Genomic DNA, 52,711 nt, shown 5'->3' with positions numbered 1-52,711 from the left:
CTGCGCCCGAAAGCTACTGATCTTCGCCAATGCCGTCGTCGAGCGCGGCACTCCATGGATAAGAAAAGCACCCCAACAGCATCTCGCCCGCTAATGGTTGCGCTTCTCCCACAAGGGGAGAAGGGGGCGCATTGCATTTTGCCTGTCTGCCAATCTCCGACGTTCGAGATTTGCGGCGAACTAAATGCCAAGTTCCCCCTTCTCCCCCTGTGGGAGAAGGTGGCTCGGCGCGAAGCGCCGAGACGGTTGAGGGGTACTCCAGTAGGCGAGTCCGACGGCTATCTGCCTGGCTTGCGGCGCAGCCGAACGACGATGTCGACATTGGCGATCTCCATGCCGGTTGGCGGTTCCGGCAAGTTGGAGACGCGGACCGGCGCATCGGGAATGTCGAAAACGGTGTTCTCGCCCTCGATGAAGAAGTGGTGATGGTCCGACGTGTTGGTGTCGAAATAGGTCTTGGACCCTTCGATGGCGAGTATGCGCAACAGGCCCGCTTCCGTGAACTGATGCAAAGTGTTGTAGACGGTCGCGAGCGAGACCGGGACGCCGGCCACGACCGCTTCCTCGTGCAACTGCTCGGCAGTCAGATGGCGGTTGCCCTTTGCGAAAAGCAGATCGGCAAGCGCGACGCGCTGGCGCGTCGGGCGCAAGCCCGCGCCGCGCACCCGCTGATCGATCGCCGATAGTTTGTTTTCGCGCGCAGTCATCCCGGCAAAGAGTTTCCAACCCGACAAAAAGTTTCGCCGACTGCCGGCGAAACGAGCGTCCGTCCCACTGAACCGGCCGTTTTCGCCGGCTTTTCACTGGTTCGAGATATATTCGGTCGCGATAAACGGATCAATAGCGGCGCATTGACCGCGCTGGATACGCACGATAAGCGCTTACAGCCGTTTCCGCGGCGAAACATACTGTGATACGACCGGCAAAAACGAAGGCGCATTTTCGAGCGCGCGCGCCGCGACAAGGGAAGAGGTTAATGCAGGAACAGAAATCCAGCTACGCCTATGAGGATTTGCTGGCCTGTGCACGTGGTGAGCTCTTCGGTCCCGGCAACGCCCAACTTCCCTACCCGCCGATGCTGATGTTCGACCGCATCACCGAGATCAGTGACAGCGGCGGTGAGTTCGACAAGGGCTACATCCGCGCCGAACTCGACATCCACCGGGACCTCTGGTTCTTCGCCTGCCACTTCATCGGGGACCCGGTCATGCCGGGGTGCCTTGGGCTCGATGCGCTCTGGCAAATGAGCGGCTTCTTCCTCGGCTGGCTCGGCGAGCCGGGCAAAGGCCGGGCCCTCTCGACGGGCGAAGTGAAGTTCACCGGCATGGTGACGCCGGCCAACAAAAAGGTCGAATATGGCGTCGACTTCAAGCGCGTCATGCGCGGCCGGTTGGTGCTCGGCATCGGCGACGGATGGTTGAAGGCCGACGGCGAGACCATATACAAGGCCACCGACCTCAGGGTCGGTCTGTTCAAGCAGGCAGCGGCCTGAAAAGTCCAACGCGACCAGGGAGCGGGCGATGAAACGTGTGGTTGTCACGGGCCTCGGCATCGTGTCTTCGATCGGCGACAACGCCGAAGAGGTCCGTGCATCCCTCCGCGATGCCAAGTCGGGCATCAGCTTCTCGGAGGATTTCGCTGCGCACGGCTTCCGCTGCCAGGTCTGGGGCGCCCCGAAGCTCGACCCGACCGACAAGATCGATCGCCGCGCGATCCGCTTCCTTTCCAAGGGCGGCGCGTGGAACCACATCGCGATGGAACAGGCCATCGCCGACGCCGGCCTCGAAGAGACCGACATCACCAACGAGCGCACCGGCATCATCATGGGCTCGGGTGGTCCCTCGACGCGCACCATTGTTGAGGCGGCCGACATCACCCGCGAGAAGGGCAGCCCAAAACGCATTGGCCCGTTCGCCGTGCCCAAGGCCATGTCCTCGACGGCGTCGGCGACGCTCGCCACCTGGTTCAAGATCCACGGCGTCAACTACTCGATCTCATCCGCCTGCTCGACCTCGGCGCATTGCATCGGCAACGCTTACGAGATCATCCAGCTCGGCAAGCAGGACATCATCTTTGCCGGTGGCCATGAGGACCTCGACTGGACCATGTCGAACCTGTTCGACGCCATGGGGGCCATGACCACCAAGTTCAACGACCGCGCAAGCACCGCCTCGCGCGCCTATGACGTCGATCGTGACGGCTTCGTGATCGCGGGCGGCGCGGGCGTGCTGGTCCTCGAGGAACTCGAGCACGCCAAGGCGCGCGGGGCCAAGATCCACGCGGAGCTCGTCGGCTATGGCGCCACATCCGACGGCTTCGACATGGTCGCGCCGTCGGGAGAAGGCGCGGTGCGCTGCATGAGGCAGGCGCTGGCGACGGTGAAGCAGCCGATCGACTACATCAACACGCACGGCACCTCGACACCCATCGGCGATTCCAGGGAAATCGGAGCGATCCGCAGCGTGTTCGGCAACGACATACCACCGATCACCTCGACCAAGTCGCTCACCGGTCATTCGCTCGGAGCCGCGGGCGTGCAGGAATCGATCTACTCCATCCTGATGATGCAGGACCGGTTCATCGGCGAGAGCGCGCATATCGAGACGCTGGATCCAGAGTTTGAAGGCATGCCGATTGTTCGCAAACGGATCGACGACGCCAAGATAGACACGGTGCTGTCCAACTCTTTCGGCTTCGGCGGGACGAACGCGACGCTCGTATTCCAGCGCTACTCCGATTAGAGCAGAATGAATGCGAGCAGGATCATTCACCCTGCTCCAGCCCTTTGTTTTTGAAGCGTGATCCTGTCCGAAATGTCGGCGACTTGACGGGATCGTGCTCGAAGGAACGAGACACAATGAACGAGCTGATGAGGAGCAAGCGCGGCCTGATTATGGGCGTCGCGAACGATCATTCGATCGCTTGGGGCATCGCGCAAAAGCTTGCCGAGCAGGGCGCAACGCTCGCCTTCACCTATCAGGGCGAGGCGTTCGGCCGGCGCGTCAAGCCGCTCGCCGAAAAGGTGGGCGCGTCGCTGGTGCTCTCCTGCGACGTGGAGGACAGCGCCTCCGTGGCGTCCGCTTTCGAGACGCTGAAAGCGGAATGGGGCAGCCTCGATTTCATCGTCCACGCGATCGGCTTCTCGGACAAGAACGAGCTGAAGGGGCTCTATGCGGACACCAGCCGCGAAAACTTCATCCGGACGATGGTCATCTCCTGCTACTCCTTCACGGAGGTCGCACGGCATTCGGCGGCATTGATGCCGAACGGGGGCTCGATGCTCACCCTCACTTACGCGGGTTCGGTGCGCGTGATGCCGAATTATAACGTGATGGGCGTCGCCAAGGCCGGACTGGAGGCCAGCGTGCGCTATCTCGCCAACGACTACGGGCCGCGCGGCATCCGGGTCAATGCGATCTCGGCAGGCCCCGTGCGCACCCTGGCGGGCGCCGGCATCTCTGATGCGCGGCATATGTTTTCATACCAGCAGCGCAATTCGCCTTTGAGACGGACGGTATCGCTGGAGGAGATCGGCGGGGCGGCGCTCTATCTACTCTCCGACCTCTCGACAGGGGTCACAGGCGAAATCCACTATGTGGATTCTGGCTATCACATCGTCTCGATGCCCACGCTGGAAGAGCTGAAAAGCTCCGATACAAGCTCATCTTGACCATCCCCGTTTGCATAAAATCCTATTCGTCGACAGAAACCGATTTTAAGGAGCTCACTGTTAGTACTCTCACGAAGAGTGAGCGTGGTATTCATGGAAGCTCTGAGCAATCCACACCGGAAACCCCTCTTCCGGCTGATAACAATCGGTGCGTCGGGCCTCGGCAGCTTTGTCGTTGGCCTTTGGGGGATGAAGCTCGGCTTCGGCGGGAGCATCGCCGGCATGCCGTCGGATATCGTCGGAGCGATCGTCGCCGCACTTTGCGCACTCGCCGCCGCCCTGGCGGCGCTTTCGTTTTTCGCAGGCGTCGATGAATCGGCGGACTATGTCTTCAAGGAAACCCATTTCGACAAGCTGACCGGCATGCATGCCCGCGTCTCGATGATCGGCAAGATCACCGAGGCGGCAGCGAGGACCATCCGGACGGGTGAACCGGTCTTCCTGATCGACATCGACATCGATCGCTTCAAGCACATCAATGATTCAATCGGGTTCAGCCAGGGCGACGAGCTGATCCGGGCCTTTGCCAGGCGGCTCAGGGAAGCCTTGCCCGAAAACATCGTCGTCGGGCGCATCGGCGCGAGCGAATTCGCGGTTCTCTATCCCGACAGGACCGACAAGCCGATCGACCGGATTGTGGAACAGCTCATCGAGACCATGACGGAGCCCTACCAGCTGCGCACTCACCTGCAGTCGGTCAATCTCTCTGTCGGCATCGTCGCCATGCCGAAGGACGGCACCGACCCCGTGCTGCTCCTGCGCCGTTCGAACCTGGCGCTCCAGCATGCGCGAGCGAGCGGCATCGGCAATTGGTCGGCGTTCCACCCCGACATGGGTCAAGTGGCAGACCACCGCCAGTGGATCGAGTCGGAGCTGCACACCGCCTTCCTGCGCGGCGACTTCGACCTGCATTATCAGCCGCAGCTCGATCTCGTGAAAGGCAAGGTTGTCGGCTACGAGGCGCTGATCCGCTGGATCCATCCGGAGCGAGGCATGATCCCGCCCACCGAATTCGTTCCGATCGCCGAGGAAACCGGCATGATCCTGCCGATCGGCAAATGGGTTCTCAAACGCGCCTGCAGCGACGCCAGGCACCTGCCCAAGGACTGTTTCGTGGCGGTGAACATCTCCCCGGTCCAGTTCATGACGAAGGACTTCATCGCCACCGTGCAGCAGGTGATGCAGGCGACCGGGATCAAGCCCGAGCGCCTGGAGCTGGAGGTTACCGAGACTGCGATGATGCAGGACCGCGAACGCGCGGCGGCGATCCTGAAGGAGCTTGCCGAGATGGGCATCTCGGTCGCCGTCGACGATTTCGGCACCGGCTATTCGAACCTCAGCTATCTCATCGATTTCTCATTCCGGAAACTCAAGATCGATCGCTCCTTCGTCAGCCGCATCGACACCGATTCCTCGACGGGCGCCGTCGTCTCCACCATCGTCGGCCTGTCGCGTGCGCTCGGGGTCGACACGATCGCCGAGGGCGTCGAGACGGAAAATCAGGCGATGCTGCTCAGAGCCGCCGGCTGCGACGTCGTGCAAGGCTATCTGTTCGGCAAGCCGGGACCGCTCACGATCGACCAGATTGCTGCCGCCAGCGCGACTGCGCCGAGGCTGGTCGGGCACGCTTGAGCTTCCGACTGCGGGCGTGGCGCAGGGGACAGTTTACTTTTTTCCGCTTACGCCAGCTTTGAAGCGCTACGGCCTTTCTGCGGAAAAAAGTAAACTGTCCCCGGCACTTCCCTACCGGCGTGCCGCGAAAACCTTGAAGGCGTTGTCGCCGGCGATCTGGCGGTATTCCTCGAACGAAGCGGTCAGCGCCTTCTCGTAAGGCAGCCCCTTGTTGGCCACCAGAAAGAGCACGCCACGGCGCGTGAGCGCCTTGGCCGCGAGGGCGATCAGCTTCTGTCCGATCTCGGGTTCCGCTGCCCTGCCTTGATGGAAGGGCGGGTTCATGACGATCGCGTCATAGTGGTGTTCGACGGGCTCGGCGAGAAGGTCGTGCCAGAAGAATCGGGCGGGAACGGTTTCGGATTTGACGTTCCGCCGCGCAGCTTCAAGGGACGAAAACTCGGCCTCGTAAAGGTCGATCGAGGAGATTCCTGGGGATCGCAGCATAAGCTCGGCCGACAGGTAGCCCCAGCCTGCACAAAAATCCGCGACCTTTCCTGAAAGGTTCTGCGGCAGCGCCTCGGCGAGGAGCCTGGAGCCGGGATCGACACGGTCATACGAAAACATTCCCGGCGAGGTCTCGAAGCGTCCCTCGACGAGGGTCGTAGCATTCGCCTGCCGCAGTGCGGCTGCAATCTCCAAGCGATCGGCCGGGGCGCGGAACCAGAAGGCGAGACCATGATGCTTCGGCGAACGTCCTTCGAGCGCGATGAGCTTGCCCATGCGCTTCGCGAGGCTCGCCACACCGTCGTCATTGCTGCCGGCAATCAAGATGAGCGCGCCGTCGGAGCCGCGCTCGAGAGCCTCCGCGACATTCAGCTCGTTCTCGCCGCGATGACGGCCGCATAGGACGAGCGCAGCCGTGTAATCGGACCCTTCGCCATGGGGCAGGACTTTAAGGCCCTCCCGCTGCAGGGCGAGGAAATCGGGGCGGAAGCCCTGGACGGCCGTGAGCTCGCGTGTGAAGCCCTCGGGCGTTCGGAAGCCGAGTTTGGCGCCGAGGAACAGGACGCGGGCGTGCGGTTCCGGCAGGTCGAGGGCGCCGCTCTCGAAGGGGTGGAAGAGGGTCTTGAGTGCGGGGGTGCTCATGGGAGCGGGTCTGCCGCGCGACTGCCTGTTAAGCCCGACAGCGGATAGGGCTTCGGGACAGTACCCCCCTCTGTCCTGCCGGACATCTCCCCCTCAAGGGGGGAGATTGGACGGCCGCATTGATTTCGCCAACCGTCAGCGTTGGCGTTTGGCGAAACCCTCAGTGACAGCCAATCTCCCCCCTTGAGGGGGAGATGTCCGGCAGGACAGAGGGGGGTGCGAAGGGACGCTGTCATCGGTCAGAAAATCTCACGAAAAGAAAAGGGCGCAACCCATGCGGCTGCGCCCTTCCCTATCCGATCCCCTCGGAAACGATCAGGCGACGGACTCTTCTTCCGTCTCGTCCTTCTTCTTTTCCCTGGCGATTTCCTTGCCGGTCGTCTGATCGACGACCTTCATGGAGAGCCGCACCTTGCCGCGCTCGTCGAAGCCCATGAGCTTCACGAACACCTTGTCGCCTTCCTTGACCACGTCGGTGGTCTTGGCGACACGCTGGTCGGCGAGCTGGGAGATATGCACCAGGCCGTCGCGCGGTCCGAAGAAATTCACGAAGGCGCCGAAATCTGCGGTCTTGACGACCGTGCCCTCATAGATCTCGCCCACTTCCGGCTCGGCGACGATGGTGTGGATCCACTTGCGTGCCGCCTCGATCTCCTTGGCGTTGGACGATGCGATCTTCACCGTGCCGTCGTCCTCGATGTTGATCTTGGCGCCCGTCTTCTCGACGATCTCGCGGATCACCTTGCCGCCCGAGCCGATCACGTCGCGAATCTTGTCGGTCGGGATGTGCATGACCTCGATACGCGGCGCGAACTCGCCGAGTTCCGTGCGGCTTTCGGTAATCGCCTTCGACATCTCGCCGAGAATGTGGATGCGGCCGTCTTTGGCCTGATCGAGCGCAACGCGCATGATCTCCGCGGTGATGCCGCTGATCTTGATGTCCATCTGCAGCGAGGTGATGCCGCCGGCAGTGCCGGCCACCTTGAAGTCCATGTCGCCGAGATGGTCCTCATCGCCGAGAATGTCGGAAAGCACCGCGAAGCGGTCGCCTTCCTTGATGAGACCCATGGCGATGCCGGCGACTGGCTTGCCAAGCGGCACGCCGGCATCCATCAGCGCCAGCGAGGTGCCGCAGACGGTCGCCATCGACGAGGAGCCGTTCGATTCAGTGATCTCCGAGACGACGCGGAGCGTGTAGGGGAATTGCTCCGGGGCAGGCAGCATCGGATGAATGGCGCGCCAGGCGAGCTTGCCGTGGCCGATCTCGCGGCGGCCGGGCGAACCCATCCGGCCGGTCTCCCCGACCGAGAAGGGCGGGAAGTTGTAGTGGAGGAGGAAGGTCTCCTTGTACATGCCCGTCAGCGCGTCGACATACTGCTCGTCCTCGCCGGTGCCGAGCGTCGCGACGACGATCGCCTGCGTCTCGCCGCGGGTGAATATCGCCGAACCATGAGTGCGCGGCAGCACGCCGACCTCGGCCACGATCGGGCGAACCGTCTTCAGGTCGCGGCCGTCGATGCGGGCACCTTGGTCGAGAATGTTCCAGCGGACGATCTTGGCCTGCAACTCCTTGAACACGGTTGCGACCTGGTCGGCAGCCCATTTCGGCTCTTCGCCCTCGGCGGGCGTGAAATGCTCCTTGACCTTGGCCTTGACGGCATCGACAGCGGCGTAACGCGCCTGCTTGTCGGTGATCTTGTAGGCCTCGCGAAGGTCGGCCTCGGCAACGGCGAGGATCTCGCTTTCGAGCTCGTCGAGCTTCTCGGGATTGTGCTCGCGCGGCTCCTTGGCTGCGACTTCGGCCAGCTTGATGATGGCGTCGATCACCGGCTGGAAGCCGCGGTGGCCGAACATGACGGCGCCGAGCATGGTCTGCTCGTCGAGCTCCTGTGCCTCGGATTCGACCATCAGGACGGCGTCGCTGGTGCCGGCGACAACGAGGTCGAGCTTCGATTCCGGCATCTCGTCGATATGCGGGTTGAGCACATACTCGCCCTTGATATAGCCGACGCGGGCGCCGCCGATCGGGCCCATGAAGGGAACGCCGGAAAGGGTGAGCGCAGCGGAGGCGGCGACCATCGCCACGATATCCGGATCGTTCTCCAGGTCATGTTGCATGACGGTGACGATGACCTGCGTGTCGTTCTTGTAGCCTTCGGCGAAGAGCGGGCGGATCGGCCGGTCGATCAGGCGCGACGTCAGCGTCTCGTTCTCGCTCGGCCGGCCTTCGCGCTTGAAGTAGCCGCCCGGGATCTTGCCGGCGGCGTAGGTCTTTTCCTGATAGTTGACGGTGAGCGGAAAGAAGTCCTGGCCCGGCTTCGGCTCCTTCGCCGAGACGACGGTGGCGAGGACGACGGTCTCGCCATAGGTCGCAAGCACGGCGCCGTCAGCCTGGCGGGCGATCTTGCCGGTCTCGAGGATGAGCGGACGGCCGCCCCATTCGATTTCCACTTTGTGGTGATTGAACATATCTTGTCCTTCATATGCGGGAACAGCCCGCGCAGGCTTCAGCCATTGCGCCGGGCTTCCCTCGGCTTCTTGGACGGCCGGCCCGCGGCGGCTCTCTGACCCGCCGGCAAAACCCTGCCTTCCTGTTTCGGAACCATCAGAGCGACGTCGCCGTCGCCCTTCACGGCTCCCAGACTAGCCACGGGCAAGACAGCTGAGGGCTCGTTCCCAGGGGCGCCTTGCGCCACGAGCCACCGGCAATCCTGCCCCATGACTGGTCCACGGGCGATTCCGAACCGCCCCTACGGCCTGGAACCGGTTGGGCAGACCGACGGCCGGCCCGGATGTGAAACCGGCGGGCGTCCGGTGGAACGCCCGCCGATCTTCAATTTTAACGGCGCAGACCGAGCCTGTCGATCAGTGCCTGGTAGCGCGCCTCTTCCTTGGACTTCAGATAGTCCAGAAGGCGGCGGCGCTGCGATACGAGCTTCAGAAGACCACGCCTGGAGTGATTGTCCTTCTTGTGGTCCTTGAAATGCTCGGTGAGGTTCTTGATGCGCTCGGACAGTATGGCGACCTGGACTTCCGGCGAGCCTGTGTCGCCCGTGGCAGTCGCAAATTCCGCCAGCAATTCCTTCTTGCGCTCAGCAGTAATCGACATCGTGCTTTCCTTTCTCGATATGCAGGAAACATGACGCCCACGGCCGGGATGTCGTCCAGCGGGGGCCGGTGAACAAAGCGCAAAGCGCAATGATGCGGCGCATATAGTCCAAAACCATCCGAATAGAAAGATGGTTCGACGAATAAGTTTAGCCGCCCTCGCCCGTGCCCAAGCAAGTCACAGCCATTTCTTCCAGCGGAAAAAAGCGACTAGACCGAGTGCAATCAGAGCCATCAGGCCCAGCGCCGCAGGATAGCCATAGTAAGCATAGAGTTCCGGCATGTTCCATGGCGATGATTTCGGATCGAAATTCATGCCCCAGATGCCGACGATGAATGTCAAAGGGATGAAGATCGATGAAACGATCGTCAGGAAGGAGATGATCTCGTTGGTGCGCGCCTGCGAGAGCGACAGGTGCATGTCGATCAGCCCGGTCAGCATGTCGCGTTGGGTTTCGACCATCTGGATAAGGGTGATCGCATGGTCCAGCGTGTCGTTGAAATAGACCTTGGTTTCGGCGCTCACGAATGGCGCTTCGGCGCGGACCAGCCCTGCTATCGCGTCGCGAACAGGAAACAGCGACGCCTTGAGCGTGATGACGTTGCGTCGGAGTTCGTGCAGCCGGCGCACCTGATCCTTTTGCGGCTGCCCGATCATTTCCTCCTCGATCACATCGATCTTCTCGTCGATCTCCTCCACGGGAGCGAAGTAGCTGTCGATGAGCGAGTCGATCAGGGCATATGCGAGATAGTCGGCCTTGCGGGAGCGCAGCCTGCTCGGGTTGCTGACCCCGATCCGCTTGCGCACCGGATTGAAGGGATCGCCGCGCCGCTCCTGGAAGGTGATGACGAAATTCTCTCCGAAGAAGATGGATATCTGCTCGTAGCGGTACTCGACAGTATCGTCGATCATCTTCAGGACGACAAAGGCGTAGTCCTCGAAGAAATCGACCTTGGCGCGCTGTCCCGTGTTGACGGTATCTTCCAGCGCCAGGGTGTGCAGCCCGAAGATGCGGCCGATCTCGGAGATCAGCTCGATATTGCCCAGCCCGACGCAGTCGAGCCAGACCACTGGCCATTCGCCGCAGACCCGCTCGACATCCGCCAGAGTGACGTCGGTGTAGAACCTGCATTCCTCCGGCGATATGACCGTCAGGCTCAGCGCCGACTGGATCGCATTCGGGTCGGCGACCAGCGTGCCGGGCGGGGCGCCCACCGGTGAGCGGTGCGGCGATTGCACCCTCCTGCGGCTCTCGTTCTGCAGCCCCTCGGGTTGGACGGGTTTCATTGAGTTTTCGTCAGCCTGCGAAAACCCGTTTCGGCTTGAACATGCCGGCCTCGATCGCGCCGATGGCGATGAGCCTGCCGCGGGCGGTGGCGCAGGCTTCCTCCGCTTCGATCGGGGCATCGCGGCCGCGAATGATGACCGCGTTGCCAAGCCGGATGCGCGAAGCGGCATCGTCGGTCACCGCGATCTGCGGCAAATATTCGAGCGCGGCCGCCGTCTCGACGATGAGTTCGTCGATGGAGGCGAAGCGATTCTCGCTTTCTTGATCCCGCTGCAAGGCTTCCTCCAGCTCGCTCACCGTGACCAGGTCGTCCGGCGTGAACGGTTCGACCTCCTCGCGCCTCAACTCGGCGATATGGCCGAAGGAAGCGAGGTCGCGACCCATGTCGCGCGCCAATGAGCGCACATAGGTGCCCTTGCCGCATTCGATCTCGAAGACGGTGCGGTCGCCCTCATGCGAGATCAGGTCGAAGCGGCCGATCTCCACCTCGCGCGGCGGGATATCGATGGCTTCGCCATCGCGGGCAAGGTCATAGGCGCGGGCGCCGTCGATCTTGACGGCGGAGAATTGCGGCGGCGTCTGCATGATGATGCCGGTATATTTCGGCAGCAGCGCACGGATTTCAGCTTCGTCGGGCCGGCGCTCGGAGCTCTTGGTGACATGGCCCTCGAGGTCGTCGGTCGAGCGCTCCTCGCCCCAGGCGACGGTGAAGCGGTAGACCTTGGCGCCATCCATCACATAAGGCACGGTCTTCGTCGCTTCGCCGAGCGCGATCGGCAGCATGCCCGAGGCGAGCGGGTCGAGCGTGCCGGCATGACCGGCCTTGTCGGCCTGGAACAGCCATTTCACCTTGGAGACGGCCTCGGTTGAGCCCATGCCGAAGGGCTTGTCCAGCACCACCCAGCCGGAAACCGGCCGACCCTTTTTCTTGCCGCGCCGTGCCATCAGCCTGCTCCGATGCGCCTACTCGTCGCCCTCATTCCCGTTCTCCTTGTCCAGATCCCTTGCCACCTCGGGCGAGCGCAAGAGCCGATCGATCTTTGCGAAATTGTCGTAGCTCGTGTCGAGCCGAAAGCGAAACTCGGGCATGTATTTCATCTGCCTGAGCGCCGGGCCCATGCGGCCGCGGATGAACCGGGCGTTGCGATTGAACGCCTCGACGACGGCTTCGTCGTCCGCCGCGCCGAGCGGCGCGACGAAAGCGGTCGCCACCTTCAGATCAGGCGACATCCGCACCTCCGAGATCGAAACCACGGTCTTCTCCAGAAGGTCGTCGCGGATTTCCCCGCGCTGCAGCAGCTCCGACAGCGCGTGCCGCACCTGCTCGCCCACGCGCAGCTGGCGCTGGCTGGGACCGCTTGCGCGTTCGTGCTTCATCTTTCAATCCAGTGGTTCATCTGTCACATCAAACGGCGATGTCTCGCCGCAAGTTTCGGCCACCATGGCCCAAAACCTCGGCAGTCGGAAGGCCAAAGGCGCTCGGCTCTGGTGTGCGTATCTGTGGCGCGGCGCCAGTGCCCCCCTCCCCCTTGTGGGGAGGGATTCAGGGTGGGGGTGCCCAGGCGAATACCCTGCGAGGTTGGCTGAAGCAGACGGCATCTCCGGCTTGGATTGGCGCGCGTCGGACCCCCACCCTGAATCCCTCCCCACAAGGGGGAGGGAGACACCGGCGCCGCGCCTGCATATGCGATCGCCCCAGAGGGATCGCCAACGTTCGCGCTTAAAGAGTGCGCGTCACCATTTCGACGCGATAGCACTCGATGACGTCGCCTGCACGGATGTCTTCGTAATTGGCGAAGGCCATGCCGCATTCCTGGCCGACGGGCACCTCGGCGACCTCGTCCTTGAAGCGCTTGAGCGTCTTCAGCGTGCCCTCGTGGATGACGACGTGGTCGCGGATCAGGCGTACGCCCGCGCCGCGCTCGACCTTGCCTTCGGTGACACGGCAACCGGCCACCTTGCCGACCTTCGTGATGTTGAACACCTCGAGGATCTCGGCATTGCCGAGGAAGGTTTCGCGCCGCTCCGGCGAGAGCAGGCCCGACATCGCCGCCTTCACGTCATCCACGAGATTGTAGATGATATTGTAGTAACGGATCTCGATGCCGGCCTTTTCGGCAGCGTCACGCGCCTGCGCGTTGGCACGCACGTTGAAGCCGATGATCGCCGCGCCCGATGTCTCGGCCAGCGAGACGTCGGTTTCGGTGATCGCCCCGGCGCCCGAATGGACGATACGGGCGCGCACCTCGTCGGTGCCGAGCTTGTCCAGCGCATTGACGATCGCCTCGATCGAGCCCTGCACGTCGCCCTTGATGACGAGCGGGAACTCCTTCACGCCGGCGGTCTGAAGCTGCGACATCATCTGCTCGAGCGAGCCGCGCTGGCCGACGTGCTTGGCGACCGCCTTCTCGCGGGCGAGCCGCTGACGGTACTCGGTGACCTCGCGGGCGCGTGCCTCGTTGGTGACGACGGCGAAGCGGTCGCCCGCCTGCGGCGTTCCCTGCAGGCCGAGGATCTCGACCGGCATCGACGGCAGCGCCTCGGGAATGTGCTCCCCGCGGTCGTTGATCAGCGCGCGCACGCGGCCCCACTCGTTGCCGGCGACCAAGATATCGCCCGGCATCAGCGAGCCGGCCTGGACGAGCACGGTCGCCACCGGACCGCGGCCCTTGTCCAGCTTTGCCTCGATAATCACGCCCTCGGCAGGGCGGTCGGGGTTAGCCTTGAGGTCAAGCAGCTCCGCCTGGAGCAGGATAGCCTCGAGCAGCTTGTCGAGATTGGTGCCCTTGACGGCCGACACCTCGACGTCCAGCGTCTCGCCGCCCATTTCCTCGACCACGACCTCGTGCTGCAGCAATTGCGTGCGCACCTTCTGCGGGTTGGCCGACGGCTTGTCGATCTTGTTGATCGCCACGATAATCGGCACACCCGCCGCTCTCGCGTGGTTGATGGATTCCACCGTCTGCGGCATGACGCTGTCATCGGCCGCAACGACCAGCACGGCGATATCCGTCGCCTGCGCGCCGCGGGCACGCATCGCCGTGAAGGCAGCGTGGCCGGGCGTGTCGATGAAGGTGATCTTCTGTCCGTTCTTCTCGACCTGATAGGCGCCGATATGCTGGGTGATGCCACCGGCCTCGCCCGCCACGACATTGGCGTTGCGGATCGCATCGAGCAGCGAGGTCTTGCCGTGGTCGACGTGGCCCATGATGGTGACCACCGGGGGCCGCGGCTCAAGATCTTCCGGATTGTCGGTGAGGTTGAACAGACCCTCCTCGATATCGGACTCCGCAACACGCTTGACGGTGTGGCCGAACTCGCTGGCGATCAGCTCGGCGGTGTCGGCGTCGATCACGTCGCCGGGCTTCATGATCTGGCCCTGCTTCATGAAGAATTTGACGACGTCGACAGCGCGTTCCGACATGCGGCCCGCCAGATCCTGGATGGTGATCGTCTCGGGCAGCACCACCTCGCGCGAGATCTTCTCGCGAGGCTCCTGGTGCATCGCCCGCTTGAATTTCTCCTGGCGGCGTCGCATCGAGGACAGCGAGCGGCCCGGCGCATCGTCATCGGACAGCGCGCGGTTGAGCGTCAGCTTGTTGCCCCGGCGGCGATCTTCCTCACCCTTGGCCTTGACAGGCTTGGCGACCTCCGGCTTGACGATACGCTTCACCGGCCCGCGAGCAACCGGACGACGTTCCTCTTCCTCTTCCTCGGCAGCCGGCGCGGCATCCGCCTGAGGCGTCCGGCGGCGCGCTTCTTCCTCAGAGCGGCGGCGCGCCTCAGCCTCGGCAAGAATGCGCGCCTCTTCCTCGGCCTGGCGGCGCGCGGATTCCTCGCGCTCGCGGCGGCGGCGCTCTTCTTCCTCGGCGCGGCGCTTGGCGTCCTCGGCTGCGCGGCGGCGCTCCTCGACCTCGCGTGCCTTCGAGCCTTCGAGGGCCCGACGGCGCGCCTCGATCTCCTCGCTCGACAGATCTGTCAGCACCATGCCCGAGCGCTCGGGCGCCTGCGGCGGCGGCGCCTTGGGAGGTTCGTGTGCCTTTTCCTGTGGCTGAGGCGTCACTGCCGGAGCCTTCGGCTTGAACAGCGAAACAGCCGGCGCGGCTTCGGGCTTCTCGTCCGGCCGGGCGAACTTACGCTTCTTCGTCTCGACGACGACGGACTTCACGCGGCCGTGCGAAAAGTTCTGCCGGACAGTGCCCTGCTCCATGCCGGGGCGCTTCAGCGTCAGCGTCTTCTTGGTGTTGACGCTCAGCGTCTTTTCGTCACCCGTCTTCGTATCGCTCATTCCGTATCCTCTGCGGCCAATTCTTCATCGGCAACTGCCGCACCTGTTGCCTGCTCATCCGGAGTGCCGCCCCGGTAACGGTCAAGCGCGACGAGGCGCCTGAGCGCCGCCCTGCCCGCGTCGCCCGCGAGAACGGCAGCATGTATCACATTTGCCCCGCCCAATGCCAAACCGATTTCGGCTTCCGAAAAAAGTTTGTAGGCCAGAATTTGCGGCCCGCCGATCAGCGCCGTTGCGCGCCGCGCCTGCGTAATCTTGCGCACGCCGTCCGGCGAGGCTTCAAAGGCATGCAGCACAGCGAGCGCCTCGCCCGATCGGACCGCCGCCTCGACCTTGGCGGCGCCCATTGCAACCGCTCCAGCCTTGCGAGCCAGCCCCAGCGCACCGAGCGCTCCCTTGGCAAGCAGCCGATCGACCATCTCGCCCAGATCGGCGGGAACCTTTACTTCAGCCTTGAGCGCACGCGCAAAGAGCTTCCTCTGGGCCGCGCGATCCACATGTAGGCGATCGGCCGTGACCCAGCAACCGCGGCCGGGCAGATTTCCTTTCAGATCGGGAACGAGGGCCGAATCCGGCCCGACGACGAAGCGGATCAGATCATCCGCCGCGCCTGCCTTGCGCGTGACGATGCATGTGCGATCGTTCATCTCGTCCACGAACTTCTCCGGCCCGGCGCGCGCTCATGTCACGCACCGGCAGCCTCCTCTTCGACCGGCTCCTCGGCTTCGGCGGCGAGATCCTCTTCACTGATCCAGCCTGCCTTGAGCCGCGCCGCCATGACCATCTGCTCGGCATCGGCGCGCGAGACGCCGAAATTGGCGAGCACGCCCGGGTAGACCTTGGTCTCGCCGTCCTTGCGCTCCTTCCAGCCGACAAGGTCGTCGACGGCATAGCCGGCGAAGTCCTCGACTGTCTTCACGCCGTCCTCGCCGAGCGCGACCATCATGGCAGTCGTCATGCCCGGGATCTCGCGCAGCTCGTCCTTGACGCCGAGCTCCTTGCGCTTGGAGTCGTGCTCGGCCTCGATCTTCTCCAGATAGTCGCGGGCGCGCGACTGGATCTCGGATGCGGTTTCCTCGTCGAAGCCGTCGATCGAAGAGATCTCGTCGGAATCGACATAGGCGACCTCCTCGACACTGGTGAAGCCTTCCGAGGCGAGCACCTGTCCGACCATCTCGTCGACGTTGAGCGCCCCCATGAAGAGCTTCGAGCGCTCGGCGAACTCCTTCTGGCGGCGCTCGGACTCTTCCTGCTCGGTGAGGATGTCGATGTCCCAGCCGGTGAGTTGCGAGGCAAGCCGCACGTTCTGGCCACGACGGCCGATCGCAAGCGAAAGCTGATCGTCGGGAACGACCACCTCGATGCGTTCAGCATCCTCGTCCAGCACCACCTTGGCGACTTCCGCCGGCTGCAGCGCGTTGACGATGAAGGATGCCGCGTCCTGCGACCACGGGATGATGTCGATCTTCTCGCCCTGCAGCTCGCCGACCACTGCCTGGACGCGGCTGCCGCGCATGCCGACGCAGGCGCCGACTGGATCGATCGAGCTATCGCGCGAGATCACCGCGATCTTGGCGCGCGAGCCCGGGTCGCGGGCGACCGACTTGATCTCGATGATGCCGTCATAGATCTCCGGCACCTCCATGGTGAAGAGCTTCGCCATGAACTGCGGATGCGTGCGCGACAGGAAGATCTGCGGGCCGCGCTGCTCGCGGCGCACGTCATAGACATAGGCGCGCACGCGGTCGCCATACTTGAAATTCTCGCGCGGGATCAGCTCGTCGCGGCGGATGATCGCCTCGCCGCGGCCGAGATCGACGATCACATTGCCGTATTCGACGCGCTTCACGGTGCCGTTGACGATCTCGCCGATACGGTCCTTGTATTCCTCATACTGACGGTCGCGCTCGGCCTCGCGCACCTTCTGCACGATCACCTGCTTGGCCGACTGGGCGGCGATGCGGCCGAAATCCATCGGCGGCAGCTGCTCGGCGATGAAATCGCCGACCTGCGCGTCCGGGTTGCGTAGCCGCGCATCCTGCACCGAAATCTGCTTGGCGAAGTCTTCGACGTTCTCGACCACTTCCATCAGGCGCTGCAGCTTCATTTCGCCCGTATTCGGGTTGATGTCCGCGCGGATGTTGGTCTCCTGGCCGTAGCGGGCGCGCGCCGCCTTCTGGATCGCATCGGCCATCGCGGAAATCACGATGGTCTTGTCGATCGCCTTTTCGCGGGCGACCGCATCGGCGATCTGCAGAAGCTCCAGCCTGTTTGCACTGACTACCATTTTGGTCTCCCTTGGCGAGGCGGCTCAGCCTGCCTCGCTGAAAATCAATCGTCCTGTTCTTCGCCGGGCGTGTTGCCGGCATCGTGGTCTTCGCTGCCCTTCGGGGCCCTGCGTTCTTTCTTGCGGTCCTGCCGTGCCTTCTTGTCCTCTTTGAGGGCGGCGCGGATAAGATCGTCGGTCAGCACCAATCTCGCCTCGGCGACGGCCTCGAACGGCACGCGCGTCGACGGCTCTTCACCATAGGCCGGCACGTCGCGCTCGATGACGAATCCGTCCTCGTCAACCTCGGCGATCTTGCCGCGAAAGCGCTTGCGGTCGCCGACGAGGATCGAGGTCTCGAGCTTCACCAGATGGCCGAGCGCAGCCTTGAAATCCGACTTGCGCACCAGCGGGCGATCGATGCCGGGCGACGAGATTTCCAGATGATAGGCCTTATCGACCGGGTCCTCAACGTCGAGAGCCGGCGAGACAGCCCTGCTCACCTCCTCGCAATCCTCGACGGTCATCGTACCGTCTTCGCGCTCGGCCATGATCTGCAGGGTGAGCCCGTTCTGCGAAGTGAGTCGGACCCGCACCAGGCGGAAGCCCATGGCGCGAAGCACCGGCCCGACGATCGACGCAATGCGCGCATCAGTGCCGCTTTCGCGGACGATGCGGTCGTCATTCATATCGACAGCTGCCGTGGCGTTCATCAAGTCTCCAGCGGCGGTAATAAAAAAGAGCGGGACCCGGGGGACCCACTCTTCGTCATACCGACCAAGAATTTACGATGGAAATAGGGGATGTGGGGGAAAATTGCAAGTGTGAGAGGGTATCGCGAGGTTGTGAATTTCCGTTCGGCCAAGAGTTTCACGACCAGCGAGGCCGTGAGTGCAACTTGTCAAGACGCCAACCAGCGCTCGGAAATCGGAAAGACAGGCTTCGACCTGACCTTGGACGATCGGCCTCTCCGCACGGCAGGTTCTGTCCGCTCACAGGCTGCAGTGAAACGCCGGCCTACGAAGCAATGTGGAGGATGCCCCCGCCTCGGTGCGCGCGCATTGCCGGAAGCGGGCGAGCCGCCGCCTCGTGAGCGCGACGCGGGCGCCGCCCTGTCGGTGACGGTCGCGCAGGGTCGCCCTATGCCGTTGCCGGCGCCAGTGACCCGGGTGACATTTCCTTTCTCGAGCCGGTTCGTTCGTGACCGTCAAACGTCAAGTCCGATCACGAAACGATTTCCAGTGCGGCGCGGTCGGCAAGCGTCATGCCGAATCCAGGTGCGTCGGAGAGTCTCAGCTTGCCATTCTGCGGCATCGGCTCACCTTCCAGGAGATCGCCGAAAACGGGGGCGATGGAACGGCCGTCCGGGCTGGCGGCAACATATTCGCAGAAGGCTGGCCCGGCCTGGCTGGCGATGAAATGATACGAATAGGGGCCGCTGCCGTGTGGCACGACCGGGATGTCGTAGGCCGAGGCGTGCGCGGCGATCCTTATGAGCTCGGTTAGTCCCCCGACCCACATGACGTCGGGCTGGACGATGTCGAGGGTGCGTTCCTCTATCAGCCGCCGGAATCCATACCGGGTGTATTCATGCTCCCCCGTCGTCCACTTGATGGTCGGATGTGCCTGCTTGATGGCGCGAAAGCCCTCGACGTCATCGGGCGAGAGCACCTCTTCCCACCAATGGATGGCGAGCGGCTTGCAGGCTTCGGCGAGGCGGATCGCGTAATCGACCGTGAGCGACATGTAGCAGTCGACCATGAGCGGAAAATCCGGACCGACGGCCGCGCGGTGCTCCGTCAGGAACTGCACGTTTCTGGCCAGTCCTTCTTCGCCGTCGAAATGGCTGTGGGGAAGCGGCACCTTGGCGCCCCAGAAACCCAAGGCCTTGACGGCATCCGGAGCCGGACCGGTGCAATAGAAGGTTATCTCGTCGCGGGCCAGGCCGCCGATAAGGTTGTAGACCGGCTCGCGGCGCACCTTGCCGATCAGGTCCCAGAGCGCCAGGTCCACCGCGCTGATGGCCATGATCGGCACGCCCTTGCGTCCGTAGGGCAGTGATGCGCGATAGAGCTGGTCCCACAGCATATTGGTCTTGCGCGCATCCTCGCCGATGAGGAAACGGGCGAAATGATGCCTGATCAGCCAGGCCGCCGGGACGCCGCCTGAGCCGGTCGCGACGCCGACCGTGCCGTCATCGGTTTCGATCTCGACCACGATGGCGCCCAGCACGCCGATGCCCCAGCTCGACCGCTTTTCCCGATATCTCGCATGGCCGGACATGGGGTTGGAGATGAGGCTGTCGACCAGCCAGTGCCGGCTCTCTCCGGATCTGAAGTATGTTCCGGCCTTCTCGCTGGGCCTGACGTTGTAGACACGTACGTCCTTGATACGGAACGTCGAGCTCATGGCAAATAGAACACGCGCTTGAGCGGCACCTGCACAGGCACGTCGTCGGGATGCGTCTGCATGATATCGGCCATGTACTTCCACCAGCGCTTCATCACTTCCGTATCGGGCAGTCGGTCCATTTTGTGATCGTCGCTGCGCGTAAGAATGCCGAACAGGTGGTTGGTTTCAGGGTCGAGCCAGATCGAATAGTCCGACACGCCGGCCTCTTTGAGGGCGTCGACAAGGTCGGGAAATATCTCGTCATGGCGCTTCTCGTATTCGGCCGCCTGGCCCGGAAACAGGTTCATGCGGAAGGCAATTCGTTCTGGCATTTGGATCCTATGGTCGTTTGGCGATCGCCATGATGGTCGAGTCGCGCACATGTTCCAGGTGAGCGCGATAGGCGGCGACGGCCGCCGCAGCATCCCTCGCCAACAGCGCGTCGGCAACGGCAATGTGCTGCTTCACGCTTTTGGCGATGACGCCCGGAACCTCGCTGGCGGTGCGGCGCACATCCAATCCGAGGTCGTACAGCACCTGGGAGAGCGCAGAGAGAAGCGCATTGCCGGCGCCCTGGTTTATCGCCTGGTGGAATTCGATATCCAGCAGCCGGAAGGCCACGGGATCGTGCTCGAAGGCGCGACCATCCACGGCAAGCTTGAGGATGCGCTTGCGCAGCTCTGGCGAAGCCCGCTCTGCGCACAGCCGAACGAGCTCGAGATCGACCACGGTCCGGGTCTCGAACTGCTGATGCACATCAGCGTCGGCAACCGACAGCATGGTGTTGAATGGCGCGACCAGCCGGCCTGGAGAAAGATCCGTAACCGTGTAGCGGCCGCCTTGCCGACTCATCAGCACGCCCATCAGGGTCAGCGCCTTCAAAGCTTCGCGTAACGGTGGCCGTGAAATCCCGAAAGCGATCGACATTTGCTGCTCGGTCGGTAGCCTGTCGCCGGATTTGAGATTGCCGGATTTTATCATCGCCAGAATTCTGCTGGCGACCTGTTCCGCGATCGACCGGCGATCCAGCGCCCCGCCGCCGAAGTCTCTTGCCTCAGGCTCGCGTTCGGCCTCGACGGCTTCGGAGAAGGCGTCCCTGATCGGAGTTCCGCTTGAGAGCGTTCCCATGGCGATCTTGCTCATCGTGGCTCGGGCGTCGCGCTATAGCCCGAGTCGGTAGAACATGTTGGCGTTATCGCGGTAGATCTTGCGCGTTTCGGATTCGCTGAGCCCGAGATCGGCAAATGCGTTGTCCAGCACCGCGACCCACTCGGTCATGCTGGTTGCCTGCAGCAGGATCGGATAATCGCCCGCATAGATGGTGCGCTCGGGCCCGAAGGCATCCAGCGTCGCCTCGATGTAGGGCCGCAACTCTTCCTCCGTCCAATTCTCGCTGGCGTAGGGCGGCAGATCGGAAAGTTTCACCCACAGGTCGGGGTGCCTCGCCAGGTCCTGCATGTCTTCGCGGAACTGGTCGATCTTGCCGTGGCGGATGCCGGGCTTGCCGCAATGGTCGAGGATCATCGGCACGCCGCTGACCCGGCGGACGAACTCCCGAATGAAATCCATTTGCGTGTAATTGGGATTGATGTCGAACGACCATCCGAACTTCGCGAGCAGATTGACACCCTCGATGAAGCCCTCGCTCATCGTCAGCTGGCGCGGATTGGCGTCAAATTCCATGATGCGGCGGATGCCGCGGACGCTGGGATGCTCGTCGCGCATCTTCTCGAGCATCGGCTCGACCCGCCTGCCCCATTCGAGCGGCGCCATCGGGATGATCGCCTTGATGCGCGGATCGCGTTTCTGCTCTTCCTCGACGAACTCGATCTCGTCGATGTACTGCCCGCCACCCTCCCAGAAATCGGCGTAGCATTCGAGAAAGACCATCGCCTCGATCTGCAGATTGCCGCAATCTCTCTGGTAATCTTCGACATGATAGGGATGGCCAAAAAGCGGGCTACCCTCGAACGCGCTGTATTTCAGCCGCGTCTGATCCCAGACGTGCAGATGCGTATCGATGATCGGAAAATCTGGCACCGGCGCTCTCTCCCTTGCAGCTCACCTCTTGCGAGACAGCCTGCCAACGCTTGCCAGGAATGGGAAATTTGTCAAACTAATTTCCATACTTGTCAAACTAATTTTTGTCTGACAAGACACCCGTCGGCGAACGGGCGGAGGAGCACCTCGCCGCACTGCTATGGGAGGGACCGAAGCCGTGACCGTCTCCATTTCCACTCGCCGCCGTGTCGGGCGGACTTCGCTGGAATTGCCGATCTTCGGCTTCGGCGCCGCGCATCTGGGCGAGCTTTACGGCAAAGTCGACGAAGCGGAATCGCGCGCCACACTGGAGGCCGCGTGGAATTCGGGAGTGAGGTTCTACGACACGGCGCCGTGGTACGGCCGTGGGCTTTCCGAGCATCGGCTCGGCGGCTTCCTGCGCCAGCGCCCGCGGGACGAGTTCATCGTCAACACCAAGGTGGGGCGGATCCTGCGGCGGCCAGACGATCCGGCGACGTTCAGCACTGCCCCATGGGCCGGCGGGCTCCCGTTCGACGTGGTGTTCGACTACACATATGACGGGATTATGCGCGCCTACGAACAGGTCTTGCAGCGCCTGGCCCTCAACACCGTGGACTCGCTGGTGATCCACGATCTCGACACCATGTTCCACACTCCCGAGGCCGTCACCGGCTTCATGAAGCAGCTCACCGGCACCGGCATGAAGGCGCTCGAGGAGCTCAAGCGGCATGGGCACATCAAGGCAATCGGCGTCGGCAACAACGTGCCCGGCAATCTCGACGAGATGCTGACCGAGATCGACGTCGATTTCGCGATCGTCGCGGTTCCCTATACCCTCCTCGACCAGTCCGTCCTCGACACCAGCATGAAGCGTTGCCTGGATCGCGGGATCGGCGTCATCATAGGCGCTCCGTTCGCCTCCGGCATCCTGGTCACCGGCTCAGGGGCCGGCGCCATGTACGCCTACGGAAAAGCTCCGCCGGAGGTTCAGGCGAAGGTGCGCGGCATCGAAGCGGTCTGCACGACCCACTCCGTCAGCATGCCGGCAGCGGCGCTGCAGTTCGTGCTCGCGCACCCCGCCGTCGTATCCGTGATCCCAGGCGCCGCAAAGCCTTCCGAGGTGAGGGCCAACGTGGCTGCGCTCGACGCGAGGATACCTGGAGCCTTCTGGGCCGACCTGAAGTCGCAAGGATTGTTGCATCCCGCAGCCCCAGTGCCGGCATGAGCGACAACTGGACCGTTCCGCTGCTCTCGGCTCGTGGCATCTCGAAGTCCTTCGCCGGGGTCGAGGTCCTGCGCGATGTCGATCTCGATCTGACAAAGGGCGAGATCCATGCGCTCCTCGGCGAGAATGGCGCCGGCAAATCGACATTCGCCAAGATCCTCGCGGGTGTGCACAGGCCCACGCGCGGCACGCTCAACCTGAATGGGCAGCCCGTCGACATTTCCAGTCCGATCGTGGCGCAGAAGCTCGGCATCACGCTCATCCACCAGGAGCCGATCTCCTTCCCCGATCTGTCGGTTGCGGAAAACCTCGTGCTCGGCCGCGGCGAGGGCGGCTGGTTCAGTCGCGTGCCGTGGCCGGAGATGACGCGCGAGGCACGCCGGCACATGGACCTGCTCGACGTCGCCATCGACGTGACCAGGCCGATGCGCGGTCTTTCCATCGCGGATCAACAGATGGTCGAGATCGGCCGCGCGCTTGCATCCGACAGCCGGCTCATCATCATGGACGAGCCGACCGCGCCGCTGACGCCCAAGGAGGTGGAGACGCTGTTCGGCATCGCTCGCCGCCTGCGCGACGAGGGGCGCACCATCATCTTCATCTCCCACCGGCTCGAAGAGGTGCGCGCGCTCTGCGATCGCGTCACCATTTTTCGCGATGGCAACAAGGTCTCCACCGACGCCATCGGCAAGCTGGACGACGCCGACATCATACGCCTGATGATCGGGCGACCGCTCAAGGAGTACATGCACAAGCAGAATGCCTCGATCGGCGAGGTCGCGCTCGAAGTCGAGCGTTTGACGCTGCCGGGCAGGTTCCGGGACATCAGCTTCACGGTACGGCACGGAGAGATCGTCGGGCTGGGCGGCCTCGTCGGTGCCGGCCGCACCGACGTGGCCTGCGCGATCTTTGGAGTGCAGCCGGCGGAGAGCGGTTCGGTGAAGGTGAACGGCAAGCTGGCGGACATCCGCCAGCCCGACGACGCAATAGCGCTCGGCCTGGCCTTCGTGCCCGAAGACCGGGCCACGGCGGGCATCTTCCGCAGCCTTCCGGTCGAGCAGAACATCACAGCCGCCGTACCGGGCAAGATTGCGCCGAGCGGTATCATCAGGCGTGCGACCGAAAGGGTGCTCGCCGCCGAGTCCGTGAAGAAGCTTCGCATCCGCCTGGCCTCGATCAACCAGCCCATAGGCGAGCTTTCGGGCGGCAATCAGCAGAAGGCCATCCTCGCACGCTGGCTTCTCTCCGACCCGAGCATTCTGATCCTCGACGAGCCGACCCGCGGCGTCGACATCGGGGTCAAGGCCGAATTCTACGACATCATCGGCGAGCTCGCCGCGCAGGGAAGAGCCATCCTGCTGATCTCGTCCGAGCTTCCCGAACTGCTGGCGCTCTGCGATCGCGTCCTGGTGATGGCCGAGGGGCGCCTGACGGCCGAGATTCCGAGGACCGAGGCGACCCAGGAGAAGGTGATGCAGGCCGCCGTGCCGCGCGCCCAGCGTGTCGAGGCGGCGGCATGAACATGTTGCGCGGCACCCTTCTGCGACGCGAGGCAGGCATCGCCGCGATGATCCTGCTCTTCTGCCTGACCGTCGGTCTCTACAAGCCGCAGTTCCTGACGGTGAACCAGCTGCGCGTGATCCTCCTGCTCGTGCCGCTGATCATGATCGCCGCCATGGGGCAGATGCTCGTGATCGTGGCTCGCCATGTCGATCTCTCGATCGGCTCGATGCTCGGCCTCTCGGCGATGCTCACCGGCATGATGTTCCGCGACCTGCCCGAAATTCCGTGGGGTGTAGGCTTCATCGTCGCCATCGGCACGGGTGCGCTGCTCGGTCTCGTCAACGGCGCGCTCGTGACAGCCTTCAGGCTGCCTGCGATCATCGTGACGCTGGGCACGCTCAACCTTTATCGCGGCCTCACCTTTATCGTCTCCAATGCGCGCCAGGTGGACCGCCAGTTCGTGCCCTCAGCCCTCAAGGCGATGAGCCAGACGTCACCGATCTTCGGGATTCCTTGGATCATCCTGATGGCGCTCGGCATCGCCGCCCTGGCTTACTGGTTCACAATGCATACGCGAGTAGGCCGGCAGATCTTCGCGCTCGGATCGAACCCGGCCGCGGCGGCGCTGCGCGGCGTCAAGGTCAACCGGGTGACGCTGCTTGTCTTCACGATCTCGGGGGCGCTGTCCGGCCTCGCCGGCATCATGTATGCGAGCCGCTGGGGCTTCGTGAATCCCTCCAATACGGGCTTTGGCTTCGAGTTTCAGGTCATCGCGGCGGTGGTAATCGGCGGCGTCTCGATCAATGGCGGCGTCGGCACCGTGCTGGGGGTGATGCTCGGCGTGCTGCTGCTGGGTTGCGTCGCCGCGGCTTTGCCGCTGCTGGGCATTCCGGGCATAGCGCAAGGCGCCATTTACGGGGCGGTCATCCTTGTCGCGCTGGTGATCGATCGCTCGGTCCGGCTGCAAGGCATCGTCAGCCTGAAACGGATGCGGGCATGAGCACGATGGGCACGCCTACTCTGACCTCGCCGACGAGACTGGAAGCGGCGGCGCCGCGCCCGCTGTGGCACGTCATCCTCGTGCGGCCCGAGACAATGACGCTCGTGCTCCTGATCGCCGCGATCGTCTTCGCCAGCCAGCTGTCGCCCTATTTCCTCGACATCGGATATATTCTGCGCAGCTTCACGCTTTCGGCAGAGTTCGCCATTGTCGCGCTGGTGCTGACCATGGTGATCATCGCCGGCGAGATCGATCTCTCGCCTGCAGCGAACATGGCGCTCTCGGCCTGCCTTTTCGCCTGGGCGCAGGCCTCCGGCTTCCCGATTCCGATTGCCGTCGCCATCGGCCTCCTCGCGGGCCTTGCGACAGGCGTGCTCAACGCGTTCATGATCATCGCCCTGCAGCTACCCTCCATCATCGTCACCATTGGCACGTTGACGCTCTGCCGGGGGCTGGCGCAGCTTATCGCCGGCGACAAGTCGATCCGCGTGCCGGACTGGTTCATCGGGATCGACAAGGTGCTGGTGCTCGGGGTGCCGATGCCGGTGGTGATCTTCGTCGTCGCCGCCCTCGTGCTGGGGCTGACATTGGCCAGCACCATCTTTGGCCGGCAGATCTACCAGATCGGCACCAACGAGGTGGCGGCCCGCTATGCCGGCATCCGCACGCGGCGGATCAAGCTTGTCCTGTTCCTGCTCATGGGGCTGGTCGCCGCCGTTGCCGGCATGATGACCGCCTCGCGTCTCGGATCGGTGCGTTACGACCTCGGCCTTGGCGGGGAGCTGCAGATGGTGCTCATGGCGATGCTGGGCGGCACTTACATCTTCGGCGGCCGCGGCACCATTCTCGGCACCTTTCTCGCCGCCTGGCTGCTGGTCGTCGTGTCCACGGGCATGACGGTCGCCAACCTGTTGCCGGCCATTCAGCTCACGGTGCTGGGTGTGCTGCTCATCGTCGCAATCATCGCCACCAATTTCATCTATTCCCGCACGCAGAGGTAGCGGGGCAACTACCCCGGGTCGAGACCGGGATACATCGACAGCTACTTTCAACAAGGAGGATTTGAAGTGCTGAAGAAATCAATGATGGTTCTGGCGGCGAGCCTTGCTCTGTCGACCGGCGCCTTTGCCAAGGACAAGATCGATATCGTCTTCATCGGCAAGAATACCGGCAATCCGTATTTCGATTCCCTGACCAAGGGCTTCGTCGACGCCTGCCAGAAGATTGCCTGCAACTTCGAGTTCGTCGCCCCGGCGACCGCCGAAGCGACCTCGCAGATCCCGTTCATCGAGGCGCAGGTCCAGCGCGGCGTCGACGTCATCGCCATATCCCCCAACAGCCCGGACGCGCTGAACCAGGTGTTCGACGCCGCCCGCGCAAAGGGTATCACCATCCTTACCGTGAACGGCGACATCACCGGCAACGAGCCGCATCGCGACGCAACCATCCTGCCGACCGACTTCACCAAGGTGGGCGCCGATCAGGTGGAGATGGTTGGCTCGCTGATCGGTTACGAGGGCGAGATCGCAATTCTCTCGGCCACCACCGAAGCGCCTGATCAGAACTTCTGGATCCAGGGCATGAACGAGGCGCTCAAGGATCCGAAGTACGCCAAGATGAAGCTGGTGGCGACGGTCTACGGCGACGACCAGCCGGAGAAGTCGACCACGGAGATGGAAGCGCTGCTCTCCAATTACCCCAACCTCAAGGGCGTGATCGCGCCGACGACCGTCGGCGTGGCCGCCGCCGCGCAGGTCGTCCAGTCGCGCGGCGTCGCCGAGCAGGTGAAGGTGACCGGCCTCGGCCTGCCGAGCGAAATGCGCGACTTCATCAAGGACGGGACCGTGAAGGCCTTCCAGCTCTGGTCGCCTTACAATGAGGGCTGGCTGGCTGCCCATTTCTCGGTAGATCTCAAGAACGGCACCGTGAAGAACGAGGTCGGCGCCACCTTCGATGTCCCGAACCTGGGGACGATCACCATCAATAAGGGCAATTCGATCAACACGCAGGCTTCACTCACGACCTTCAACGCCGAGAACATCGACGAGTTCAACTTCTAGAGGGTCATCAACTCTCGAGGCGCCGGCTGAAAGGCCGGCGCCTTTCTGTCCACCACCGAGGACTTTTGGGCCATGAACAGCTATGATTTCGAGAACCGCGTTGCCATCATCACCGGCGGTGGGCAAGGCATCGGCCTGTCCGTTGCCGAGCGCATGCTGCAGCACGGTGGCTCTGTTTCCATCTGGGACCGCGACCAGAAGCTGCTCGATACGCTCGACCGGAAATATGGCCGTGACGGCAAGGTGCAGACGCTGCATGCCGACATCGGCAGCGTGGAATCGGTGGATGCCGCGGTCAGGGCAGTGCTGGACCGGTTCGGCAAAATCGACATCCTCATCAACAATGCCGCCATCGTCGGCCCCAACGCCAATACCTGGGAGTATCCGCCCCAGGCGTTCATGGACGTGGTCCATGTCGGCCTCGTCGGCACGTTCTTCGTCTGCCGCGCCGTCGTTCCGCACATGATCGAGCGCGGCTATGGCCGCATCGTTAACCTGAGCTCCGTCGCAGGCAAGGAAGGCAATCCCGGCGCCCCCGCCTATTCGTCGACGAAGGCCGGCGTGTTGGCGCTCACCAAGTCGCTCGGCAAGGAACTCGCGAAATACGACATCGCCGTCAACGCGGTGACGCCAGCGGTTGCCAAGACCACCATGGCCATGAGCCAGGCACCCGACTTCCTGCAGATGATCCTCTCCAAGATTCCGCGCGGCCGCATGCTGGAGCTCAGCGAGGCAGCCTCCATGATCTGCTGGCTCGCGACCGAGGAGAACTCTTTCACCACCGGCGCCGTGTTCGACCTTTCCGGAGGCCGGGCGACCTATTGAGCCGTCGCCGCCGGAGCCCTGCCGGCATACCGTGCAGACGAGACCGGACCATGATCTCCAAGCACAGGCCGATGACCGCCGCGAACGGCCACCCCTGCCGAGAGGAGCCAGATGACTTCTGCCACCGTCTCCCGCGAAGCGCTGCTGGCGCAGCTGCGCGGCCTCGTCGGCCGCCGCCATGTCCTGACTGGCGAGCGCCTTACGCGGCGGTTCCGCAAGGGTTACCGGTATGGCGACGGCGATGTACTGGCTGTGGTGCGGCCCGGCACGCTGCTTGAGCAATGGCGGGTATTCAAGTCCTGCATCGAGGCTGGCCGGATCGTCATCCTGCAGGCCGCCAACACCGGTCTCAACGGCGGATCGACGCCGTTCGGCAACGACTATGACCGCGAGGTGGTGCTCATCAACACGCTGCGCATCGATCGCATCGACCTGATCGACGGCGGTCGCCAGGTGCTCTGCCTCGCGGGCGCGACATTGCACCAGCTCGAGCGCCAGATCCGGCCGCTGGGACGCGAGCCACATTCGGTGATCGGTTCCACGACGATCGGTGCCTCCGTCGTCGGCGGCGTCTGCAACAATTCCGGCGGTGCGCTGCTGCGGCGTGGCCCGGCTTTCACACAGCTCGCCCTGTTCGCCCGTGTGGACGAGAACGGCAGCGTGTCGCTCGTCAATCATCTGGGCATCGAGCTCGGCGATAGCCCGGAAGGGATCCTCTCGCGACTCGACAGGAGGGACTACGAGGAAGCCGATATCACGCACGATACGGGCAAGCTGGCCTCCGATCCCGAATATCAGACGCTGATCCGTGACATCGATGCTTCGCTGCCGGCCCGCTACAACAACGATCCGCGGCTGCTTTATGAGACTTCGGGCTCTGCCGGCAAACTTTGCGTCTTTGCAGTGCGGCTCGACACCTTCCCGAGCTACGGCCCAATGCGGGTGTTCTACGTGGGCTCCAACGACCACATGGAACTGACCAACATCCGGCGTCACATACTGGGCAGCTTCGACAGCCTGCCTGTGGCCGGCGAATACCTGCATCGCGACGCCTACCGATTGGCCGAGACTTACGGCAAGGACCTCTATCTTTTCCTCAAGCATATCGGCACCGAGCACATCTCGGCAGCCTTTGCCGCGAAGAGTCGATTTGACGCGGTCGCGACCCGACTGGGATTGGGCAGCAATTCTTCTGACCGCATTCTGCAAGCCGTCGTCAGCCTGCTGCCCAACCACCTCCCGCCACGCATGAACGCCTTCCGCGACGCCTACGAACATCACCTGCTGCTGCGGATGGACGGCGACGGCATAGAGGAGGCGCGTGCCTACCTGGCCTCGCTCTTTCCGTCCGCCACGGGCGACTTCTTCGAATGCGACGAGGAAGAAGCTGCGGCCGCCTTTCGCAACCGCTATGCGGTGGGCGGAGCCTCAGTCCGCTATCGCGCGGTGCACGCCGAGACCGTCGAGAACATCGTCGCGCTCGACCTTGCCCTCCCGCGCAACACGCTCGACTGGCGCGAGACGTTGCCGCCGGATGTCGAGGCAAGCATCGATCGCAAGATTCCCTGCGGTCATTTCTTCTGCCAGGTCTTCCACTATGACTATGCGGTCAAGAAGGGGGCCGACTGGCTCGCCATCGAGCACCGGATCATCTCGCATCTGAAAGGACGCGGCATCGAGTTCCCGTCCGAGCACAATGTCGGCCACCTTTACCAGGGCAAGCCGGTGCTCGTGGATTTCTATCGCTCGCTCGATCCCACAAACGTGCTCAATCCGGGGATCGGTCAGACCTCGAAGCTCAGGAACTGGGCCTAGTCGGCCAGTAGCGATCGAGAGCCGGGCTGAAACGATCGGAGCCTTCGGCGACAACCCACTGAATCACGACGGCTGTACGAATTTGCCCAGGCAAATGCCGCCTTTCATTGGGAGAGCCGCTGTGGCGATTGATTGGAGTGATATTTACAGCCCAAAAGTTCGAGATGCTTTTCGAGTTGCATTGGCCGATAAGCAGCTGACCCATGGCGAGGTCATAGACGTACTTCGCAAGGTGCTCGACGACGGCAATCTTTCGGGTGTTGAAGTCAACGATCTGCAGAAGATCGCAAGGACGTCCGAGACCATACCGGAACGCTCGAGATATCTGCTCTTGAATTTGGCCTTCGAGGTCAATCAGGCCCTCGGATATGGACCCATATATTTCTCCACCACGCGGCAGAAATATGCGGCGGAAATTCTGTGTGATTTCCTTGAACGAAACGGGCCGCAGCGTTTTCCAAAATTGGATCGCAATCGCGTCGGCATCGACCTGCTGCTGAGGGTCGCCAATCCGAATATCATCAATCAACAGAATGCCGGGTTATGCGGGCCGGTGTCGTTCCTTTATAGCCTCGCATTCGACTCGCCCGCCGCATATGCGCGATACGGGATCGATCTGTTTGAAAACGGCAAAGCCAAGATCGGTCGCATCGAAGTAGAGCCCGGCTCAGATTGCCGCAACTATGCACCACAGCCGCCGATGAGCCACGGGGAATGGCTGACGGCCGGCAGCCTCCGAGATTCCGAGAACTTCCTCCTCGATTATGACGGCGTAGACCGAAACTGGTTCTCGGACGGTGCTACCAATAGCGAGGTAGCGAGGTGGTTTTCGAAGGCGGGTTACACCGATGTGCGTGCCGAGGACAACATGTTCTCGAGCCGCGGTGCATCCGACATCGACCTCATCAACAAGCTCTACAACGACGGTTATCGAATCATGCTTCGCATCAATTCAAAGCTGCTGAAGCCGAAGCAGCAGGCCGATTCGTCCTGGAAAGGAAACCACTTCGTGATCCTTCGCTCGCCCATTGCTGTTACGGGCCAGGAGGTGAGGCTGACGGTCTATACCTGGGGCTGGGGCCAATGGGATATCCCGGCACCGAATACCAAGATGTCACCGGCCGGATTCCGGGAACACTGGTACGGCTACGTCGTGGCGAAGCCGTTTTGAAGGCGGGTCGCGGCACCGGGGGCGGTTGAACGCCGCCTGGAGCCATCTCCCCTTAGGCTGAAAGCGGCCCGTCACTCCTAACCTCGCCGCGTGAGCGGCAGGGCAATTTGATATGGCACGGCGGCCCCCCCGCTCCGCCTCCCTTGGCCAGGCACCTCTCCCCCTCAAAAAGAGGAGAGGAAGGGCGCCTGGCATTTTGGCGTACCGCGATTTCCACGCACGCCAGGTCCGCTCCTTTCCGGAACGATTCCTACCCTCGCCAGTTCAGTCAATATTAGCAGATGCTACAGCTACCCTGCGCTGCTGACCGGCAGCAGAACGAAAAGGGAAGCCGATGTTCGAAAGGCTGATCGCGGGGCTGGAGCGGCGCGACGAGCTGTCCGATATCGAGAAGGCCATTATCGAGGGCTTTCGGTTTCGCGTGCAATCGTTCGACGATGGGCAGGAGCTTGTCGCAGAGGGGTCGCGGCCCAGCGAAAGCTGCCTGGTGCTTACGGGTTTCACCGCCCGGGCCCAGTTTCTGTCCGACGGCGCACGCCAGATTTCCGCCGTACATGTTCCCGGCGACTTCGTGGACCTGCACTGCTTCCTGTTGAAGACCATGGACCACAGCATCGTCGCGATCCGTCAATGCACTGCCGCATACATACCGCATTCGAGCCTCCGCGAGGCGATAGCAGCCTCGCCGCATCTCGGCAGGTTGTTCTGGTTGGCGACGCTGATCGACGCTGCGATCCAGCGCGCCTGGATATCCAGCATCGGCCGCCGGACCCCTGCCCAGCATATCGGGCACCTGCTCTGCGAACTGCATGAGCGTCTTGATCTGCTCGGCCTGGTCAAGGATGGTTCATTCGAGTTCCCGCCGACGCAGACCGACATCTCGGACATGGTCGGGCTCTCGCTCGTTCACGTGAACAGGACAATCCAGGAGCTTCGCGCCAAGGGCCTGGTGGCGTGGAGCAGCCGAGTAGTCACGATTCCGGACCTCGCACGCCTCAAGCGGTTTGCCGACTTCGATCCCTCCTACCTCAACCTCGTGAAGGAGCCGCGCTAGTGCAGGATGAAATCTGGATCCTGTAGCGGAGCGGCGACCGCAAAGGCGTCGTACATGCCAAGATTTTATTTCGACGTCTTCGATGGCGAGACCACCACTGTCGACAGGATCGGTCTCGACCTGGATAACGATCTCGAACAGGTGCGCGATCTTGCCATAGACGCGTTGCCGGATATCGCCCGCGAAAAGCTGCCCAACGGCGACCGTGCGGAGTTCACCGTCACTGTGCGCGACGAGGCCGGTTTCGATATCTTCCGCGCGATATTGTCCTTCCGCGCCGAATGGATCGGCCGAACCAAGGGCTGATGTGTCATTTTTTATTGCGCGGCGCCGGTAACAGGCGTGGACTTGCCTTGGCCACTGCAGTGCCTGCCAGGGAGTTCCGCGATGCCGCCTACTGGAATTGCCGATTCCGAGCAGCTGCGAATGCTGACCGCCGTGCTCGATGATTATTGCCACGAACACGGCATTTTGGATGCAAGCGAAGAGTGGGACGTCGCCAGCAAGAGGGTCTACACGCTCTTCGAAAACGGCGTGCGCACGCCGTCAGAACTCAAGAACGCGCTCGCAATCCTGCGCCGGGGTGCTTCGCGAAGGCTCGGCTCAGCGTGAATAAATGGCGGGGCAATCGGATGTTGAAGGCGCGACGCTGACGACCCCTCCCCCTTGTGGAGAGGGATACAGGGTGGAGGTGCGACGCGCGCCAAGCCAAGCCGAAGGTGCTCTGCTTCAGCCAACCTTGCAGTGCAGTCGCGAGGCCCCCGCCGCGCCACCTGGAATTTTCCTCTACAGACAGGCCCGCGGTCACGCTGTGCAGGTGACCCGGCAGCTATAGCCAGCTATCATGCCTGGACGGGCTCGTTCCATCAGCAGGTTGCCTCAGGAGGACACTCGGCGACCCTCAGCCGTTCCCCATCCCCTTTGCGGGACGCAAGCAACGATGAAAGAGCAGACAGGTTTCGCGCGGATTCTGTGGCCGTCGTGCGTGGCGATGCTCTCGGTCGGCGCCAACAGCACGGGGATCATGGCCGCCTTGCCGACCATGAAGACCGAGCTCCTCCTCAGTGCGGCCGGGGTGCAATGGGCGGTCAATGTCTATCTGGTCGTTTCCGCAGCTTGCGTCGTGCTCGGAGGCCGGGCGGCGGACCGGTTCGGCGCTCGTGCGGCATCGATTGCAGGACTGACGATGTTCGGCATTGCTTCCTGCATCATCGCGCTCTCCGTCAGCGGAACCATGCTGCTCGCGGGAAGGGCCTTGCAGGGCCTCGGCGCTGCATTGGCAGTGCCCAGCACCCTTGCCGCGATCGGCACCGGCGCGTTGCCTGAGCGCAGGACGTCGGCGATCGGCGCCTGGACCGGGTTCCTGATGCTCGGCTTCAGCATTGGGCCGCTGCTCGGCGGCGTGCTTACTCACGTGACGGGCTGGCGCGCGATCTTCTGGTGCATAGCCGTGCTCATCCTGATCGCCATTGCCGGCCTCGCCTCCGCGGGCACGATGGCCGGGCCTGCCGTGCAAAGCCGACGCACGGACTGGAGGGGCTTTGCCCTGCTCGCGATGTTGATGGTGTCGCTGGTCTTCGCTCTTCATCTTGTGCCGAATGCGCTGACAGCTCCGCTGCCGGTTGTCGGCACCTTGGTGCTCGCGGTTTCCGCGTTCCTCCTGCTTATGAGCGTGGAGCGGCGCAGCGAGGCGCCGCTGGTCGATCTCAACTTCTTTGCGCGACGGTCCTTCGTGATGGGCATCGCCGTCGGCTCGCTTGCGATGTTCAGCATCATGGGCCTGCTTCTCTATTTCAATCTATACGCGCAAAGCCGGGAAGGGCTCGGCCTCACCCCGCTGGAGGCAGGTGCCGCGCTCTTGCCACTCAGCGCGGCACTGTTGGGATTCGCCCTGTCGGCTTCCGCAACGGCGGCAAGGCTCGGGCTGGGCAATGCGATGACGGTCGGCATGGCGCTCGTCGCAATCGGCAGCGCCATCCTCGGCGCGGCGATCGCCGGTGGCGGGATGTTTCTCCTCGCAATCGGGTTCTTCATGATGGGCACGGGCTTGGCTGTACCCTATGCATTGGCGCCGCGCTTGGCGCTCTCGGCTCTTTCACCAGCACAGGCAGGACAAGGCTCGGGCATCGTCAATGCCTGCACCTTTCTCGGCGGCAGCTGCGGGGTCGCCGGCGGCGCGATCGCCACCGCGCTCGGAGGCTTCGGCGCCGTGCTGGCGATGCTTGCCCTCGCGGGTATTCTCGGTGCTGTGCTCAGCCGGGGGATTCTGGAAAAAGGGTAGGCGATGTTGGTTGCCTGTCGGCCTGGTTCGGGCCGGCTTCTCCGGGATTAGGCCGCTCGCTTGTCGCTGGCGCCCGGAGGTTAACCGCTAACGGCACGGCCCCTACCGGTGCCCCGTCCATGCATTCGGCGCATGGCTCTCATGCAGCGTACAAATCTTCCAGCTCTCCATCTTTTGTGCGATGCAGCAATCATGTTGTGCAATGCAGCAAACAGCGTTGTTCCATTACGAAAGGAAGCCAATCATGGCCAACCGTGCTATTTCCACGATCGGCAGCTTCTTCGAAGTCTTCGGCAGCGCCCTCGCCGTCTCGCGCGCGATCGAAGGCCGCAGGCAGCCACCGGCACGCGCCCTGGTCATTCTCGGCATGGATCCAGCCAGCTTCCGTAACATCCGCCGGGTCTGAGCCCGCCGCCGGCTAATGGCGTAAGCCGCTCAAGGGTCGACTCGGGCGAAAAGAGTCGAATCCTCGCAGGCGATCTCCTCAATCTTCCTCGGCCGCGAGTTGCGACAGGAGCTTGCCTCGCCCGCGCGCTCTCAAGACGATCGGCAGGATCACGGCGGTGGCCGCAAGGATGAGAAGGATCACAGCGATCGGGGAGTGGACAAGAACCGTCGGGTCGCCCTGGCTGATCGCCAGCGCACGGCGGAGTTGCTGTTCGGCGAGCGGGCCGAGGATCAGGCCGACCACGACCGGCGCGATCGGGTAGCCGAAAAGGCGCAAGACATAACCGAGCAGGCCGAATGCCAGGAGCATGCCGAGCTCGAAGGTCGAAGGATTGGCGCCGATCGTGCCAAGCGTCGCGAATGTCAGGATGCCGGCGTAGAGCCACGGCCGGGGGATCGTTAGAAGCTTCACCCAAAGGCCGATCATCGGCAGGTTCAGCACCAGCAACATCAGGTTTGCCACGAGAAGGCTGGCAATCAGGCCCCAGACCAGCTCCGAGTTGTTGGCGAAGAGCAGCGGGCCGGGCTGCAGGCCGAACTGCTGAAAGCCGGCGAGCATGATCGCCGCCGTCGCCGTGGTCGGCAGGCCGAGCGTCAGCAGAGGCACTAGCGTTCCGGCGGCGGACGCATTGTTCGCGGCTTCCGGGCCGGCGACGCCCTCGATCGCGCCCTTGCCGAACTCTTCCGGCTTTGAAGCGAGCTGCTTTTCCACCGAATAGGAGATGAAGGTGCCGATCTCGGCCCCGCCGGCCGGCATCGCGCCGATCGGGAAGCCAATCGCCGTGCCGCGCAGCCAGGGCTTCCAGGAGCGCACCCAATCCTCCCGGTTCATCCAGACGGAGCCGCGGACGGGCTCGATCCGTTCGTCGCCGCTGCTCTTGGCCGAAGCGATGCTGAGCGTCTCGCCGATCGCGAACATGGCGACCGCCAGCGTCGTCACCTCGACGCCGTCGAGAAGGTCAGGGATGCCGAAGGCAAGCCGCGCCTGGCCCGTCTGCAGGTCGATCCCGATCAGGCCGAGCGCCAGGCCGATGAAGAGCGCGGTGAGGCCGCGCAACGTCGATTCGCCGAAAGCGGCGGAGACCGTCATGAAGGCCAGCACCATCAGCGCGAAATATTCGGCAGGGCCGAAGGACAGAGCCAGGCTGACGATCCAGGGTGCGATGAGGGCAAGGCCCATGGTCGCGATGAGGCCGGCGACGAAGGAGCCGATCGCCGCAGTCGCCAATGCCGGCCCGCCGCGCCCGGCTCGGGCCATCTTGTTGCCCTCCAGCGCGGTGACGATCGACGCGCTTTCGCCGGGCGTGTTGAGCAGGATCGAGGTGGTCGATCCGCCATACATGCCGCCGTAATAGATGCCGGCGAACATGATCAGCGAGCCGGCCGGATCGAGCTTATAGGTGACTGGCAGAAGGAGCGCGACCGTGAGCGCCGGCCCTATGCCCGGCAGCACGCCGACCGCGGTACCTAGGGTCACCCCGATCAGCGCGTAAAGCAGATTCCAGGGCTGCAGGGCGGTGACGAGCCCATGTGCGAGCAGGTCGAAGGTTTCCATGTGGGCCTCAGCAGGGCAATAGGGCAATATGGCAATAGGGCAGTAGGGACGAGCGCATGTCCGCTTTGTCCGCGGCCACAAGTCGTTTCGCGATCGCCATCTGCTTGCCTCCCCCTATTGCCCTATTGCCCTATTGCCATATTGCCCTATTCCCTTGGCCGAAGGCCCCATCATATCAGCCGCTCGAGCGGGCCGGCCGGCAGCGAAAGCTGCAGCCCTTTGGCGAAGATGATCCAGATCACGAAGGCGATCACGATGCCGAGCGGCACCGTCATCCACAACGGGCCGCGGCCGAAGCCGCGCGCCGTAGCGGCAAACAGCAGCCCCGTCGCGATCGCGAAGCCGGCGACCTTCAGAAGCAGCATCTGCGCGGCGAGCCCGCCGACGATCCAGACCAGCGGACCGATCTTCTGCTGCTCCCGCTCGGGAAAATCGCCGCGGATCGCTTCGGCTGCAGTCCAAATGGCGAGCACCGTGAGCACGCCGGCGATTGCATAAGGAAATGCCGTCGGCCCGACCCGAGAGTAGCCGCCCGCGCCGGGCATGATCGCCGTCTGCCAGGCAATCACGATTGCCGCGATACCGAGGCATGCCGCGATGGCCAGCGCTGCCCGGTCAGGGCGGCGCTGGTTGTTGGGCCGATCCTGGTCGGTCATTTGACGAGACCGACCTCTTTCAGGATGGCGGAGGTCGAGTCGATGTCTTTCTTGAGCTGCGCCTGGAATTCGTCACCGGCGAGATAGGTGTCCGCCCAGCCCTTGTCCGCGAGGATCTTCTGCCAGCTGGCTGATTTCACCATCTTCTCTACATCGGCGCCGACCGCGGCCTTCTGCTCGTCGCTGAGGCCGGGAGGTGCTGCGACCATGCGCCAGTTCTGGATGGCCACGTCGACACCGCCCTCCTTGAAGGTCGGCGCATCGATGCCATCGACCTTGTTCTCGCTCGAAATGCCGATCAGCCTGAGCTGGCCGGCCTTGATCTGCGATTCGAACTCGCCGTAGCCGGAGATGCCGACGGTGACCTGGCCGCCGAGGATCGCAGCCAGCGCTTCGCCGCCGCCCGAAAACGCGATGTAGTTCACCTTGGTCGGGTCGACCCCGACCGCCTTGGCGATCAGCCCCGCGGTGATGTGGTCGGTGCCGCCCGCCGAGCCGCCGCCCCAGGAGACGGAGCCGGGATCGGCCTTCAGCTTCTCGACGAGGCCGGCCATGTCCTTGATGTCGGAGCTCGCAGGCACGACCAGCGCCTCATATTCGCCGGTCAACCGTGCGATCGGGGTCACCTGGTCGAGCGTGACCGGCGAGGCGTTGGTGAGAATCGCGCCGACCATCACATAGCCGCCGACGATCAGCTGCGAGGGATCGCCGCTTGCCTGGTTTACGAACTGCGCAAGCCCGATCGTGCCGCCTGCGCCGGGCACGTTGGTGACCTGCACACTGCCGGAAATGCTTTCGTCCTGCAGGGCGGTCTGCATCGAACGTGCGGTCTGATCCCAGCCGCCGCCGGGCGCTGCGGGAGCCATGATCTTGTAGTCGGCCGCGAAGACGGTCGACGAAACCGCAAGTCCAAGAAGGCCGACAAGCGCCGGCAGCAATTTCCGCATGATCATAGTCCTCCCATTCGCGCTCGACGAACGCCGGTTGTGCAGTTCCTCGGACAGTGTGCGATGCCCCGCGAGAATTGCCGGCCAAGTAAGCGTTTGACAGGTGCCTATGTCAACCAGGTGCTAAGCTGGCGATTGGCGAAACCAAATCGGCCGTCCGATCTCCCCCCTTGTGAGGGAGATGTCCGGCAGGACAGAGGGGGGTGCTGTCCCGCGGCCCTATCCGCTATCAGCCTTCACACGCGCGGGGCGCCGACTGTCAGCGGGGTGCAGAGCACTCATGAGCACGCTCGCGCTCGTTGTGTCACTGTGGGACCGATGATGGCGCCCTACGTTGCCCCCCTCTGTCCTGCCGGACATCTCCCCCACAAGGGGGGAGATTGGCCGTCATCTAGGGCTTCGCCAATCGCCGACGTCATAAGCGAAACCAGATCAGCCGTCCGATGTCCCCCCGTGCGGGAGATCAGCCTTCAGCTACCGCCGCCGAAACGTCAAATATGCCGGCTGGCGCCCTTCGCGCACCGCCTTTGCCTCGTAGCGGGTACCGGGCCAGCCCGGATAGGGCTTGCGCCAGTCGTCGGCGGAACTGGCCCGCCATTCGAACGCGTTGTGCTTGCGGCAATGGAGCAGCGTCCAGTCGATGTAGGTGTCGATATCGGAAGCGAAGCGGAACAGGCCGCCGGGTCTCAGCACGCGGGCGAAGCGGTCGAGATTGACCTGGCTCACGAAACGTCGCTTCCAGTGGCGCTTCTTCGGCCAGGGGTCGGGATAGAGGAGGTCGATCTCGGAGATAGAGGCCGGCGGCAGCCAGTCGAGGACGCGGGTTGCGTCGTCGCCATAGACCCTGAGGTTGTCCAAAGGCATGTCGCCGAGGGCCTGCATCAGGCGCGCCATGCCGTTGACGAAAGGCTCGACGCCGATGAAGCCGGTCGAGGGCTCGGTCCTCGCGCGATAGAGCAGATGCTCGCCGCCGCCAAAGCCGATCTCGAGCCGCACGTCGCCGACCGGCGCGCGAAACAAAGCGTTCAGCGGCTCAGGCGGCGAAGCGGCAATGTCGATCTGGTATTTCGGTTGGAATTCAGCGAGCGCTCGAGCCTGCGCCGGCCGGATGGTCTTGCCGTGACGGCGACCGAAGAAGGCTTCGGTCGCCCGGCTCCGCCGCTCGGCAGGCATCGGCAAATCGTAGGTCAGGCCGCAACCGGATCCTTCAGCGGCGCCAGGGCCATGACGGCGTCCTTGAGCGCCTTGACGAGATCGGTCTTCTCCCAGGCGAACGAACCGTCGCGCCCAGGCTTGCGGCCAAAGTGACCATAGGCAGTGGTTTTGGCGTAGATCGGCTTGTTCAGGTCGAGATGGCGACGAATGCCGGACGGCGACAGGTCCATGACCTCGCGCAGCGCCTTTTCGAGCACCGCCTCGTCCACCTTTCCTGTGCCGTGCAGGTCGACATAAATCGACAGCGGCTGCGCGACGCCGATCGCGTAGGAGAGCTGGATGGTGCAGCGGTCCGCCAGCTTTGCCGCGACCACGTTCTTGGCGAGGTAGCGCGCCGCATAGGCTGCGGAGCGGTCGACCTTGGTGGTGTCCTTGCCCGAGAAGGCGCCGCCGCCATGGGGCGCCGCGCCGCCATAGGTGTCGACGATGATCTTGCGGCCGGTGAGGCCGGCGTCGCCATCCGGGCCGCCGATCACGAACTTGCCGGTCGGGTTGATGTACCAGTTGCAGTTGTTGGCGATCTTCAGGTCGCCAAGCGCCTGGCGGATATAGGGCTCCACCACGGAGCGGACCTTCTTGGAATCCCAATTCCGGTCGAGATGCTGGGTGGACAGCACGATCTGGGTCACTTCGGCCGGCTTGCCGCCGATATAGCGCACGGTCACCTGGCTCTTGGCATCCGGGCCGAGCTTGGCGGCCTCGCCCTCGCCGGAGCGGCGCGCTTCGGACAGGGTCTCGAGGATCTTGTGGCTGTAGTAGATCGGCGCCGGCATGAGGTCAGGCGTCTCGCGGCAGGCATAGCCGAACATGATGCCCTGGTCGCCGGCGCCCTCGGTGTTCGAATCCTGCGCCTTGTCAACCCCTTGGGCGATGTCTGCAGACTGCCCATGAAGCAGCACGTCGATCTTGGCCTTCTTCCAGTGAAAGCCGTCCTGCTCGTAACCGATCGTGCGGATCGCCTTGCGGGCCACTGAGCGGAACTTCGAGGGATTGATCACTGCATGGCCGCTTCCATCGAGCAGCGGCTTGCCGTCCTTGTCCTTCTTCAGAAGGGTCGGCGGAACGCGCACCTCTCCGGCGATCACCACCCGGTTGGTGGTCGCCAGCGTCTCGCAGGCGACGCGCACGTCCCAGGGATTCATTCCAGCTTTCTTTGCCTCGCGATATACGAGATCGACGATCTCATCCGAGATACGGTCGCAAACCTTGTCCGGATGACCTTCGGAAACGGATTCGCTGGTGAAGAGATAATCTTGGCGCGTCACGGGTGTCCCCTCTTGAAAAGCCGCCGTGGCTGTACCTTTCGTGCGCACGCTTCGTCAAGCATGACTCGTGCACCGGAAGGGCCAAGGGCGAAAAAACATTCTATCCTACGACGTTGCAGACGTAGGTCAAAAAATTGTTTCTGTCACGACGTCGATGCGCCGCTATGGCAGTCGCTACTCGCTGTCTTCCGCAGCAAGAGCTTTCACCAGGTCGATGATCCTGCGACGGATCTTCGGATCAGATATGCGCGCGAAGGCGCGGTTGAGTTGAAGGCCCTCGCCGGTGTTGATGAAGTCAACGACGAAAGGGGTCTTGCCTTCTGACATGCCTGACGGCTGTGCCGTCTCCACCCCCGGAGCATCGGCAAAGAAAAACGAGACCGGGACATCGAGAATCGAAGCGATGGCCTGCAACCGGCTTGCCCCAACCCGGTTGGTTCCTTTCTCGTATTTCTGGATTTGCTGGAACGTTATTCCGAGATGCTCTCCCAGCTTCTCCTGGCTCATGCCAAGCATGTTCCTGCGCATGCGGATCCTGCTTCCGACATGGATGTCAGTCGGATTCGGCCTCTTCTTGTTCTCTTTTTCTATCATTTCTTCCTCGCCGTTCGGGGACGGCATTCTTATGATTGTTTTGGGGGTTCACGCCGGCGCGCGCACTTCTCCGCTCCTTGCCCGACGGCTGGCCGCGTCTCTTATTTTAGCATGAAATTATATTTTCGGCGGCTTAAATCCTCCTTAACCGTTGCAACAAGCTCATACCTATTCCGAATAACGCCAATAGTCCGGCGACCACCAAGCCGTTCCGGCCGGCATCCCCGAGCAGGGCCGGTGACGGCGACGGTACGCTCAATGTCACATCGAGCGTACCGCGGACGTTGAGCGCGAAGGCATCGACGACGCGGCCACGCGAGTCGATGACACCGGAAATGCCGTTGTTAGCCGAGCGCACGATCGGCAATCCAGTCTCCACCGCCCTGATCTGGGCGCTTCGAAAATGCTGGTAGGGGCCCGGCGTGTCGCCGAACCAGGCGTCGTTGGTGACGTTGACGATGAAGTCGGCGCCGCTGGCACCCTGGCTCACTTCATGGGGAAAGATTATCTCGTAGCAGACGAAAGTCGCTGCTTTCAGGCCACCTGGGACGGTGATCGGATGGCGCTCCGTTCCGGGCGAGAATTCCGTCGGCATCGCAATGATGCGGTCGATTCCGATCCGGTGAAACAGCCCGGAAAACGGCAGGTATTCGCCGCCGGGCACGAGATGCAGCTTGTCGACGGCATCGGTGATCTCGCCGGCATCGTTGATGGCGACAACCGAGTTGTAGTAGCGCCTGATGTCGTGCCGCTCGCCTTCCGCGCGCACATTGCCGGCAAGCAAGGCCTTTCCGTCGGATAGGAGTTCGCCGATCGCCACCAGCGCATCGGGCCGGTCAGTCAGCAGGAACGGGAGCGAGGTCTCGGGCCAGACGATGAGGCTGGGCTTCGGTCGGCCGGCGGGGACCGGCGCAGCCGAAAGGTCGAGAAGCGTGCGGAAAATGTCGTCCTGCGATGTGCTGTCGATCTTCATCGACTGATCGATCGAGGGCTGCACGATACGAACCGAGAGCGGCCTCACCGGTGGCGTCTCGGGCTGGCGAAGCCGGAAATAGCCGAATCCGACATGCGCGCCAATGAGAAGGAGAGCTATCCCCAGTCCGGGCAGAATGTTGCGGTAGCCCGCAAGCAGCGCCGGCATCGCAAACACGAAGACCGCGAGCGCATTCATGCCGGGCACTCCGACCACCGAGACGGATTGCATCAGCAATGGGATCGGCATTGCCGCATAGCCGATCGGATTCCACGGAAAGCCAGTCAGGACGAAGGTCCGGAGCCATTCGAAAAGCGCGAAGGAGGCCGCGAGCGCGGCGATACGGCCGATGTCGTCGCTCCAGAAGAGCCGTGCCAGCGCCGCCGCGAGCCCGTAGAAGGTTGCCATTATCGCCGGCAGGATGATGATCGCGACCGGCAGCGCCCAGGCGAAATCCTGCGCCTCGACCAGCATGGCGCCGCCGACCCACCAGAGCCCGGCAACGAAGTAGCCGAAGCCGAACCACCAGCCGACCGCAAAGGCAGGCTTCAGCCTCTGCAGCATGCGGCCGGGCCTCTCGGCGATCGCTCCGTCCAAGGCCCAGACCAGCACTGGAAACGAGACGAAGCAGACGGCGAAGAAGTCGTAGGGGGCCTGCGCGAGTATAGCCAGCGCACCGGCCAGGAACGCCACCAGCGAGCGCCGCCATCCCCAAAGCAATATGAATCTGCCGGCTAGGCTTTCCAAGGGCGGCCTGTCTGAAGCGAATCGGCGCCGCGGACCTTAGCAGCACCGGCGGGCGGCTCCAAATTACTATGCGCGCTTTTAGCGTTGGAGCCGTCTGCTTTTAGGGTTGGCGCCGCCCCTCACCCTTACCCTGACCCTTACCCTCTCCCCGTAAGGACGGGGAGAGGGGGACCTCAGCGTTGCGGATATTCGGCTCTCTGCTCACATTTCATGCGCGGAGGAGGGGCGCGACGCTGGTGCCCCTCTCCCCGTTGTTCACGGTGTCGTTCACGGGGGGAGGGAAGGGTCAGGGGCAGCGCCCGCGCCCGACGATTTGCTGGATTTTGGATGTCAAAGCCCTTCGGCGGCCGTAGTCCGCGCCGCCTTGCGGCGGCTCTTCGGATCCTCGACGATGCGCACGCGCTTCACGCGGCGCGGATCGGCGTCGAGCACGTGGAACTCAAAACCCGGCACGGCGTGGACAACCTCACCGCGCGCGGGCACGCGGCCGAGCGTGTTGAAGATCATGCCGCCGATCGTATCGACGTTCTCGCCATGCTCGCCGGCCGTGAACGAGTCGCCGATGGTCTTGGCGACTTGGTCGATCTCGGCCTTGCCGTCCACCACCAGGACGCCTTCCCCGGCCTCGGTGATCAGCGGCTCGTCCTCGTCATGCTCGTCCTCGATTTCGCCGACCACCATCTCGACGATGTCCTCGAGCGACACCAGGCCGTCGGTGCCGCCATATTCGTCGATGACCAATGCCATCTGGGTCCTCGTCGCCTGCATTCGCGCCAAAAGGTCGGAGGCCAGCATGGATGGCGGCACGAACAGCACGTCACGGATCAGGCTGAGCTCGCCGATCGTCTTGGTGAGATCGACCTGGCCGAGATTGAGGACGATGCCGTTCTCCGGCGGCTTGCCTGTCGATCTTGTCTGCTTGATGCGAGAAGCGCGCGTTATGTGGGCGACGACGTCGCGGATGTGGACCATGCCGCGCGGGTCGTCGAGCGTCTCGGCATAGACCGGCATGCGGGAGTGTCCCGACTGCTCGAAGAGGTTCAAGAGCTCGCCCAGCGTGACGCCGATCTCGACCGCCTCTATATCGGCGCGCGGCACCACAACATCCTCGACCCGCACCTCCCGGAAACGCAAGATGTTGTTGAGCATCGCGCGCTCGGCCGGCGAGAAGGCAGCTTCGTCGGAGGAAGACTCCGCAAGCGCATCGACGATATCCTCGCGCAGGGTCGAGCCGTTGCGATGGCGGAAGAGGCTCGTCAAACGCTCGAACAGACTCGGCCGCTCGAACAGGCTCGGCCTGTCTGCCGCTGCCTGCGAGCTCGTACTCGGTTCTTCTGCCGGTTGTTCGGATGATTTCTGCTCGCCACCGGTTTCCGAACCGGGGGCGGACACTGATTTCTCGTTCATGGCCAATTCTGGTCGCTACTGATCATTTATATGGGTCGGGAATGCGCAGTCCGGCAAGGACGCGCCGCTCCATTTGTTCCATTTCCTCGGCCTCGACATCCGTCTCGTGATCATAACCGATCAGGTGAAGGACGCCATGGACAATGAGATGAGCGATATGGTCGGCAACTGGCTTCCCCTCTGCCTCCGCCTCCGAAGCCACCGTCTCGGCGGCAAGGACGACATCGCCGAGCATTGGCGGCAGCTGGCCATGCAGTCGGCCCGGAAAGGCCGGAAACGACAGCACGTTGGTCGGCTTGTCCTTGCCGCGCCAGCCAGCGTTCAGTGTCCGGATGTGTGCGTCGTCGGTAAAGACGAGGCTCAGTTCGCTGTGCGCCGCGCCACTGGCCCTGATTTCGGCGAGCACGGCATCCACGGCGCGGCGCGTAAGCTGCGAAAGCTCGGGCTCGGGCGGCCATTGTCCGGCCTCGACGGCGAGGTCGATCGCAATGCCGGCTTCCTTGGCCAGGCTCTCCGGTGCCGAGCTGTCGCGCCTGGCCTTTGCCGCCTTCATGGACGAGCCTGAAATCAGGGGAGTTCGCGCTCCGCCATCGCATGCTCGCGGGCGTCGCGGTCATAGGCCTTGACGATCTCCGCAACGAGCGGATGGCGCACGACGTCCGTGTCATTGAACCTGACAGTGACGATGCCCTCGACGCCGTCGAGCACGCGCAAGGCCTCGATCAGGCCGGATTTGGTGTTCGGCGGCAGGTCGATCTGGCTCGGATCGCCGGTCACGATCATGCGCGCATTCTCGCCGAGGCGGGTCAGGAACATCTTCATTTGCATCGGCGTCGTGTTCTGCGCCTCGTCCAGGATCACCGCCGCGTGAGAGAGGGTGCGGCCGCGCATGAAGGCGAGCGGCGCGATCTCGATCACCTCCGCGGCGATGGCGCGCTCGACTTTGTCAGCCGGCATCATGTCGTAGAGCGCGTCGTATAGCGGGCGCAGATAGGGATCGACCTTCTCCTTCATGTCGCCGGGCAGGAAGCCGAGCCGCTCGCCGGCCTCGACCGCCGGGCGCGACAGCACGATTCTTTCGACCATGCCGCGTTCGAGCAGCATCGCCGCATGGGCGACCGCAAGATAGGTCTTGCCGGTGCCCGCCGGGCCGATGCCGAACACCAGCTCGGAGCGCTCCAGCGCGCGCATATAGGCGTCCTGATTGAGCGAGCGCGCATAGATCGTGCGCTTCCTGGTGGCGATCTGGGCTGCCGCGACCTTACCCTTGCGCTCGAAGGTCGGCAGCGTCAGCTGGTCGTCGGCCGCGATCGCCAGCCGTACCGCACCGTCGACATCCGACTGCCCGAGCTCGGCGCCCTTCTGCAGGATGCCGTAGAGGTGATCGAGCGCGCGCCGCGCCTGCTCGGCAGCAGTCGCGCTGCCCTTGATCGTCAGCTGGTTGCCGCGCGAGCGGATATCCACCCCAAGCTTCTGCTCGATCCGGGCCAGGTTTTCGTCGAACTGTCCGTAGAGCGCGCTGGCAAGGCGATTGTTGTCGAAGGTGAGGACGATGTGCGCGATATCGGAAGCCCCGGAGGGCGACTTCTTCAGTTCACTCGTGGCGCTCAACCGTCTCTCCTCAATGGCCGATCCCCATCATGTTGCACTAGCGAACAGGCTGTAATGCCCTGCCCTTGTGATTCGAACCTTCACAATTTCACCGATTTCGCCGGCCTTTTCATCAACAATCACCGGCTGCAGCCAAGGCGAGCGGCCGACCTTCTGACCCCTCTCGCGCCCCGGTTTCTCGATCAGAAGATCGATCTCCCGGCCGACCAGCGAAACCGCGAATTCCCGCTGTTGTTCCGCAAGGACAGCCTGCAGCCGCTGCAGGCGATCGTCCTTCTCGGCCTCGGGAACCTGGTTGTCCATCTCGGCGCCCGGCGTGCCGGGGCGCCTCGAATATTTGAACGAGAAGGCCTGCGCGTAGCGAACCGTCCGCACGAGCTCCAGAGTGTCCTGAAAATCTGCCTCGGCTTCGCCGGGAAAGCCGACGATGAAGTCGCCCGACATGGCGATATCCGGGCGGGCGCCACGGATGCGCTCGATCAGCTTCAGGTAATCGACAGCCGTATGTCGGCGGTTCATGGCTTTCAGCACGCGATCCGAACCTGCCTGCACAGGCAAGTGAAGATAGGGCATCAGCGCCGGCAGGTCACGATGCGCGGCGATCAACTCGTCGTCCATGTCGCGCGGGTGGCTGGTGGTATAGCGCAGACGCTCGATGCCGGGGATCTCGGCCAGCCGGAACAGCAGCCGCCCAAGCCCCCACTCGCTGCCGTCCGGCCCTTCGCCGTGCCAGGCGTTGACGTTCTGGCCGAGCAGCGTCACCTCCCGCACGCCGGCGGCCGCCAGGCGCTCGGCCTCCGCGACGATCTGCGCGACCGGCCGGGAGACCTCGGAGCCGCGCGTATAAGGAACAACGCAGAAGGTGCAGAACTTGTCACAGCCCTCCTGGATGGTGAGGAAGGCGGTGACGCCGCGACTTCTCACTTGAGCGCGGTCGAGCTCAGGCAAGTGCTCGAACTTGTCCTCGATGGCGTAGTCGGTCTCGACCACCTTCTCGCCGCCCCGGGCGCGGCGGACGACGTCAGGCAGGCGATGGTAGGATTGCGGCCCGACGACGAGGTCGACGGCGGGGGCCCGCGACATGATCTCCTGGCCTTCGGCCTGGGCAACGCAGCCGGCGACGCCGATCATCATTTCCCTGCCGGCAGAGGCGCGTTCCTTCTTGATCTGCCGGATGCGGCCGATCTCGGAATAGACCTTCTCGGCCGCCTTCTCGCGGATGTGGCAGGTGTTGAGCAGCACCAGATCGGCCTCGCCGATCTCTTCGGTCGCGACATAGCCGCTCGCGGCGAGCGCATCGCCCATGCGCTGCGAGTCATAGACATTCATCTGGCAACCATAGGTCTTGATGAAGACCTTCTTGCGGGCGGCTGCCCCCGTGTCGGTGGCGGTCGCGCGCTCCGTGCCGGTGGTTTCCATGGTTTCGATCAATTCCATGGGCGGGCTTTTAGCGGGTTTCCATGACAGAAAACAGTCGATTCACCTGGCGAGGGTTCATTTGGCGACGGTTCACCTGGCGACAAGGGGCCGGCGCGCATCGCGCAAGGCGGTTGCGACCATGCGACGCACATTGCCCTCCATCTCACGGGTGACAAGCTTGCGGTCGCTTGCCGCAGTGAACTCGATCGGCTCGCCGAAATGGACGTCGACGTCGATCGCTCCTTCCATCAGCAGCGTGCCGAGATGCGGCACGAGCTCCGCGTCGCCGATCCAGGCGGCCAGCGTGCGGTGCTGGCGGCCCATCGGCATGCCGTGCACGCGCAGATAGGTGATCGCCGCCGGCTGGACAAAGACCTTGTCGGAAGCGCCGGCTCGGATTGCCATCTCGGCGGCGCCGAACAGCGTGCTCTTGAAAGGCAGGATCAGGTTGCCGTCCGAGGTGCTGCCTTCGGCAAACAGCACCATTGCGTCGCCGGCCGCCAGCCGCCTGGCGAGCTCTCCGGCCTGCTCGCCGGACTTGCGCTTCTTGTCGCGCTCGACGAAGACCGTGCGCTGCAGGCGCGCGAGGGAGCCGAAAATCGGCCAGCCGGCAAGCTCGTGCTTGGAGATGAAGCAGACATCGGCGACCGAACCGAGCACCATGATGTCCGTCCAGGAGATGTGGTTGGAGGCGATCATCAGCGGCCGCCGGCTCGCTATGCTGCCATGCACGGTGACCTTGATGCCGAGCGCCCACAGGACGATCTTGTGCCAGCAGCGCGGGATGGAGGCGGGATTGGTGATCCCGGTCCTCAGGACGAGATACTGCGTCAGCCCCAAGAAAAGCGCCGTGACCGCGATGACGGCCAAGGCAAAGCCAGCCCTGATCTTCGCGATCATCCGTTCCATAGATCCCTTGTGAAAGCGCCGACTTCCAGCCGGGCCGCCGTGTCGCTAGCGAAGATCGCGCCGCATGACAAGGGCGCCGGAGCGTCCGCTATCGGCCGTCCGGTAATATTGCGGACGCTTGCCGACCTCGCGGAACCCCAGCCGACGGTAGAGTGCAATGGCCGCGGCGTTGGCCTCATCGACTTCGAGAAACAGCGCCTCGACCCGCTCCGAATGGAGTTCGCGCAGCACCGAATTCATGAGCAGCCATCCGAGGCCATGCCTGCGATGACTGCGCGCGACCGCGATCGTGAGGATCTCTGCCTCGTCGGCCGCGTGCCTGGCGAGCACGAAGCCCACCGGGCCGGCGCTGCCCTTGCCGATCTCCAGCCCGGCAAAGCCGAACACCGTGTCCTGGGCAAGCAGCTGTTCGAACTCGCCGTCGGTCCACGGCCTGACGAAATCCTCGCTGTGCAGCTCGGCAAGCACGTGGCCACAACCAGGCTGAAGCCGCTCGATCAGGAATTCGCGCGGCGCACGCACAAGGAAGGGAATGCGCATCAGCTTTCCTTCCGTGGCAGCGAGAGGTGGGTCTGCGGCTTGGCGTCCGGCGCCCGCAGGTAGAGCGGCCGCGGCTTCTCGCCGCTAAACCCGTTGGCGACGGCTAGGCGGGCATATGTGGCGATATCGGCCGTCGGGGCTTCGGAGCCGATCTGCAGGCTTTCCAGCCCCGCAGCCTCTGCGATGCGCTTTGCCGCCGAGCCCGTCACGACCGCTGCGGCGCGAGCGAGCCCCATCGCCGTCTCCAGATCCACCACCACAGGTGCGTAACTCACTTTTCCCAAGCCATCATAGGCTGCAACGTAAATGCCATCGCGGCCCCCGTCGATTGCGGCAAGCACCGAATCGCCGGCGAATTTTTGCCGCGCCTCGAAGGCGAGCGCCTCGAGCGTCGTGATCCCCGCGGCAGGCGCCTTGAGCGCCAGGGCCAGCCCACGTGCGACCGACACGCCGACGCGGATGCCGGTGAAGGAGCCAGGACCGACCGCAACCGCCAGGGCGCCCATGTCGCGCAATTGTAGACCCGCCGCCGCCAGCGCTTCCCCAATGACGTCCATCAGCACCTCGGCATGGCCTTTGCCGATGTCGCGCACCGAGCGGCCGAGCTCACGGGCAGCATCGGCGTCGTAGACGCATGCGGCGCAGAGATTGGCGGCTGTGTCGATGGCGAGGAGGTTCATGGGGTGGGGCTGCCCTCGGCAGAACACGCGGCATCAAGGACGAAAGGCCGGCTATGTCTGTGCGCGATCGCGCCCCCCTCTGTCCTGCCGGACATCTCCCCCACGAGTGGGGAGATTGGCTGTCTTAGACGATTTCGCCAATCTGCAACGCCGGCGATTGGCGAAACCAATGGGGCTGTCCAATCTCCCCCCTTGTGGGGGAGATGTCCGGCAGGACAGAGGGGGGTGCGAAGGGGCGCCAAGCCTTGAAATCCTGCTGCGCTGCCGTCGTTTACCCCCGCTCCTTCAGCTCGAGCCTGCGGCGGTGGAGCGTCGGCTCCGTATAGCCGCTCGGCTGGGCGCGGCCGAGAAAGACGAGGTCGCAGGCCGCCTTGAAGGCGATCGAATTGTCAAAATCCGGCGCCATCGGCCGGTAATTCGGGTCGCTCTCGTTCTGCACGTCGACAACTTCTGCCATTCGCTTCATCGTCTCCATGACCTGCACTTCCGTGCAGACCCCGTGGTGCAGCCAGTTCGCCATGTGCTGCGAGGAGATGCGCAGCGTCGCGCGGTCCTCCATCAGTGCGACATCGTGGATGTCGGGCACCTTCGAGCAGCCAATACCCTGGTCGATCCAGCGCACGACGTAGCCGAGTATGCCCTGGGCATTGTTGTCGAGCTCGCGCTGGACTTCTTCCGGCGTCCAGTTGGGCCGAGCCGCCACGGGGATCGACAGGATATCGTCGAGCTTCGCCTTCGGCCGGCTCTTCAGCTTCGCCTGCACCTCCTGGACATTGACCCTGTGATAATGCGTCGCGTGCAGCGTGGCTGCGGTCGGCGAAGGCACCCAGGCGGTGTTCGCGCCGGCCTTCGGGTGGGCGATCTTCTCGGCCAGCATGGCGGCCATCATGTCCGGCATCGCCCACATGCCCTTGCCGATCTGCGCGTGGCCGGAGAGGCCGCATTCAAGGCCGACATCGACATTCCATGCCTCATAGGCGGAAATCCACGTCGACTGCTTCATGTCGCCCTTGCGGATCATCGGCCCGGCTTCCATCGAGGTGTGGATCTCGTCGCCGGTGCGATCGAGGAAGCCGGTATTGATGAAGACAACACGTGCCGAGGCGGCGCGGATGCATTCCCTAAGATTTACGGTGGTCCGCCGCTCCTCGTCCATGATGCCGATCTTGATCGTATTCTCGGCCATGCCGAGCGCCCGCTCGACGCGGCCGAAGATTTCGACGGCGAAGGCCACCTCCTCCGGTCCGTGCATCTTCGGCTTCACGACATACATCGAGCCGGTGCGAGAATTGGCGCGGCGCCCGTTGGCGCCGATGTCATGGAGGGCGATCAGCGCCGTGACCATGGCGTCCATCATACCTTCCGGCACCTCGTTGCCGTCGCGGTCGAGGACCGCCGGGTTGGTCATGAGGTGGCCGACATTGCGAACAAGCATAAGGGAGCGACATTTGAGCACGAAGGTCGAGCCGTCGGGCGCAAGGTAATCGAGGTCGGGATTGAGCTCGCGCATGAAGATCTTGCCCGCCTTGGTGACTTCTTCCTTGAGGTCGCCTTTCATGAGGCCGAGCCAGTTGCGGTAGACGACCACCTTGTCCTCGGCATCGACCGCGGCGACCGAATCCTCGCAATCCTGGATCGTGGTGATGGCGGCTTCCAGCCAAACGTCCGAGATATGCGCCGGATCGTCGTTGCCGATCGGGGAGTTGGCATCGATCAGCACTTCGATATGGATGCCGTTGTTCTTCAGGAGGAACTGGCCGGGCGCAGCTTTCTCGCCGAGATAGCCGGCAAACTGCTGAGGCCGCCTGAGTCCGATCTTGCGGCCGTCGGCCAGCGTGACTTCCAGCCGCGGCGTCACGACGGCGAAGCTCTTCGCCTCGCGCCAACTCGCGCCCTCGAGCGGTGCCGCGTCGTCCAGGAAGTCGCGCACCCAGGCGATCACCTTGGCGCCGCGCTTCGGATTGTAGCCCTTGCCGCGCTCGGCGCCGTCCGTCTCGGGGATGGCGTCCGTGCCGTAGAGTGCATCGTAGAGAGAGCCCCATCGTGCGTTCGCGGCGTTGAGAGCATAGCGGGCGTTCATCACCGGCACGACGAGCTGCGGCCCGGCGATCTCGGCGATCTCCGGATCGACATTGGCGGTCGTCGCCTTGAAATCGGGCCCCTCCGGCAGGAGGTAGCCGATTTCGGTGAGAAACGCCTTGTAGGCGGCGAGATCGGCCGGGGCGCCATTCTGGCGATGCCAATGATCGATCCTGTCCTGCAGCGCTTCGCGCTTGGCTAGCAGCTCGCGGTTCTTCGGCGCGAGGTCGTGAACGATGTCGGAAAAAGCCTGCCAGAAATGAGCCTCGTCGATGCCGGTGCCAGGCAGCGCCTCCTCGGCAATGAAGGCCTTCAACTCGGCTGCCACTTTGAGGCCGGCGGCCTCGATACGATCGGTCATCGACAATCTCCCAAGGCCGGCGGCTCTGGTCCGACCAATTGTTCCGATATTCCTGCGGCTTTGGCATGCTGGCCAAACAGGGTCAATCATCCTAACTGCCGTCAGCCGGCAAAGTGCCGTGTCTCAGGCAGCCAGCTTGGAGACCGTGCAATCAAATTGGATCGCCGCGCCGTTCTCCTTGTTTACGCGTCGGATTTTCGAAAACCGCTAGGCACCTTCCGGTCCGATGCTCTAGTGTCCCGATTCTGAAATTCGCACGAGTTTGATATAGAGCTCCGAGCGAATTTCAGAATCTCAGGGACACTAGCAACTTGTTGATTCCTAGTGTCGTTTTGATTTCGAAGTTCGCTCAGAGCCCGTATCAAATGAGGCGAACTTCGAAATCACGACACTACGAGGCAACGCGGGGACGGCCTGCCGCCGTCGCCACGATCCGAGCCTCGATGAAGGAGCGCTGGCCTTCGATCGTCGCCGCGCTGATCCTGCGCTCGACGTCGACATTTGCCGCGTCGGTGCCGGCAGCCTGCGCCCTTTCTGCGACAGCGACGCGGACGCTCCGCTCCGCGGCGTCGAGCGCC

The 52,711-nt window shown here is 63.5% G+C and carries 48 protein-coding genes (1 of these 48 only partly in view); 17 read left to right on the top strand and 31 right to left on the bottom strand.

Annotated features, from left to right (window positions below):
* Nucleotides 1-278: 278 nt before the first annotated feature.
* Nucleotides 279-707, bottom strand: a complete 429-nt coding sequence (gene irrA, locus SAZ10_RS26035) for an iron response transcriptional regulator IrrA (RefSeq protein ID WP_318612324.1) — start codon at nt 705-707, stop codon at nt 279-281.
* A gap of 269 nt (nt 708-976) precedes the next feature.
* On the opposite strand from irrA, the gene fabA reads away from it, so the two are divergent.
* From fabA to SAZ10_RS26015, 4 genes are all read left to right on the top strand, one after another.
* Nucleotides 977-1,492, top strand: coding sequence for a 3-hydroxyacyl-[acyl-carrier-protein] dehydratase FabA (gene fabA, locus SAZ10_RS26030; RefSeq protein ID WP_318612323.1), 516 nt, complete (start codon nt 977-979; stop codon nt 1,490-1,492).
* A 28-nt stretch (nt 1,493-1,520) separates the two neighbouring features.
* Entirely contained in the window at nt 1,521-2,741 is a 1,221-nt protein-coding gene (gene fabB / locus SAZ10_RS26025) for a beta-ketoacyl-ACP synthase I (RefSeq protein WP_318612321.1), read from the top strand.
* Between the two features lie 116 nt (nt 2,742-2,857).
* Nucleotides 2,858-3,670 carry an enoyl-ACP reductase FabI gene (fabI, locus tag SAZ10_RS26020; RefSeq protein ID WP_318612320.1) on the top strand — a complete coding sequence of 271 codons (813 nt, stop codon included), beginning with the start codon at nt 2,858-2,860 and terminating at the stop codon, nt 3,668-3,670.
* A gap of 93 nt (nt 3,671-3,763) precedes the next feature.
* Entirely contained in the window at nt 3,764-5,302 is a 1,539-nt protein-coding gene (locus SAZ10_RS26015; protein ID WP_318612318.1) for a bifunctional diguanylate cyclase/phosphodiesterase, read from the top strand.
* A 111-nt stretch (nt 5,303-5,413) separates the two neighbouring features.
* On the opposite strand, the gene SAZ10_RS26010 is transcribed toward SAZ10_RS26015, so the two are convergent.
* From SAZ10_RS26010 to SAZ10_RS25945, 14 genes are all read right to left on the bottom strand, one after another.
* Nucleotides 5,414-6,430 carry a class I SAM-dependent methyltransferase gene (locus SAZ10_RS26010; RefSeq protein WP_318612317.1) on the bottom strand — a complete coding sequence of 339 codons (1,017 nt, stop codon included), beginning with the start codon at nt 6,428-6,430 and terminating at the stop codon, nt 5,414-5,416.
* Nucleotides 6,431-6,745: 315 nt separating this feature from the next.
* Nucleotides 6,746-8,899, bottom strand: coding sequence for a polyribonucleotide nucleotidyltransferase (gene pnp / locus SAZ10_RS26005; protein ID WP_318612316.1), 2,154 nt, complete (start codon nt 8,897-8,899; stop codon nt 6,746-6,748).
* Between the two features lie 370 nt (nt 8,900-9,269).
* The gene (gene rpsO, locus SAZ10_RS26000; protein ID WP_318612315.1) at nt 9,270-9,539 is read right to left on the bottom strand and encodes a 30S ribosomal protein S15; all 270 of its coding nucleotides are present in this window, start codon (nt 9,537-9,539) and stop codon (nt 9,270-9,272) included.
* A gap of 177 nt (nt 9,540-9,716) precedes the next feature.
* Nucleotides 9,717-10,826 (bottom strand): magnesium/cobalt transporter CorA, encoded by a 1,110-nt coding sequence (corA, locus tag SAZ10_RS25995; RefSeq protein ID WP_318612314.1) that lies wholly within the window; start codon nt 10,824-10,826, stop codon nt 9,717-9,719.
* Between the two features lie 10 nt (nt 10,827-10,836).
* Nucleotides 10,837-11,772: a tRNA pseudouridine(55) synthase TruB gene (truB, locus tag SAZ10_RS25990; protein WP_318612313.1), complete on the bottom strand. Its 936-nt coding sequence runs from the start codon at nt 11,770-11,772 to the stop codon at nt 10,837-10,839.
* Between the two features lie 18 nt (nt 11,773-11,790).
* On the bottom strand, nt 11,791-12,204 hold the full coding sequence (rbfA, locus tag SAZ10_RS25985) for a 30S ribosome-binding factor RbfA (protein ID WP_318612312.1): 414 nt from the start codon (nt 12,202-12,204) through the stop codon (nt 11,791-11,793).
* A 343-nt stretch (nt 12,205-12,547) separates the two neighbouring features.
* Nucleotides 12,548-15,115, bottom strand: coding sequence for a translation initiation factor IF-2 (gene infB, locus SAZ10_RS25980; protein ID WP_318612311.1), 2,568 nt, complete (start codon nt 15,113-15,115; stop codon nt 12,548-12,550).
* Entirely contained in the window at nt 15,112-15,762 is a 651-nt protein-coding gene (locus SAZ10_RS25975; RefSeq protein WP_318612328.1) for an RNA-binding protein, read from the bottom strand. The genes infB and SAZ10_RS25975 overlap by 4 nt, the downstream gene beginning before the upstream one ends.
* A gap of 38 nt (nt 15,763-15,800) precedes the next feature.
* Complete coding sequence (nusA, locus tag SAZ10_RS25970; RefSeq protein WP_318612310.1) at nt 15,801-17,402, bottom strand: transcription termination factor NusA; 1,602 nt, start codon at nt 17,400-17,402, stop codon at nt 15,801-15,803.
* Between the two features lie 44 nt (nt 17,403-17,446).
* Nucleotides 17,447-18,094: a ribosome maturation factor RimP gene (rimP, locus tag SAZ10_RS25965; RefSeq protein ID WP_318612309.1), complete on the bottom strand. Its 648-nt coding sequence runs from the start codon at nt 18,092-18,094 to the stop codon at nt 17,447-17,449.
* Nucleotides 18,095-18,605: 511 nt separating this feature from the next.
* Nucleotides 18,606-19,790 (bottom strand): L-rhamnonate dehydratase, encoded by a 1,185-nt coding sequence (gene rhmD / locus SAZ10_RS25960; protein WP_318612308.1) that lies wholly within the window; start codon nt 19,788-19,790, stop codon nt 18,606-18,608.
* A complete protein-coding gene (gene rhaM / locus SAZ10_RS25955) occupies nt 19,787-20,104 on the bottom strand; it encodes an L-rhamnose mutarotase (protein WP_318612307.1) in 318 nt (105 codons plus the stop codon). The genes rhmD and rhaM overlap by 4 nt, the downstream gene beginning before the upstream one ends.
* Nucleotides 20,105-20,111: 7 nt before the next feature.
* Entirely contained in the window at nt 20,112-20,915 is an 804-nt protein-coding gene (locus tag SAZ10_RS25950) for a FadR/GntR family transcriptional regulator (protein ID WP_318612306.1), read from the bottom strand.
* A gap of 18 nt (nt 20,916-20,933) precedes the next feature.
* Nucleotides 20,934-21,812 (bottom strand): amidohydrolase family protein, encoded by an 879-nt coding sequence (locus tag SAZ10_RS25945; protein WP_318612304.1) that lies wholly within the window; start codon nt 21,810-21,812, stop codon nt 20,934-20,936.
* 178 nt (nt 21,813-21,990) lie between these two features.
* On the opposite strand from SAZ10_RS25945, the gene SAZ10_RS25940 reads away from it, so the two are divergent.
* The 13 genes from SAZ10_RS25940 to SAZ10_RS25880 all read left to right on the top strand — a co-directional run bounded on the left by SAZ10_RS25940 (nt 21,991) and on the right by SAZ10_RS25880 (nt 35,134).
* Nucleotides 21,991-23,019, top strand: coding sequence for an aldo/keto reductase (locus SAZ10_RS25940; protein ID WP_318612303.1), 1,029 nt, complete (start codon nt 21,991-21,993; stop codon nt 23,017-23,019).
* Nucleotides 23,016-24,539 (top strand): sugar ABC transporter ATP-binding protein, encoded by a 1,524-nt coding sequence (locus SAZ10_RS25935; RefSeq protein ID WP_318612302.1) that lies wholly within the window; start codon nt 23,016-23,018, stop codon nt 24,537-24,539. The genes SAZ10_RS25940 and SAZ10_RS25935 overlap by 4 nt, the downstream gene beginning before the upstream one ends.
* Nucleotides 24,536-25,522 carry an ABC transporter permease gene (locus tag SAZ10_RS25930; protein ID WP_318612301.1) on the top strand — a complete coding sequence of 329 codons (987 nt, stop codon included), beginning with the start codon at nt 24,536-24,538 and terminating at the stop codon, nt 25,520-25,522. The genes SAZ10_RS25935 and SAZ10_RS25930 overlap by 4 nt, the downstream gene beginning before the upstream one ends.
* Entirely contained in the window at nt 25,519-26,523 is a 1,005-nt protein-coding gene (locus SAZ10_RS25925) for an ABC transporter permease (protein WP_318612300.1), read from the top strand. The genes SAZ10_RS25930 and SAZ10_RS25925 overlap by 4 nt, the downstream gene beginning before the upstream one ends.
* 66 nt (nt 26,524-26,589) lie before the next feature.
* Nucleotides 26,590-27,582 (top strand): substrate-binding domain-containing protein, encoded by a 993-nt coding sequence (locus SAZ10_RS25920; RefSeq protein ID WP_318612299.1) that lies wholly within the window; start codon nt 26,590-26,592, stop codon nt 27,580-27,582.
* A gap of 72 nt (nt 27,583-27,654) precedes the next feature.
* On the top strand, nt 27,655-28,407 hold the full coding sequence (locus SAZ10_RS25915) for an SDR family NAD(P)-dependent oxidoreductase (protein ID WP_318612298.1): 753 nt from the start codon (nt 27,655-27,657) through the stop codon (nt 28,405-28,407).
* Between the two features lie 111 nt (nt 28,408-28,518).
* The gene (gene dld, locus SAZ10_RS25910; RefSeq protein WP_318612297.1) at nt 28,519-30,222 is read left to right on the top strand and encodes a D-lactate dehydrogenase; all 1,704 of its coding nucleotides are present in this window, start codon (nt 28,519-28,521) and stop codon (nt 30,220-30,222) included.
* A gap of 121 nt (nt 30,223-30,343) precedes the next feature.
* A complete protein-coding gene (locus SAZ10_RS25905) occupies nt 30,344-31,393 on the top strand; it encodes a hypothetical protein (RefSeq protein ID WP_318612296.1) in 1,050 nt (349 codons plus the stop codon).
* Nucleotides 31,394-31,727: 334 nt separating this feature from the next.
* Nucleotides 31,728-32,447, top strand: a complete 720-nt coding sequence (locus SAZ10_RS25900) for a Crp/Fnr family transcriptional regulator (protein ID WP_318612295.1) — start codon at nt 31,728-31,730, stop codon at nt 32,445-32,447.
* Nucleotides 32,448-32,501: 54 nt separating this feature from the next.
* The gene (locus SAZ10_RS25895) at nt 32,502-32,753 is read left to right on the top strand and encodes a DUF6894 family protein (RefSeq protein WP_318612294.1); all 252 of its coding nucleotides are present in this window, start codon (nt 32,502-32,504) and stop codon (nt 32,751-32,753) included.
* 81 nt (nt 32,754-32,834) lie between these two features.
* The gene (locus SAZ10_RS25890; RefSeq protein WP_318612293.1) at nt 32,835-33,059 is read left to right on the top strand and encodes a hypothetical protein; all 225 of its coding nucleotides are present in this window, start codon (nt 32,835-32,837) and stop codon (nt 33,057-33,059) included.
* Nucleotides 33,060-33,387: 328 nt separating this feature from the next.
* The gene (locus SAZ10_RS25885; protein WP_318612292.1) at nt 33,388-34,728 is read left to right on the top strand and encodes an MFS transporter; all 1,341 of its coding nucleotides are present in this window, start codon (nt 33,388-33,390) and stop codon (nt 34,726-34,728) included.
* Nucleotides 34,729-34,972: 244 nt separating this feature from the next.
* A complete protein-coding gene (locus SAZ10_RS25880; RefSeq protein ID WP_318612291.1) occupies nt 34,973-35,134 on the top strand; it encodes a hypothetical protein in 162 nt (53 codons plus the stop codon).
* Between the two features lie 78 nt (nt 35,135-35,212).
* On the opposite strand, the gene SAZ10_RS25875 is transcribed toward SAZ10_RS25880, so the two are convergent.
* The 16 genes from SAZ10_RS25875 to SAZ10_RS25800 all read right to left on the bottom strand — a co-directional run.
* Nucleotides 35,213-36,730, bottom strand: coding sequence for a tripartite tricarboxylate transporter permease (locus tag SAZ10_RS25875; protein ID WP_318612290.1), 1,518 nt, complete (start codon nt 36,728-36,730; stop codon nt 35,213-35,215).
* 170 nt (nt 36,731-36,900) lie between these two features.
* On the bottom strand, nt 36,901-37,386 hold the full coding sequence (locus tag SAZ10_RS25870) for a tripartite tricarboxylate transporter TctB family protein (protein ID WP_318612289.1): 486 nt from the start codon (nt 37,384-37,386) through the stop codon (nt 36,901-36,903).
* The gene (locus SAZ10_RS25865; protein WP_318612288.1) at nt 37,383-38,333 is read right to left on the bottom strand and encodes a tripartite tricarboxylate transporter substrate binding protein; all 951 of its coding nucleotides are present in this window, start codon (nt 38,331-38,333) and stop codon (nt 37,383-37,385) included. The genes SAZ10_RS25870 and SAZ10_RS25865 overlap by 4 nt, the downstream gene beginning before the upstream one ends.
* A 474-nt stretch (nt 38,334-38,807) precedes the next feature.
* Nucleotides 38,808-39,506, bottom strand: coding sequence for a tRNA (guanosine(46)-N(7))-methyltransferase TrmB (locus SAZ10_RS25860; RefSeq protein WP_318612287.1), 699 nt, complete (start codon nt 39,504-39,506; stop codon nt 38,808-38,810).
* Between the two features lie 14 nt (nt 39,507-39,520).
* A complete protein-coding gene (gene metK / locus SAZ10_RS25855) occupies nt 39,521-40,813 on the bottom strand; it encodes a methionine adenosyltransferase (RefSeq protein WP_318612286.1) in 1,293 nt (430 codons plus the stop codon).
* 174 nt (nt 40,814-40,987) lie between these two features.
* Entirely contained in the window at nt 40,988-41,407 is a 420-nt protein-coding gene (locus SAZ10_RS25850; RefSeq protein ID WP_318612285.1) for a helix-turn-helix transcriptional regulator, read from the bottom strand.
* A gap of 133 nt (nt 41,408-41,540) precedes the next feature.
* Entirely contained in the window at nt 41,541-43,127 is a 1,587-nt protein-coding gene (gene lnt / locus SAZ10_RS25845; RefSeq protein ID WP_318612284.1) for an apolipoprotein N-acyltransferase, read from the bottom strand.
* A 330-nt stretch (nt 43,128-43,457) separates the two neighbouring features.
* Nucleotides 43,458-44,534 carry a hemolysin family protein gene (locus SAZ10_RS25840; protein WP_318612283.1) on the bottom strand — a complete coding sequence of 359 codons (1,077 nt, stop codon included), beginning with the start codon at nt 44,532-44,534 and terminating at the stop codon, nt 43,458-43,460.
* 22 nt (nt 44,535-44,556) lie between these two features.
* Entirely contained in the window at nt 44,557-45,087 is a 531-nt protein-coding gene (gene ybeY, locus SAZ10_RS25835; RefSeq protein WP_318612282.1) for an rRNA maturation RNase YbeY, read from the bottom strand.
* Nucleotides 45,088-45,101: 14 nt separating this feature from the next.
* A complete protein-coding gene (locus SAZ10_RS25830) occupies nt 45,102-46,145 on the bottom strand; it encodes a PhoH family protein (protein WP_318612280.1) in 1,044 nt (347 codons plus the stop codon).
* Between the two features lie 27 nt (nt 46,146-46,172).
* Nucleotides 46,173-47,564, bottom strand: a complete 1,392-nt coding sequence (gene miaB / locus SAZ10_RS25825; RefSeq protein ID WP_318612326.1) for a tRNA (N6-isopentenyl adenosine(37)-C2)-methylthiotransferase MiaB — start codon at nt 47,562-47,564, stop codon at nt 46,173-46,175.
* Nucleotides 47,565-47,654: 90 nt separating this feature from the next.
* Nucleotides 47,655-48,464, bottom strand: coding sequence for a lysophospholipid acyltransferase family protein (locus SAZ10_RS25820; RefSeq protein ID WP_412535300.1), 810 nt, complete (start codon nt 48,462-48,464; stop codon nt 47,655-47,657).
* Between the two features lie 54 nt (nt 48,465-48,518).
* A complete protein-coding gene (rimI, locus tag SAZ10_RS25815; protein ID WP_318612278.1) occupies nt 48,519-49,013 on the bottom strand; it encodes a ribosomal protein S18-alanine N-acetyltransferase in 495 nt (164 codons plus the stop codon).
* Entirely contained in the window at nt 49,013-49,693 is a 681-nt protein-coding gene (gene tsaB, locus SAZ10_RS25810) for a tRNA (adenosine(37)-N6)-threonylcarbamoyltransferase complex dimerization subunit type 1 TsaB (protein ID WP_318612277.1), read from the bottom strand. Before tsaB ends, rimI begins: the two co-directional genes overlap by 1 nt.
* 271 nt (nt 49,694-49,964) lie before the next feature.
* Nucleotides 49,965-52,133, bottom strand: a complete 2,169-nt coding sequence (locus SAZ10_RS25805) for a malate synthase G (RefSeq protein WP_318612275.1) — start codon at nt 52,131-52,133, stop codon at nt 49,965-49,967.
* Between the two features lie 391 nt (nt 52,134-52,524).
* Nucleotides 52,525-52,711: the final stretch of a hydantoinase/oxoprolinase family protein gene (locus SAZ10_RS25800; protein ID WP_318612274.1), read on the bottom strand. 1,853 nt of this gene lie beyond the right edge of the window; only the last 187 of its 2,040 coding nucleotides appear in the window; the start codon falls outside the window, past its right edge; its stop codon occupies nt 52,525-52,527.

Origin of the sequence: Mesorhizobium sp. BAC0120 (genome assembly GCF_033542235.1) — a bacterium.
Lineage (GTDB): Bacteria > Pseudomonadota > Alphaproteobacteria > Rhizobiales > Rhizobiaceae > JAWRCU01.
The sequence above is the reverse complement of the archived record's forward strand: the minus strand, read 5'-3'. Positions and strand labels throughout refer to the sequence as shown.

Excerpts from the sequence above, each read along its gene's own strand:
- irrA (WP_318612324.1), bottom strand. The coding sequence starts at position 707 with ATGACTGCGCGCGAAAACAAACTATCGGCGATCGATCAGCGGGTGCGC.
- fabA (WP_318612323.1), top strand. The coding sequence starts at position 977 with ATGCAGGAACAGAAATCCAGCTACGCCTATGAGGATTTGCTGGCCTGT.
- fabB (WP_318612321.1), top strand. The coding sequence starts at position 1,521 with ATGAAACGTGTGGTTGTCACGGGCCTCGGCATCGTGTCTTCGATCGGC.
- fabI (WP_318612320.1), top strand. The coding sequence starts at position 2,858 with ATGAACGAGCTGATGAGGAGCAAGCGCGGCCTGATTATGGGCGTCGCG.
- SAZ10_RS26015 (WP_318612318.1), top strand. The coding sequence starts at position 3,764 with ATGGAAGCTCTGAGCAATCCACACCGGAAACCCCTCTTCCGGCTGATA.
- SAZ10_RS26010 (WP_318612317.1), bottom strand. The coding sequence starts at position 6,430 with ATGAGCACCCCCGCACTCAAGACCCTCTTCCACCCCTTCGAGAGCGGC.
- pnp (WP_318612316.1), bottom strand. The coding sequence starts at position 8,899 with ATGTTCAATCACCACAAAGTGGAAATCGAATGGGGCGGCCGTCCGCTC.
- rpsO (WP_318612315.1), bottom strand. The coding sequence starts at position 9,539 with ATGTCGATTACTGCTGAGCGCAAGAAGGAATTGCTGGCGGAATTTGCG.
- corA (WP_318612314.1), bottom strand. The coding sequence starts at position 10,826 with ATGAAACCCGTCCAACCCGAGGGGCTGCAGAACGAGAGCCGCAGGAGG.
- truB (WP_318612313.1), bottom strand. The coding sequence starts at position 11,772 with ATGGCACGGCGCGGCAAGAAAAAGGGTCGGCCGGTTTCCGGCTGGGTG.
- rbfA (WP_318612312.1), bottom strand. The coding sequence starts at position 12,204 with ATGAAGCACGAACGCGCAAGCGGTCCCAGCCAGCGCCAGCTGCGCGTG.
- infB (WP_318612311.1), bottom strand. The coding sequence starts at position 15,115 with ATGAGCGATACGAAGACGGGTGACGAAAAGACGCTGAGCGTCAACACC.
- SAZ10_RS25975 (WP_318612328.1), bottom strand. The coding sequence starts at position 15,762 with ATGAACGATCGCACATGCATCGTCACGCGCAAGGCAGGCGCGGCGGAT.
- nusA (WP_318612310.1), bottom strand. The coding sequence starts at position 17,402 with ATGGTAGTCAGTGCAAACAGGCTGGAGCTTCTGCAGATCGCCGATGCG.
- rimP (WP_318612309.1), bottom strand. The coding sequence starts at position 18,094 with ATGAACGCCACGGCAGCTGTCGATATGAATGACGACCGCATCGTCCGC.
- rhmD (WP_318612308.1), bottom strand. The coding sequence starts at position 19,790 with ATGAGCTCGACGTTCCGTATCAAGGACGTACGTGTCTACAACGTCAGG.
- rhaM (WP_318612307.1), bottom strand. The coding sequence starts at position 20,104 with ATGCCAGAACGAATTGCCTTCCGCATGAACCTGTTTCCGGGCCAGGCG.
- SAZ10_RS25950 (WP_318612306.1), bottom strand. The coding sequence starts at position 20,915 with ATGAGCAAGATCGCCATGGGAACGCTCTCAAGCGGAACTCCGATCAGG.
- SAZ10_RS25935 (WP_318612302.1), top strand. The coding sequence starts at position 23,016 with ATGAGCGACAACTGGACCGTTCCGCTGCTCTCGGCTCGTGGCATCTCG.
- SAZ10_RS25930 (WP_318612301.1), top strand. The coding sequence starts at position 24,536 with ATGAACATGTTGCGCGGCACCCTTCTGCGACGCGAGGCAGGCATCGCC.
- SAZ10_RS25925 (WP_318612300.1), top strand. The coding sequence starts at position 25,519 with ATGAGCACGATGGGCACGCCTACTCTGACCTCGCCGACGAGACTGGAA.
- SAZ10_RS25915 (WP_318612298.1), top strand. The coding sequence starts at position 27,655 with ATGAACAGCTATGATTTCGAGAACCGCGTTGCCATCATCACCGGCGGT.
- dld (WP_318612297.1), top strand. The coding sequence starts at position 28,519 with ATGACTTCTGCCACCGTCTCCCGCGAAGCGCTGCTGGCGCAGCTGCGC.
- SAZ10_RS25900 (WP_318612295.1), top strand. The coding sequence starts at position 31,728 with ATGTTCGAAAGGCTGATCGCGGGGCTGGAGCGGCGCGACGAGCTGTCC.
- SAZ10_RS25895 (WP_318612294.1), top strand. The coding sequence starts at position 32,502 with ATGCCAAGATTTTATTTCGACGTCTTCGATGGCGAGACCACCACTGTC.
- SAZ10_RS25890 (WP_318612293.1), top strand. The coding sequence starts at position 32,835 with ATGCCGCCTACTGGAATTGCCGATTCCGAGCAGCTGCGAATGCTGACC.
- SAZ10_RS25885 (WP_318612292.1), top strand. The coding sequence starts at position 33,388 with ATGAAAGAGCAGACAGGTTTCGCGCGGATTCTGTGGCCGTCGTGCGTG.
- SAZ10_RS25880 (WP_318612291.1), top strand. The coding sequence starts at position 34,973 with ATGGCCAACCGTGCTATTTCCACGATCGGCAGCTTCTTCGAAGTCTTC.
- SAZ10_RS25875 (WP_318612290.1), bottom strand. The coding sequence starts at position 36,730 with ATGGAAACCTTCGACCTGCTCGCACATGGGCTCGTCACCGCCCTGCAG.
- SAZ10_RS25870 (WP_318612289.1), bottom strand. The coding sequence starts at position 37,386 with ATGACCGACCAGGATCGGCCCAACAACCAGCGCCGCCCTGACCGGGCA.
- SAZ10_RS25865 (WP_318612288.1), bottom strand. The coding sequence starts at position 38,333 with ATGCGGAAATTGCTGCCGGCGCTTGTCGGCCTTCTTGGACTTGCGGTT.
- SAZ10_RS25860 (WP_318612287.1), bottom strand. The coding sequence starts at position 39,506 with ATGCCTGCCGAGCGGCGGAGCCGGGCGACCGAAGCCTTCTTCGGTCGC.
- SAZ10_RS25850 (WP_318612285.1), bottom strand. The coding sequence starts at position 41,407 with ATGATAGAAAAAGAGAACAAGAAGAGGCCGAATCCGACTGACATCCAT.
- SAZ10_RS25840 (WP_318612283.1), bottom strand. The coding sequence starts at position 44,534 with ATGAACGAGAAATCAGTGTCCGCCCCCGGTTCGGAAACCGGTGGCGAG.
- ybeY (WP_318612282.1), bottom strand. The coding sequence starts at position 45,087 with ATGAAGGCGGCAAAGGCCAGGCGCGACAGCTCGGCACCGGAGAGCCTG.
- miaB (WP_318612326.1), bottom strand. The coding sequence starts at position 47,564 with ATGGAAACCACCGGCACGGAGCGCGCGACCGCCACCGACACGGGGGCA.
- SAZ10_RS25820 (WP_412535300.1), bottom strand. The coding sequence starts at position 48,464 with ATGATCGCGAAGATCAGGGCTGGCTTTGCCTTGGCCGTCATCGCGGTC.
- rimI (WP_318612278.1), bottom strand. The coding sequence starts at position 49,013 with ATGCGCATTCCCTTCCTTGTGCGTGCGCCGCGCGAATTCCTGATCGAG.
- tsaB (WP_318612277.1), bottom strand. The coding sequence starts at position 49,693 with ATGAACCTCCTCGCCATCGACACAGCCGCCAATCTCTGCGCCGCATGC.
- SAZ10_RS25805 (WP_318612275.1), bottom strand. The coding sequence starts at position 52,133 with ATGACCGATCGTATCGAGGCCGCCGGCCTCAAAGTGGCAGCCGAGTTG.